Here is a 57,671-nt window from a genome sequence, read left to right as displayed (position 1 = left end):
TTTGAAGAAGACAAATAAATCCTTTGGCCAAATACCAATATGATTAATTTATTATTTAGAGTAAAGTTCAACGATTAATTGCTCGCTGATTTGTTCTGGTATTTGAATTCTAGCAGGTACAGAAACGTAAGTTCCTTCCATAGTACTTGTATTCCAAGTAATCCATTCAAAAACTTCACTAGAGTTAGCTAATGAATTTTGAATTGCTTCTAAAGATTTAGATTTTTCTCTAACACCTACAACATCACCAGCTTTCAATTGGTAAGAAGGAATGTTTACCTTTTCACCGTTTACTGTAATATGTCTGTGAGAAACTAATTGTCTAGCTCCACTTCTAGAAGGTGAGATTCCCATTCTGTAAACAACGTTATCTAAACGAGATTCACATAATTGAAGTAAAACTTCACCAGTAATTCCTTTAGCAGAAGTTGCTCTTTTGAACATGTTTCTGAATTGCTTTTCTAAAATACCGTAAGTATATTTAGCTTTTTGCTTTTCCATTAATTGGATAGCATATTCAGATTTTTTACCACGACGACGGTTGTTTCCGTGTTGCCCTGGAGGGTAATTTCTTTTTTCGAAGGCTTTGTCATCTCCGAAGATCGCTTGTCCGAATTTACGGGCGATTTTAGTTTTAGGACCAGTATATCTTGCCATTTTAAATTTGTTTTGAGAGTGGTTATAGAATTAAGGTCTTAATCTTATCCTTCTATTACCGTTAACCTCTCGGTTGATACTTGTTATAATTTTTTAGTTTGCAAATTTATACAAAATAAACTAATACCAAGCATAAATGCATGATATTAGTTTATTTAAAAATTTTGCTAAGTTTTTCTAAATTAATTTAGATTAAACTCTACGTCTTTTAGGAGGACGACATCCGTTATGTGGTAATGGAGTAACATCAATGATTTCTGATACTTCAATACCTGCATTATGAATTGATCTGATAGCAGATTCTCTACCATTACCAGGACCTTTTACATATGCTTTTACTTTCTTTAAACCAGCTTCTTTTGCTACAGCTGCAGCATCTTCTGCAGCTAATTGTGCAGCGTAAGGTGTGTTCTTTTTAGAACCTCTGAATCCCATTTTACCTGCTGATGACCAAGAAATAACGTCACCTTTTTTGTTTGTTAAAGAAACGATGATGTTGTTGAAAGATGCTGTAATATGAGCTTCTCCAATTGCATCAACGATAACTTTACGTTTTTTTGTACTTGCCTTTGCCATTTTATTTTAGCTTTTAGTTTTAGTTAATAGTCGCTAGAATCCTAAACCGTTAAATTTCAAACAGATTCTTTCCAACGTCTAAAGACTAAAGACATTTATTATTTAGTTACTTTTTTCTTATTAGCAACTGTTTTACGTCTACCTTTTCTGGTACGAGAGTTGTTTTTTGTACGTTGTCCTCTTAAAGGAAGACCTACTCTATGACGAATACCTCTGTAACATCCAATATCCATTAATCGCTTAATGTTCATTTGTGTTTCAGAACGTAATTCACCTTCGATTTTAAAAGTTCCAACCGCTTCACGGATGGCACCAATTTCGTCGTCAGTCCAATCTTGTACTTTTGTGTTTTCGTCAACTTTAGCTGCTGCTAAAATTTCTTGCGCTCTACTTCTACCTACTCCGTAGATATAAGTTAAAGAGATAACACCTCTTTTTTGTTTTGGTATGTCTACACCTGCAATTCTTGCCATAATTACCCTTGTCTTTGTTTGAATCTAGGATTCTTTTTGTTAATGACGTAAAGTCTACCTTTTCTGCGCACTAATTTACAGTCTGCGCTTCTTTTCTTTACTGATGCTCTAACTTTCATCGTATTAATATCTATAAGTTATGCGAGCCTTCGTTAAATCGTAAGGACTCATTTCTAATTTCACTTTATCACCTGGTAACAACTTAATGTAATGCATACGCATTTTTCCAGAGATATGTGCAGTCACTATATGACCATTTTCTAATTCAACACGAAACATCGCATTTGATAATGCTTCTATGATTGTTCCGTCTTGTTCTATTGCTGCTTGTTTTGCCATAATATATATTTAGTTTTCAGTCTGTAATTAGCAAATACCTTGCCTAAATTTTAAGACTGACTTCTAATGATTCATCTTATTGCGCCACTGCTTTTCTATTCTTACCTGTTTTCATCAGACCATCATAATGCTTATTTAATAAATAAGAATTAATCTGTTGCATTGTATCAATAGCTACACCAACCATAATTAATAGTGATGTACCACCGAAGAATAATGCCCAACCAGCTTGTACATTCATTAACTGAACAATAAATGCTGGGAATATAGCTACTAAAGCTAAGAAAATAGAACCAGGTAATGTAATCTGAGACATGATTTTGTCTAGATATTCTGATGTCTCTGACCCTGGACGTATGCCTGGAATAAATCCACCACTACGTTTTAAATCATCAGCCATTTTATTAGTAGGCACCGTAATTGCCGTATAAAAATACGTGAATATAATAATTAATAAAGCAAATACTAAATTGTACCAGAATCCAAACATGTTAGCGCCGAACTCAGCTTGCATCCACACACCAGCATCAGTATCTTTTAACCAAGATGATTCTCCAATTAATCCAGGAACAAACATAATAGCTTGAGCAAAGATAATTGGCATTACACCTGAAGCATTAAGCTTTAAAGGTAAAAATTGACGTGATCCAAATGCATTTTTTTCATAACCACCAGAAGCTGTTCTTCTTGCATACTGAACTGCTATCTTTCTAACAGCCATTACTAAGAATATTGAAGCTAAAATGATTACAAACCAAACTACCATTTCTATTAATATCATCATAAATCCACCATTACCATCTTCTAATCTAGAAGCTGCATTTTGAATAAATGATTGTGGTAATGTTGCAATAATACCCACCATAATTAATAATGAAATACCATTGCCAATACCTTTATCTGTAATTTTTTCTCCTAACCACATTGCGAAAACACAACCAGTTACTAAAATAATTACTGATGAGAAGTAGAAAATGTTTTCACTAAAACCAGGTACTAATAATGCACTCATTGAAGTAGCTCCAGATAGTTGTGGAATACTAGCTAAATAACCTGGTGCTTGTACCAAACAAATAGCAATAGTTAACCAACGTGTAATCTGCGTGATTTTTTTCTGACCACTAGCCCCTTCTTTCTGAAGCTTTTGTAAATAAGGAATCGCAATACCCATTAATTGTACAACAATGGAAGCTGAAATATATGGCATAATACCTAAAGCAAATACAGAAGCGTTAGCAAAAGCTCCACCTGTAAATGCGTTTAATAATCCTAATATGCCACCATCCATACCAGCTTGTAAACCACCCAGGGCATCAATATTAATACCAGGTAAAACTACCTGAGCACCAAAACGATAAACCAACAACAAACCTAAGGTTAGAAGAATTCTATCCTTAAGTTCTGTGATTTTCCAAACATTTTTTAATGTTTCTATTATTTTCATCCTAAATAAAGTGTTATAAAGTTACAGCTTCACCACCAGCTGCTTCAATAGCAGCTTTTGCCGTAGCAGTAAATTTATGAGCAGTTACTGTTAATTTTGTTTTTAATTCGCCTCTACCTAAGATTTTTACTAGCTCATTTTTGCCAGCTAATCCCATTGATACAAATGTTTCAAAATCAATAGTATCCTTTATTTTCTTTTCATCTACTAACTGTTGTAACGTATCTAAGTTAATACCTTGATAGTCTACTCTGTTAATATTTGTAAATCCAAATTTAGGAACACGTCTTTGTAATGGCATTTGACCACCTTCAAATCCTACTTTCTTAGAATAACCTGAACGTGACTTAGCTCCTTTGTGACCACGAGTTGCCGTACCACCTTTACCAGAACCTTGTCCGCGTCCAATACGCTTTCCTTGATTTTTTACTGAACCTTCTGCAGGTTTTAAATTACTTAAATCCATTGTTAAGTTATATTTTTAAGCTTCTTCTACAGAAACTAAATGTTCAACTTTCTTAACCATACCAAGAATACTTGATGTAGCTTCGTGCTCTTTTACTTGTCCAATCTTATTTAAACCTAAAGCTTCTAATGTTAGCTTTTGTCTTTTAGTACGATTGATTGCACTTTTTACTTTAGTTACTTTAATCTTTGCCATCTTGTCCTTGATTATCCGTTAAATACTTTTTCAAGTGAAATTCCACGCTCTTTAGCTACAGACTTAGCATCTCTTAATTGTAATAAAGCATCAAAAGTAGCTTTTACTACATTATGAGGGTTAGATGATCCTTGAGACTTAGATAATACATCGTGTACACCTACTGCTTCAAGAACAATTCTTACCGCACCACCTGCAATAACTCCTGTACCAGGTGCAGCTGGGATAATGTTAACTCTAGCGCCACCGTATTTACCTTTTTGCTCGTGAGGAATAGTTCCATTAAGTATAGGTATTCTTACTAAGTTTTTCTTAGCATCTTCTACAGCTTTAGCAATTGCAGTAGCAACATCTTTAGATTTACCTAATCCTTGCCCTACTACATTTGTTTCGTCACCTACAACAACTATTGCAGAAAAACCAAATGCTCTACCACCTTTTGTTACTTTAGTTACACGCTGAACGCCAACTAAGCGATCTTTTAATTCTAATCCGCCTGGTTTAACAAGCTCTGCGTTTTTATATTTTTGATACATAATGTCTTAAAATTTAAGTCCTGCTTCTCTAGCTCCTTCTGCTAATGATTTTACTCTTCCGTGGTATAAATAACCACCTCTATCAAAAGAAATAGTTTCAATACCAGCTTTCATTGCTTTCTCTGCAACAGACTTACCTACTAATGTAGCTGCTTCTGTTTTGTTTCCTTTAGACTTAGCAATATCTTTATCTCTAGAAGATGCAGCAGCAAGTGTTTTACCAGTTACATCATCTACGATTTGAGCATAAATTTCTTTATTACTTCTAAAAACAGCTAATCTTGGTCTTGCTTCTGTACCAGATACAACCTTACGGATTCTGTTTTTTATTCTTAATCTTCTTTCGTTCTTTGTCAATGCCATAACTTAATTATTAAGCTGATTTACCTGCTTTTCTTCTAATTTCTTCACCAACAAACTTAATTCCTTTTCCTTTGTAAGGTTCAGGTTTTCTAAAGCCACGGATCTTTGCAGCAACCTGGCCAACTAATTGTTTGTCAAAAGACGTTAATTTAACTATTGGATTTTTACCTTTTTCTGAAATCGTCTCAATTTTTATTTCTGGAGCGATGTCCATAACAATATTATGAGAAAACCCTACGGCTAAATCTAATTTTTGTCCTTGATTGGATGCTCTATAACCTACACCAACTAATTCTAGTTCTTTGGTCCAGCCTTTAGAAACACCTTCTATCATGTTAGCAATTAATGCTCTATAAAGACCATGTTTTGCTCTTAAATTTTTCTTATCAGAAGCACGCTCTAATGTAATTGTACCGTCTTCTAATTTAATTTCAATATCTGAATACTCTTGAGTTAATTCACCTAATTTACCTTTTGCAGTAATAGTGTTATCTTTAATCTCAAGTGTTACACCTTCAGGAACTGTTATTGGGTTTTTACCTATTCTTGACATAATTTCCTGTTTTTAGTATACGTAACATAATACTTCGCCACCAACATTTTCTCTCTGTGCTTGTTTTCCTGTCATCACACCATGTGAAGTAGAAACAATTGCAATACCTAAACCGTTAAGGATTCTTGGCATTTCGTTAGAAGAAGCATATTTACGTAAACCTGGTTTACTGATTCTTTGAATTTTTTTGATGACAGACTCTTTAGTCTCTTTACTGTACTTCAAAGCAATTTTGATAGTACCTTGTACTGAAGAATCGTCAAACTTATAACTTAAGATATATCCTTGATCGAATAATATCTTAGTTATTTCTTTTTTTAAGTTAGATGCAGGTATTTCAACCACTCTGTGATTTGCCTTAACTGCGTTTCTAACTCGCGTTAAATAATCCGCTATTGGATCTGTGTTCATATGTATTAATTTGCGGTAGCGGTTTTCGACACTATTGTCAAACCTGAAACCAATTTATAATTTTTACCAACTTGCTTTTTTAACACCAGGAATTAAGCCTTGGTTAGCCATTTCTCTAAACATTACACGAGAAATTCCAAATTGTCTCATATAACCTTTTGGTCTTCCTGTAAGTTTGCAACGGTTGTGCTGACGTATAGGTGATGCGTTTTTTGGTAATTTCTGTAATGCTTCGTAATCGCCAGCTTCTTTTAAAGCTTTGCGTTTCTCTGCATATTTAGCTACCGTTTTAGAACGCTTAACCTCACGGGCTTTCATTGATTCTTTAGCCATAATTAATTCTTTTTAAAAGGTAATCCTAGTTCTGTTAATAAAGACTTTGCTTCCTTATCTGTGTCAGCAGAAGTCACAAATGTAATATCCATTCCTGAAATTTTATTGACTTTATCAATATCTATTTCTGGGAAAATGATTTGTTCTACAATTCCTAAGTTATAATTTCCACGACCATCAAAACCTGTAGCTTTGATACCGTTAAAATCTCTAACTCTAGGTAAAGCTGAAGTTACTAAACGATCTAAGAATTCATACATTTGCTCTCCTCTTAAAGTTACTTTGGCACCAATTGGCATTCCTTTACGTAACTTGAAGGATGCAACATCTTTCTTAGACATTGTATGTATAGCTTTCTGTCCAGATATTTTAGTAAGTTCGTCTACTGCGTGATCGATTAATTTCTTATCCGCAACAGCAGCTCCAACACCTTTAGATATTACTATCTTAGTTAGTTTAGGAACTTGCATTACATTAGTATATCCAAATTCTTCCGTAAGAGTAGGAACTATTTTTTCCTTGTACTCTTGTTTTAATCTTGCAACGTAAGCCATAGTTAAATTACTTCATTAGATTTTTTTGAAAATCTTACTTTATTATCGCCATCCATTCTATAACCCACTCTCGTTGTTTCTCCTTTTGAAGTTAACAACGATAAGTTTGAAATGTTTATAGATGCTTCTTTCTCTACAATACCACCTTGAGGGTTTTGTGCACTTGGTTTCGTATGTTTCTTAACCATGTTCACACCTTCTACGATGGCTTTGTTCTTATCTATTAATACTTTAAGTACCTTACCTTCTGATCCTTTGTGATCTCCAGCAATTACTTGTACTGTATCTCCTGATTTTATTTTAAGCTTTGTCATCTTATTTATCAATTAAAGCACTTCTGGTGCTAATGATACAATTTTCATGAATTGTTTATCACGAAGTTCTCTTGCTACCGGTCCAAAAACACGTGTTCCTCTCATTTCACCCTGTGGGTTTAAAAGTACACATGCGTTGTCGTCAAATCTAATGTAAGAACCATCTGGGCGTCTTACTTCTTTAGCTGTACGAACAACAACTGCTGTAGATACAGCACCTTTTTTGATTTGTCCGTTTGGAGTGGCATCTTTAACAGATACAACTATTTTATCTCCAACAGAAGCGTATCTTCTTTTAGTTCCTCCTAGTACACGGATAGTTAAAACTTCCTTTGCACCAGTGTTGTCAGCAACTTTTAATCTTGATTCTTGTTGTAACATAATTACTTCGCTCTTTCAATTATTTCTACTAATCTCCAACATTTAGATTTACTTAAAGGTCGTGTTTCCATGATCTTTACAGTATCGCCTTCGTTGCAGTCATTTGTCTCATCGTGTGCGACATATTTCTTAGTCTTTAACACGAATTTTCCATACATAGGGTGTTTTACCTTCTTAACTTCAGCAACTACAATAGATTTCTCCATTTTGTTACTCGTTACGATCCCTATACGTTCTTTTCTTAAGTTTCTTTTTTCCATCTTTCAGCAGAATACAATTATTGTACGTCTCTTTTAGTTAATTCTGTTGCCACTCTAGCTACTGTGCGACGTGCAACTCGTAACTGAATTGGGTTATCTAACGGAGATATAGTGTGAGCCATTTTCAGGTCTGTATAACTCTTTTTAGATTCACTAAGTTTCTCTTGTAACTCAGCTGTTGAAAGCTGTTTAATTTCTGATTGCTTCATAATATCTTTCTATTAAGCTTCGTAATCTCTAGCTATGATAAACTTAGTTTTTACAGGAAGTTTCTGTGCTGCCAAACGAAGTGCTTCTTGAGCTGTTTCTAATGGCACACCACTGATTTCAAATAACATACGTCCTGGTTTTACAACTGCTGCCCAATATTCAACGGCACCTTTACCTTTACCCATACGTACTTCAAGAGGTTTCTTTGTGATAGGCTTGTCTGGAAAAATTTTAATCCATAACGATCCTTCTCTTTTCATGTAACGAGTAGCGGCAATACGCGCTGCTTCTATTTGACGTGCAGTAATAAAAGTTGACTCTAATGATTTAATACCGAAAGTACCATTTGATAACAAATGACCTCTTCCTGCATTTCCTTTCATACGTCCTTTTTGCTGCTTACGAAATTTTGTTCTTTTAGGCTGTAACATTTTGTCTTTTCTTTAAAAAATTACTTTCTACGACGAGATTGGTTCTTGTTTCCACCACGTCCACCTTTACCTTTTTGTTTAGATAAGCCAACTAATGGAGAAAGTTCTCTTTTACCATATACTTCGCCTTTCATTATCCAAACTTTGATGCCCAATCTACCATAAGTAGTATGTGCTTCTACAAGAGCATAATCAATATCAGCTCTAAAAGTAGATAAAGGAATACGTCCTTCTTTATAGTGTTCTGAACGTGCCATTTCAGCACCGTTTAAACGACCACTAATCTGAATTTTAATTCCTTCTGCATTCATACGCATTGCAGCAGCAATAGCCATTTTTATTGCACGTCTATATGAAATTCGGCTTTCAATTTGACGAGCAACACTAGCAGCTACTAAGTATGCATCTAGTTCAGGTCTTTTAATTTCAAAGATGTTCAATTGAACTTCTTTGCCAGTAATTTTCTTAAGCTCTTCTTTTAACTTATCTACTTCTTGGCCACCTTTCCCAATAATTATACCAGGTCTAGCAGTAGTTATAGTAACGGTTACAAGTTTAAGCGTACGCTCAATAATTACTCTACTTACACTAGCTTTAGATAGACGAGCATGAATATACTTTCTAATCTTATCGTCTTCGGCAAGTTTATCACCATAATCGTTTCCTCCGTACCAGTTAGATTCCCATCCTCTGATAATTCCTAAGCGATTTCCGATTGGATTTGTCTTTTGTCCCATACCTCTATCTTAGCTTTGTGTTTTATTTAATGAATCTACAACCACGGTAACGTGATTAGATCTTTTTCTTATTCTATGTGCTCTACCTTGAGGTGCTGGACGCAATCTCTTTAACATAGAACCACCATCTACTCTAATTTCTTTGATAAACAATTTAGCTTCTTCAACATCAGCATCTTCGTTTTTAGCTTGCCAGTTTGCTATTGCAGATACAACAAGTTTCTCTAAACGACGAGACGCTTCTTTTTGACTAAATCTAAGAATCTGAAGAGCTTTTTCAGCCTTTTCACCTCTTACTAAATCCGCTACTAAACGCATTTTTCTTGGTGATGTAGGACAGTTATTTAGCTTAGCAAAAGCAACTTGCTTCTTCTCCGCTTTAATAGCTTCCGCCATTTGTTTTTTACGACTTCCCATGATTCTTATTTTTTACCTTTATTCTTAGCACCTGCATGACCTCTAAAAGATCTTGTTGGTGAAAATTCTCCTAATTTATGACCTACCATGTTTTCAGTTACAAATACTGGAACAAACTGACGACCATTATGAACTGCAATAGTCTGACCAACGAAATCTGGAGAAATCATTGATGCTCTAGACCAAGTTTTAATAACTGTCTTTTTGTTTGAAGCTACATTTTCTGCAACTTTCTTATCTAACTTATAGTGGATATAAGGTCCTTTTTTTAATGAACGTGCCATACTATCTTAATTATTTCTTTCTACGTTCTACAATATACTTATTACTCGCTTTTGTCTTAGAACGCGTTCTGTAACCTTTAGCAGGTACACCGTTTCTATTTCTTGGATGACCTCCGGCAGATTTACCTTCACCACCACCCATTGGGTGATCGACTGGGTTCATTACTACTGGTCTTACTCTTGGACGTCTTCCTAACCATCTACTTCTACCTGCTTTACCAGAGACTAGTAATTGATGATCTGAATTAGATACTGCTCCAATTGTTGCCATACATGTAACAAGAATTAATCTTGTTTCACCTGAAGGCAATTTAACAGTAGCAAATTTATCTCCTCTTGCCATTAATTGAGCAAATGCACCAGCACTACGTGCCATTACAGCACCTTGACCAGGACGTAATTCTATACAAGAGATAACGGTTCCTAAAGGAATCTCACTTAAAGGCATTGCATTTCCTATTTCAGGAGCTACACCAGTTTCACCAGACACTAAATTTTGCCCTACTTTTAAACCATTTTGAGCGATAATATAACGTTTCTCGCCGTCTTGGTAATTTAATAAAGCAATAAATGCTGTTCTGTTTGGATCATACTCGATTGACTTAACTTCTGCAGGAATACCTGTTTTGTTACGTTTGAAATCGATAATACGATAACGTTTCTTATGACCTCCACCAACTTGGCGTATGGTCATTTTTCCTTGACTGTTTCTACCACCTGATCGTTTTTTCGGAGCAAGCAAGCTTTTCTCCGGCTTATCAGTAGTAATGGCGTCAAATCCATTTACTACTCTAAATCGCTGACCTGATGTGATCGGTTTTAATTTTCTTACTGACATTAATGTCTAAAATTACATGTTAGTGTATAAATCTATTGTTTCACCTTCCGCCAGTTGTACAATTGCTTTTTTAACAGCATTTGTTTTACCATGTTGAATCCCAGTCTTTGTATGACGTGTTCTTCTTTCTGGACGGACATTTATTGTACGAACTTTTTCAACAGAAACTCCATAAGCCGCTTCCACCGCTTTTTTGATTTCTACCTTGTTCGCCTTTGTGTTCACTTCAAATGCATAAGCATTTAACAACTCACTTTGCATGGTTGCTTTTTCTGTGATTATAGGTTTTATTAAGATACTCATCTGTTCTATTTACTTAAATTCGATTCAATTCCTTCTAAAGCACTTTCAATTAGAATAACTTTGTTAGCATTCATAATTTTATAAGTACTTAATTCCGAAGCAGTTACAACTTCAGAACCTTTAAAATTGCGTGAGGACAAATATACATTATTATTTGTATCACCCAACACAATTAGAGATTTTTTGTTTTCTATCTCTAAAGCCTTTAATACATTAACAAAGTTTTTAGTTTTTGGAGCATCAAAACTGAACTCTTCCATTACTAAAATTGACTTGTCATTTGCTTTAAGACTTAATGCTGATTTACGTGCTAATCGCTTAAGGTTTTTATTTAATTTAAAACCATAATTTCTTGGTCTAGGACCAAACATACGACCACCACCTTTAAATACACCAGACTTAATACTACCTGCTCTTGCAGTACCAGTACCTTTTTGTTTTTTAATCTTACGTGTACTACCAGCTATCTCTGCTCTTTCTTTTGCCTTATGCGTCCCTTGTCTTTGGTTTGCTAAGTATTGCTTAACATCTAAATAGACAGCATGATTATTAGGCTCTATAGCGAACACTTCTTTAGAAAGCTCAGCTTTCCTTCCAGTGTCTTTTCCGTTTATATCTAAAACTGCTATTTCCATTACTTCTCAATGATTACATAAGAATTTTTGTGACCAGGAACACATCCTTTTACCACAAGTAGGTTCTTTTCAGGAACTACTTTATAAACTCTTAAATTTTGAACTTTTACTGTTTCACCACCCATTCTTCCGGCCATCTTCATTCCTTTGAATACTCTCGCAGGATAAGAAGCTGCACCAATAGAACCTGGAGCTCTTAAACGGTTATGTTGACCATGCGTTGCTTGACCTACACCACCGAATCCGTGACGTTTTACTACCCCTTGAAATCCTTTACCTTTAGAAGTACCTGCAACATCTACAAATTCTCCTTCAATAAATTGCTCAACTGTGATAGCATCACCTAATTTGTACTCCGCATCAAAACCTTTAAATTCAACAACTTTGCGTTTTACAGAAGTACCCGCTTTTTTAGCATGACCTAAGTCTGCTTTAGTAGCGCTTTTTTCTGTCGCGTCATCGAAACCTAATTGAAGGGCTGAATAACCATCCACTTCTTCAGTTCTGACTTGGGTAACGATACATGGTCCAGCTTCGATTACTGTACATGGAATGTTCTTTCCATTTTCGTCGAAAATGCTGGTCATACCGATTTTTTTTCCAATTAACCCAGACATGTTTTTCTTTTTTAGTATGATCAAGTCGCGACTTGACCGATTGTTTGTTTTTGGTGGACAAGTCGCGACTTGTCCTTTGCTATAAATATTCAAGGCTGAAAATACATTTCAGCCTTGAATTGTATTTTTACCGTTTTTCCCGCGACCGCATCGGTGGGACATTTTATCAATGAGATTCTTCGCTTTTGCTCAGAACGACATTGTGTTCAAATTACACTTTAATCTCAACTTCAACGCCACTTGGTAATTCAAGTTTCATTAAAGCATCAATTGTTTTAGAAGATGAAGAGTAAATATCTAATAAACGCTTGTAAGAGCTTAATTGAAATTGTTCTCTAGATTTCTTGTTTACGTGTGGTGAACGTAATACAGTAAATATTTTTTTGTGTGTTGGTAATGGAATTGGTCCCGTTACTACTGCACCAGTACTTTTTACTGTTTTTACAATCTTATCAGCAGACTTGTCCACTAAATTGTGATCGTAAGACTTTAATTTTATTCTGATTTTTTGACTCATTTTCTTAAGATTTACGATTCAACGCCTTTAGCAGCCGCAATTACTTCTTGTGATATATTTGCTGGAGTTTCTGCATAGTGAGAAAATTCCATTGTAGATGTTGCTCTACCTGAAGATAATGTTCTTAACGTTGTAACATAACCAAACATTTCAGATAATGGCACAGTAGCTTTTACTGTTTTAGCACCAGCTCTATCACCCATACTACTCATCTGACCTCTTCTTCTGTTTAAGTCACCTACAATATCACCCATGTTTTCTTCTGGTGTAATCACCTCAAGTTTCATGATTGGCTCCATTATAACCGCTTTAGCAGCTTTAGCAGAATTCTTGAATCCTAATTTTGCAGCTAATTCGAAAGATAATTGATCTGAATCGACATCGTGATAAGAACCATCCTTTAAAGTTACTTTCATTGAATCAACTTCGTAACCTGCAAGTGGTCCATTTACCATTGCCATTTTAAATCCTTTTTCAATTGAAGGGATAAATTCTTTAGGAACGTTACCACCTTTAATTACAGATTCAAATTGTAATCCTACAACACCTTCATCTGCTGGTTCAATCGTAAATACGATATCAGCAAATTTACCACGACCACCAGATTGTTTCTTGTAAACCTCTCTATGATCAGCAGCTTGTGTAATAGCTTCTTTATATTCAACTTGTGGTTGACCTTGGTTAACCTCAACTTTAAATTCTCTTTTTAAACGATCTACAATAATATCTAAGTGAAGCTCACCCATACCAGAAATAATTGTCTGACCTGAAGACTCATCAGTTCTTGCTGTAAATGTTGGATCTTCTTCAGCTAATTTTGCTAAAGCCATACCCATTTTATCAACGTCTGCCTTAGTCTTAGGCTCAACCGCAATACCAATTACAGGATCCGGGAAGTCCATAGATTCTAAAACAATAGGATGTTTTTCATCAGACATAGTATCACCAGTCTTGATATCTTTAAATCCTACTGCTGCTCCAATATCACCTGCTTCGATAAAATCGATAGCATTTTGTTTATTAGAGTGCATTTGATAAATACGAGAAATACGTTCTTTTTTACCTGAACGGTTGTTCAAGATATAAGACCCTGCATCTAAACGACCAGAATACGCTCTAAAGAATGCTAAACGTCCTACAAAAGGATCTGTAGCAATTTTAAATGCTAAAGCAGAAAAAGGTTCGCTTACGCTAGGCTTTCTTCGCTCTTCTTTATCGGTATCAGGATTTGTTCCTACCACACTATCTCTATCTAAAGGAGAAGGTAAGTAACGACATACAGCATCTAATAAAAACTGAACCCCTTTATTTTTAAATGAAGAACCACATACCATTGGTATAATAGCCATATCCATTACAGCAGCTCTAAGTGCAGCGTGCACTTCATCTTCTGTAATTGAATCTTCATCTTCCATGAATTTCTCAAGTAGATTCTCGTCATAACCTGCAACTTCTTCAATCAATAAAGCACGGTACTTACGCACTTCATCTTTCATCTCTTCAGGAATATCAACGACATCAAAAGTAGACCCGTAGTTTTCATCATGCCATACAATAGCTCTGTTTTTAACTAAATCTACAATGCCTTTAAAGTTGTCTTCATCACCAATGTTTAAAACGATTGGCACTGCGTTAGACTTTAACATATCTTTTACTTGCTGACAAACTTCTAAGAAGTCAGAACCTTGACGGTCCATTTTGTTAACAAATCCGATACGAGGTACTTTATAATTATCTGCAAGTCTCCAGTTAGTTTCAGACTGTGGCTCAACACCATCTACTGCACTAAATAAGAAAACTAAACCATCTAATACACGTAAAGAACGGTTTACCTCAACTGTAAAATCTACGTGACCAGGTGTATCAATAATATTAAAATGGTAATCCTGAGCTTCTGCTGTTGGCTCACCATTTTCTTTTGGGAATGTCCAATCACAAGTTGTAGCCGCAGAAGTAATTGTAATACCTCTTTCTGCTTCTTGCTCCATCCAGTCCATTGTAGAAGCTCCATCATGAACCTCTCCAATTTTATGTGAAACTCCCGTATAAAAAAGAATACGCTCAGTTGTTGTTGTTTTACCAGCATCAATATGAGCCGCAATTCCTATGTTTCTTGTAAGTTTTAAATCTCTTGCCATCCTTTATTAAAATCTAAAGTGTGAAAATGCTTTATTTGCTTCAGCCATCTTATGCGTATCCATTCTCTTCTTCACCGCTGCTCCTTCTTCTTTAGCTGCTGCTAAAACTTCTGATGCTAAACGTTGAGCCATAGATTTTTCGTTTCTTTTACGTGAAAAGCTAATTAACCATTTCATCGCAGTTGAAACCTTACGGTCTGGACGAATCTGCATTGGAATCTGGAATGTAGCACCACCAACACGACGACTACGTACTTCTACGTGAGGCATTACGTTAGATAAAGCTTCTTTCCAAATCTCTAAAGCTGTTTTTTCGTCATCATTTTTTTTCTCTTCAACAATATCAATTGCATCGTAGAATACTTTAAAAGCCACAGACTTCTTACCATCCCACATCATCATGTTAACAAAACGTGTTACTAACTGATCATTAAATCTTGGATCCGGTAAAAGCGGTCTCTTTTTTGCTGCTCTTTTTCTCATGTCTTCTTCTTAAAGTTTTAAATTACTTTTTAGGGCGTTTTGCACCATACTTAGATCTACGTTGCGTTCTTCCAGATACACCTGCTGTATCTAAAGCACCACGAACGATGTGATATCTAACTCCTGGTAAATCTTTTACCCTTCCACCTCTAACCAATACTATCGAGTGCTCTTGTAAATTGTGACCTTCTCCGCCAATGTATGCATTTACCTCTTTACCGTTTGTTAAACGAACCCTTGCTACCTTACGCATTGCTGAGTTAGGTTTTTTAGGTGTCGTTGTATAAACACGAGTACATACACCACGTCTCTGAGGACACGAATCTAAAGCAGCCGATTTACTCTTCTTGGTTATTTTGGCTCTTCCTTTTCGTACTAATTGTGAAATTGTTGGCATATATTTCTATATAAAATTATTTTAACCCTCACTTTTGAGGGCTGCAAAGGTAGAAATATATATTTATAATTCAAATAGTTGTGAATTATTTTTTCAAAGAAATATAAAGTTTCTTCCATGTGCTATATTTTATGTTCTATTTTTACGTTATATAAGAGTTATACTATTTACTAAAAATGCTGTTTTACACTCGAATTATTTTTTTTGTTTTTCTTCTGTTTTTTTTCAATCAAAGCAGCGCTCAGTCAATTTCTCTTTCTGTAATTGGTGAAAATATAGAAACCAATAAAATTATCGATTCTACTGGCTATATAAATACACATACCAACTACAGGACCATAGAAAAGGAAATTAATTTTATAAAGCAGCAACTGACCAAACAAGGCTATATAGACACAACACTAAAAAACCTAAAGAAACAAAACGACACCTTATTTATAGCACAACTCACCGTTGGACAAAGAATTGATACCATTAGGATTTATTACGACCCCAATTTTAAAGTGGATTTATTACCATCAACCGATTCTAATCCGAATGAAACTTTCTTTGATTTAAAAACAACAGCACTTGAAAGTTATTTAGAAAACTTAAATTCTAAAATAGCTGAAGAAGGTGATCCTTTTTCAACTTTACAACTAGTGAATATCTCTAAAGTGAATTCTAATTTAATTTCAGCTGACTTAAAAGTTGTATCACAAAAAAAAAGACACATTGATAAAATTATTGTAAAAGGCTATGAGAAGTTTCCTAAATCTTACTTGAAACATTTTATGAAGTTGAGGACTGGAAAAGCCTTCAACCTAAATAAAATTAAAGAAAAAGTACAATTATTAAGCGATATTCGTTTTGCAAATAAAATTAAAGACCCCGAGGTTCTTTTTACCCAAGACTCAACAACACTATATTTATATATTGAAAAAGCTAAAACAAATAACTTTGATGGCTTCTTGGGTTTTGGAACCAACGAAGACACCAACAAAATTGAATTTGATGGTTACATGGATTTGAGACTTATTAATAATCTTAACTATGGAGAAACTTTAAATCTTTATTATAAAAGTGACGAAATAGATCAGCAAACCATAAACGTAGATGCCGATTTACCCTATATATTTAATTCTCCAATCGGACTTCAGATTGGTTTAAATCTATTCAGAAAAGATTCTACTTTTTTAACCGCCAAACAATATGCTAAAGTTAATTATCAAATCAATGCCCAGCATAAAATCGGAATTGGAATCACAACAACGAACTCCACTAACTTATTAGAAAATGACACAACCATTCTAAACGATTATACCACCAACTATTTTACGCTTCATTATAATTATATAAAATCTCAATTTGACGACCCTTTATTTCCAATTAATTTTTGGATTGATTTCTCTTCAGGTATAGGATCTAGAGCAACTAATACAATAACAGAAGACCAGAATGTTTTTAGCCTGGATAGCTATAAAATCTTTAACCTTAATAATAGGAATAGTTTTTACACCAGATTAAATGGTGCTATTTTAACATCTGAGAATTATTTGGATAATGAATTATTTCGTTTTGGAGGGATCAACTCCATTCGTGGTTTTGAAGAAAACAGTTTAGTGGCCAATCTGTATGGCGTAATCAGTACCGAATATCGTTATCGTGTAAGCAATACTATTTATGTGCATTCTGTTATAGATGCTGCCTATTTTGAAAACAAACTTACCGACAGCAAAGAAAAGCTCTTTGGTTTTGGCTTTGGTTTTGGCTTACTTACCAATGCAGGACTCTTTCGTTTAAACTACTCTAGCGGAAAAACAGAAAATCAACAGTTTAAACTCTCAGATTCTAAGGTTCATTTAAGTTTAACCGCTAATTTTTAACGGATAGGAAAATTCTAACAACCACATCTGTAATCTTAGATTTATCAGAACAAACTCTCAAAATCTATTTTTCTCAAAATTTATACAAAGACCAATATTATAATAAATAAACGGTTAAAAACTAAGGCAAATTACAACTACATATAGGTACAAATTATCATAATTTATGACGTTAATAATAAAGTTTCTTTTATTGACGTCACACTACACAATCTTCCAAAACCAAATATTATTTTATCTCAATTAATGCTAATTTCTGTTAGAAAAAAATATTAGCAAGAGACAGTAGCAATCTCATTTGCAATAACTAATAAAAAACCAGCAATCCTTTAACGGCCTATTCAACAAACTGTAAAATAATTTATATGCTTTTGGGGTTTTATCCACACTCTAAAAAGTAACTAACTAAAATTAAACTTCATAAATAGGAAAACTAAAAGGCAAAAAAATCAAGTTGTAAACTGCAAAAAAGCCACACTGAACTATACACGTTATTTCACGTGTTTTTATGACAATAATGCATTAATCTGACAAATTTTATGATTTATTTATTGTAATATTAACTTATTATTAGGACTTTTGAATAAGACTAACTCAAAATAATGTATATGAAAACAAATTTTAGTAAGACTCTAACACTACTATTAGTGTTAGCTGTGCAATTAACTTTTGCACAAGAAAAGACAATTTCAGGAAAAGTAACAGACCCCTCTGGCATACCACTTCCTGGAGCAAATATTGTTGTTAAAGGAACAAGCAATGGAACTCAAACCGATTTTGACGGGAATTATTCCCTAATGGTAAATACTGGTGACATCATCATCTTTAGTTACATTGGGTTAAAACCTCTAGAAAAAACAGTTGGCACATCAAATGTCATTAACGCAGCTCTAGCGGAAGACACAGCTGCTTTAGATGAAGTTGTAATTACAGCATTAGGAATCAAAAGAGACAAAAAGAGTTTAGGATACGCTACTCAAGAAGTAGATGGAGAAGCGGTATCTAAAGTTAAAAGCTCTAATTTTGTAAATTCTTTATCTGGTAAAGTTGCTGGTTTAGATATTAAATCCTCTGGAACACTTGGGGGATCAACCAATGTTGTAATTAGAGGAAGTAATTCTATTTCAGGCAACAATCAAGCACTTTTTGTAATAGACGGCGTACCTGTTAGTAACTCTAACACAAATACTAGCGCACAAACATTAGGACAAGGTGGATATGATTATGGTAATGCGGCATCAGATATCAACCCTGATGATATAGAATCTATGAACGTATTAAAAGGAGCTGCAGCAACAGCGCTTTACGGTTCAAGAGGGATGCATGGCGCAATTATTATTACAACAAAAAAAGGAACGACCAAAAAAGGTATTGGTATTACAATTAATTCGAGTTTTATGGCTGGAACTGCCGATGACGAAACATTACCAAATTATCAAACCAAATATGGTGCTGGTTATGGCCCTTATTACGGGACAACTGAAGATCAATATTTTAATGATTTTGAAGATATAACAGGCAATGGAATCGGAGATCTTACAGTACCTTTTACTGAAGACGCATCCTATGGAGCAGCCTTTAACCCCAATACATTAGTTCACCAGTGGACTTCAATTTTCCCTCAATTAGACAGCTACCAACAAGCTACACCATGGGTTGCAGGAGAAAATGATGCAAATTATGTATGGGGTACTTCTGGAACCTATGTTAATTCCGTAGGCTTAGATGGAGCAAATGAAACGAGCTCGTTTAGACTAGGCTACACCAATATGCTACAGGAAGGAAATCTACCAAACAGTGAGATTAAAAGAAATTCAATCACTTTTAATGGTTCTCATCAATTCACCGACAAATTAACTGCCTCAACAACTTTTACCTACACTAAAGCAAGTGGAAAAGGACGTTATGGTACGGGTTATGATGCTAATAATGTAATGCAGCAATTTAGACAATGGTTTCAAACTAACGTTGACCTTGCAGCACAAAAGGATGCTTATTTTGCTACACGAGAAAATATCACATGGAATACGAGTTCTGGCACAAATTTATCTCCAATATATTCTGACAACCCTTATTGGACCTTTTACGAAAACTACGAAACAGATTCTAGAAATAGATATTTTGGTAATGTAACATTAGATTACAAAATAAATGACTGGATAAGTGTTATGGGAAGGTTCTCTTACGACACCTATACAGAGTTGCAAGAGGAACGTACTAATGTAGGAAGTGCAAACGTATCTCAATACTCTAGGTTTAATAACCAAGTTGCAGAATACAACTACGATTTCTTTGTCAATTTCAATAAAGATTTAACCGACAAACTAAACTTAGACGGAAATATTGGTCTGAATTTAAGAAGACAAACTTGGGAATCTGTTAGAGCAGTAACCAATGGTGGTTTAGGTATCCCAGGATTATATGCGCTATCAAACTCCGTAAATCCTATAGAAGCCCCTACCGAATATGACGCTACCAAAATGGTAGATGGTGCTTTTATAAGAGCAAGCTTAGGTTATGATAACTTTGCATTTATAGAAGGAACTTACCGAAGAGACCGATCGTCAACACTACCAAAAGAAAATAATACCTACGGCTATTACTCCGTCTCTGGAAGTTTTGTCTTTTCTAATTTTGTAGAAGCAAACTGGTTAACTTTTGGAAAATTAAGAGCTAATTATGCAGAAGTTGGTGATGATACCGGACCTTACAGAGTGTATAATACTTATAATATTTCAGCACCTTTTAATGGATCTGGAGTTGCATCAAACCCTACAGCATTAAATAATTTAGAATTAAAACCCCAGCAACAAAACTCATACGAGTTTGGAGTAGAGATGTCCTTTTTAAACAGAAGAGCTGGTTTTGATTTTGCGTACTACAACACAACAACAGAAGACCAAATTGTTAATGTCCCTGTTTCTAGTTCTACTGGGTATGCTTCAAATTGGCTTAATGCTGGTACAATAGAAAATAAAGGTTTAGAGCTTCAATTATATGGAACACCTATTAAAACTGACAATTTCAAATGGGACATATCCGTAAATTGGTCTAAAAACGAAAATAAAGTTATTAAACTACAAGATGGCATTAATAACTTACAACTTGCAGATCTTCAAGGAGGAGTTTCAATAAATGCAACTCCAGGTGAAGCTTATGGAACGATAAGAGGAACAGACTATGTATATGAAAATGGAGAAAAAGTAGTTGGAACTGATGGTTACTACCTAACTTCCGACACTTCAAATGAAGTTATTGGTAATGTAAACCCTGACTGGAAAGGTGGTGTATTTAATACATTTTCTTACAAAAACTTAAGCTTAGGTTTTTTAATTGATATTCAAAAAGGAGGCGATATTTTTTCTCTAGATACTTGGTACGGTTACGCAACAGGTCTATATGACTTTACAGCAGGGACCAATGATTTAGGAAACCCTGTTAGAAACCCTGTAACTTCTGGAGCAGATAGTGGAGGTGTCATTTTACCTGGAGTACAAGCCGATGGAACACCAAATACCATCAGGGCTAGTGCTACAACATATGCTAACCCTTGGGGATATGTAAATACTCCAAACGCAGCACATGTTTATGATGCTTCATTTGTAAAGCTTAGAGAATTGAGTTTGACCTATAGCTTTAATCAGAAAACATTAGATGCTTTACCTTTCACCAATGCATCAATTTCTATAATTGGTAGAAATTTATGGATCATACATAAAGACCTTCCTTATTCTGATCCAGAATCTGGATTAGGGTCTGGAAATGTTCAAGGATATCAATCAGGAGCATACCCTTCGATAAGAGAAATAGGCGCTAGCTTAAAATTACAATTTTAAAAAAAATTATTATGAGAAAAATATTTATACCGATATTAAGCCTTTCGCTCATCTTTTCCTGTATGAGTGATGACCAATATGACGATTTAAACAAGGACCCTAAGAATCCAACTCAGGTTACCGAGGATGTGTTATTTACCTCTGCTACTAAAAGTTTGTTTGATCAAATGTCTAGCACAAATGTAAATAATAACGTATTTAAATTGTTTGCCCAATATTTTACGCAAACTACTTATATTGATGAATCTAACTACGATTTAAATGGTAGAACAATTACAGATTCTCACTGGACAGAAATGTATAGCAATGTCTTATTTGACCTTAATGACTCAAAAGAGAAAGTTATAGCTAATGCAGAGTTAACTTCAGAGGAAAAAGAGGGGCGTTTAGCACAAATAGAAGTACTTTCTATATATACTTGGCAGCAACTTGTAGACACCTTTGGAGACATCCCTTATACGGAAGCATTAAAAATAGAGGAATTTTCTCTACCTGCTTATGATGATGCTGAAACTGTAATCTACCCAGATTTAATTGATAGAATTGATGCTGTTATTGCAAATTTTGACTCTGGAGAAGGTTTCGGAAGTGTTGGAGACAGAATCTATGGTGGAGATATGACTGCTTGGAAAAAGTTTGCTAACTCCCTAAAACTAAGACTAGGAATTCGCCTTACAGATATAAACCCTACATTAGCAAGAAGCACTGTAGAGTCTGCTGTAGCCTCAGGAGTGTTTACATCTAACGCAGATAATGCTTTATTAAACTACCAAAGTGCAACTCCAAACACAAATCCATTATGGGTAGATTTAGTGGAGTCTGGTCGTCAAGATTTTGTTGCTGCAAACACTATTGTAGATATAATGAATGATTTAGATGACCCAAGAAGACCATTTTATTTTAGAGAAAATGTAGGGCCAGACACCTATGTAGGTGGTGACTATGGTGATTCTAATAGCTATACTACAAATTCACAATTAGGTGACTTGTTGCATGAAGCAACTTTTGCAGGAGTATTAATAGATTACTCAGAGGTATCATTCTATTTAGCTGAAGCTGCCGAACGCACCTATGCTGTTGGAGGAACGGCCACTGAGTTTTATAACAATGGTATTACCGCCTCAATCGAATATTGGGGAGGAGAAACGACTGATATCACTAACTATCTAGCAGATCCAGAGGTTGATTATGCTTCAGCATCTGGTACCTGGAGAGAGAAAATTGGAACACAATTTTGGTTAGCCATGTACAATAGAGGATTTGAAGGTTGGACTGTATGGAGAAAATATGATTATCCAGTAATGAATATTGCCGTTGAATCAGAAAACCCAGTACCACTTAGATACACTTATCCTGTAGATGAGCAAAATTTAAACGTAGACAATTGGGACGCTGCTTCTGCTGCTATAGGAGGAGATTCACAGACCACTAAATTATTCTGGGATATAATGTAATAATACATTTCAAATAATTAAAAGCCTCATATTATCTTATGAGGCTTTTTTTATACCTTTACCGCATGGAAAAAGAAACCACAGTATTTGGAATTAGAGCTATTATTGAAGCTATAAAATCTAATGAAACTATAGATAAAGTTTTTATGCAAAAAGGACTTCAAGGTGAACTATTCAAAGAATTAGAGCACTTAATACGTTCAGAAAGCATCAATTCTTCTTATGTGCCTGTTGAAAAATTAAACCGATTAACACGTGGTAATCACCAAGGTGCTGTGGCACAGATTTCACCTATTGCGTTTCATGACATTGACGATTTAGTAATGAGCGTTATTGAATCTGGAAAAACACCTTTATTCCTTTTATTAGACCAATTAAGTGATGTTAGAAATTTTGGTGCTATTGTTAGAACCGCAGAATGTACTGGTGTAAATGGTATTATTATTCAGAAAAAAGGTGGTGCTCCAATAAATGGCGATACCATAAAAACAAGTGCTGGTGCTATTTTTAAAATGCCAATCTGCAAGGTTGATCATATTAAAGATGCAGTGTTCCACATGCAATCTTCAGGAATAAGAGTTGTCGCTGCCACTGAAAAAGCAGAGCACTATTTATATGATGTTTCATTTAAAGAACCATGTGCTATAATTATGGGCTCTGAAGGCCGAGGAATTAATCCTTCAGTTTTAAAAGTCGTAGATGAACAAGCAAAACTTCCTATTTTAGGTGAGATAGAATCACTTAATGTTTCAGTGGCTTGTGGTGCTTTTTTATATGAAGCGGTTAGACAAAGACAATAGAAAAGACTTATTTATAAATTAATCTGAATTTACAGTACACACCTTTTAGTCATTTAATTGATTTAATTTTTATCATCTCCACATTTTTATACATGTATAAGTAAACTCCCTTATTACAAACAACACAACACTATCTTTTAAGCTTTTAAAATTCATCTTATTATAAAAGCTTAAAACACCTTATCAATTAAAGAACAAAAAAATAAGACAAACTCAGCAAGTATAAAAATAAACCAATAATCAATTAAAATTTAATTCTACTTAACCCTAGTTCTTAATAGTGACTTATTAGAAACCTTTAAATTATTCAAGAACTTAAGGCTGACCAAAACTAAGAGCTTACCCCTTAACAAACAACAACTTACTATCTATTATAGTTATTAAACTACTAACTTTAACTAACCAAAAAGAAATATAGTAGATTTGTACTCTTAGAAAAAGCAAAATATAATGTCCAAAAAGTTACTATTCATTTTATTAATTACCATAAATTTAAGTTACTCACAAAACACCATTGGAACTAAAAAAATTTTAGATGGCGTTTATGAGGGCTATACCCTCTTCACTTCGTATAATAAAACTTTCCTCATTAATAATTGTGGAGAAGTCATAAACCAATGGAACAGCACCTACCCCTCAGGTATTGCTGTATATTTATTAGAAAATGGCAATCTCTTGAGAGCTGGCAGAACATCTAGCTCAGATATTACTTTTGGTGGGCAAGGTGGCGTAGTAGAAATCTTTGATTGGGACGGTAATCTGACTTGGCAATATTTTTATGACACACCGATGATGCGACAACATCATGATATATTCCCAATGCCCAATGGAAATGTACTCATATTAGCTGTTACTCGAATGAGCAATGCTGAAGCTATACAGTCTGGTAGAAACCCTAATTTACTGACTGAATCTGATCTATACAACGAGCAAATTATTGAAGTTTCACCATCAGGTACAAACAATGCAACACCTGTTTGGGAATGGAATGTAAAAGATCACCTAATTCAAAATTTTGATAGTAGTAAAGATAATTTTGGAAACGTAAGCTCAAATCCAGGAAAGCTAAACATCAATTTTTTAAATGGCCAATCAGGAGGTTCTAATTGGCTCCACTTTAATTCCATACAGTACAATTTAGAATTAGATCAGATTGTGATAAGCTCTAGAAATTTAAGTGAAATCTACATCATAGACCACTCAACTACTACAGCTGAAGCAGCCACTAGCTCTGGAGGCATTTACAATAAAGGTGGCGACTTTTTATACCGTTGGGGAAATCCAAAATCTTATAATCAAGGTACAGAGGCTGATAGAAAACTTTATGGACAGCACTCTCCATATTTTATTGAGTCGGGTCTTACTGATGCTGGTAAGATTATGTTATTTAATAATGGTATTGATAGAACCCCTTTATTTTCTGAAGTTTTAATTGTTGACCCAGAAACAGACAGTCCTGGTGTATACAGTTACCAATCTAACACGGCCTACGGTCCTGAACATCCAGATTACACTTATACAAACCCAATAACTCCAACCGATTTTTTCTCTAGAATTTTAAGTAGTGCTCAACGTTTGCCTAATGGTAATACTTTAATATGTGAAGGTAGTAATGGACGTTTTTTCGAAATCACGCCAAATGAATCGGTAGTATGGGAATATATAACCCCTATAAACTCTAATAATGGAAATGAAGCTAGCCAAGGTGAAAATCCTTCTGATTTTTCTCACACATCGTTTAGAGCCATAAAATACGCAACTGACTTCCCTGCTTTTATAGGAAAAGATTTAACTCCCGGAAATCCTATTGAATTAAATCCAGATTTGAGCAATTGTTATAACTTTCTAGACGTAACCAAACCAAATCACTCAGAAACAAACGTTTCCCCAAACCCAACAACAGGATTCGTAAGTATTAATACAAGTTTAATTATTGACAAAATTGAAGCATATGATATGTTGGGAAATAAAGTTAGAGAAACCAGCACTGACTTTCTAGATTTATCTAATCAAGCAAATGGAATTTATTTTTTAAGAATTCATTCTGAATCAAACATTATTGTGAAAAAAGTGATGAAACGTTAAATGACATCACTTTAATATAACCTACATTATATTTCCACCAAGATATTTTTTCTTTTTGAAAAACATATTTTGTAATAATGGAAGCGAAACACAGAGTCATCCCCCATTATTATGCTTTTAAAAGTTATAGATCATTAAACAAAACTCTCTATTTTAGGTGAGATAGAATCACTTAATGTTTCAGTGGCTTGTAGTGCTTTTTTATATGAAGCGGTTAGACAACGCTCTTAAGCATACAGTCTCTGTCTTCAATTTTCAGTTTGTCGCTGATAAAAATTTAGTCTTCGTTTTTCTTAAATACGTAAGTGATTTTAATCGCTTTCTTTTTGGGGACATTAACTTCAGATTCGACTTCAGCTTCTGCTTGTGCTTCTTCGGGATCAAATTCAATAAAATTACCATCTTCATCAAAATGCCTCATAAATGGGTCATCATCTTCATCGTAATCTACTTCTTCCCATTGGTAGCGTTCCGGCTTTGCTACTTGCCTTCTAAATATCAATGCAAAAATGAACCCCGTAATTAAACCCGACAAATGTCCTTCCCAAGACATACCCGTTTTAATGGGAAACACATACCAAATCATACTGCCATAAAAGAAAATAACCACTAAGGATAAAGCAATAAGCCTATAATGTTTGGCAAAGATTCCTTTAAAAAATATAAAACTCACTAAAACATAAATAAGACCACTTGCACCAATATGATTCCCTTTACTTGCTATAAGCCAAGTTAAAAACCCTGAAAATAAGATTCCCAAACCAATCACCTTCCAAGCAATTTTATTATAAAAATAGAATAAAGCTATACTAAGCATTAAAAGCGGGATAGAATTATTATAAATATGATTGATGTCGCCGTGTAAAAATGGACTGGTTACAATACCTAAAAGGCCTTCAATTTTTTGCGGTCTTATACCAAGACCTTTAATACTACTATCTATTCTTACTTGATACCAAAACACCATCCAAATAGCAAATAGCATCAGCAAAGGGTAGACAATAATGCTATTAGAATATTTAAAATGTTGAGTTTTACTCATATTATATGTTCTGATTTTTGAGTAAGGTCTTTCAAATTTACAGCCAAACTAAGATTGCATGAAATATTGGCAGAGGTAAAAAAAATAATCTTAAGTTGTGTAATTTGAATTCCAAAGTTGTAAAAATGAAAATTCAATGAGAATAAAATGAATCTATTAAACAGAAAATATTTAATCAATCACAAATGCATTTTGTAATTTTGACATATGAACACGCCACTTGCCGAACGCTTACGACCAAAAACACTAAACGACTATCTGAGCCAGCAACATCTTGTTGGAAAAGAAGGTATGTTATATCAACAAATAAAAAGTGGTGTCATCCCCTCTCTTATTCTTTGGGGACCTCCTGGCATTGGAAAAACAACATTAGCAAACATTATTGCCAACGAATCTGACCGCCCATTTTATAAACTTAGTGCCATAAACTCTGGCGTAAAAGACATTAGAGAGGTCATTGATAAAGTCAAAAAAAGTGGCGGTTTATTTACAGCTAAAAACCCGATTCTATTTATTGATGAAATCCATAGGTTTAGTAAGTCGCAACAAGACTCACTTTTAGAAGCCGTTGAAAAAGGTTGGGTAACCTTAATTGGAGCTACTACAGAAAACCCAAGTTTTGAAGTGATTTCTGCATTGCTATCTAGATGTCAAGTTTACACCTTAAATGCTTTTAGTAAAGCTGATTTAGAAGCCTTATTACAACGTGCAATAACCGAAGACGTTACACTTTCAAAATTAAACATTGAATTAAAAGAAACTGACGCTCTATTGAGATTATCTGGTGGAGATGCTCGTAAATTGTTAAATATTTTTGAGTTGTTAGTCGCTTCGTTCGAAGGTAATCAGGTTATCATTACTAATGATTTAGTGATGAGGCAGGTTCAAAATAAAGCTGCGCGTTATGATAAAACAGGCGAACAACATTACGATATTATTTCAGCATTCATAAAATCGATAAGAGGTAGTGACCCCAATGCGGCCGTTTATTATTTAGCGCGAATGATTGAAGGTGGAGAAGATGTAAAATTCATTGCCAGACGCCTTTTAATTTTAGCGAGTGAAGACATTGGTAATGCCAATCCAACCGCTTTGGTCATAGCAAACAATACATTTCAGGCTGTTTCTATAATTGGTCATCCTGAATCTCGAATTATACTTAGTCAATGTACCACTTATTTAGCGAGTTCGGCAAAAAGTAATGCGGCTTATGAAGCCATAAATAGAGCACAGCAATTGGTTAAAGAAACCGGCGATTTATCAGTGCCTTTAGCCATTAGAAATGCACCTACTAAATTAATGAAAGAATTAGGTTACGGTGACAGCTATAAATATTCTCACAACTACGAAAACAATTTTGCTGCGCAAGAATTTCTACCTGAAGAAGTTGCCAACACCAAATTATATAATCCTGGAAATAATGCTCGTGAGCAAGCACAACGCAACTATTTAAAAATGCTTTGGAAAGATAAATATGGATATTAGTGGTGAGTGCTGAGTGGTGAGTGGTGAGTAAAAAAGTTTTGACGATCTACCTTTATACTTTTACTCCTAATTTTTTATACGCAACATTTTACCACCTTTAATCCCTTAGCTATTATCTAAAACTTAATATTCATAGATATTTGTTCGCCAAGTTCACCATCATTTTCAGAATAATACCAAAAGCCATCTTCTTTATACACTATGGCACTTTTACCTTTTACAATAAACACATTTTCTGCCGCTGTACTTAACAATACCATTACTATTCTTGGCTCAGCATTAACCAATTGATAGCCATTTTTAATTTCCTGAGCATAATATAAATCTGAAAGATTATTTGTCTTTCCTATAGCTTCGGTTTTAGCTTGAACAGCCTCAACTGTTTTAGGTGTTTCTTCAACCTTATTTTCAGCTTTAATAACTGCTAGAGTTTCCTTTTGTACACTTTCAACTTTAGGCTCTGAACGCTCAACTACTCCATCTTGATTATCAATATAATTATAATCTAAATTCTGAAAAGTTTCAAAGGCACCTCTTAGAGCTTCTGAATAAGCCTTATCATAAGCTTTTAATCGTGACTCACCAATTTTTGAAGTCATAACAATAGTACCAAAACAATTACTGAGTGTAATTTTTAGTTTGGTTTTAAAAACACCTCCCTTTTCTTTCAAAACGTTGGAAGTCATTGCTAAGCATCTATTTTCTTTTAAGTCTTCAGGAAGGTTTTCATCTCCAAAATAGGCCTCAAAACCATGTTTATTGAACAAAAACTTCAATAAAGAATTCAATTGGTATTGGTCTTCACCATTAGTAAATTCAAAAGATTTTGGTACAATGACATACTTATAGTTATTGATATCCTTCTGTGCCATTCCATATAGACTAACGAGTATAAATGAAATTGTTATGATTATTCTCTTGTACATAGCTGTTTTTTTAAAGATGTGTTGTTAATGTTCTTAAGTTAGTGATGCGCTTGTAACTGTGATTATTTTCTGAATTTTTATAATCAAAATGAATGGTTTGCATACCTATTTTAGCTGCACCTTCAATATCGGCTTCAATATTATCACCAATCATAATGCTTTCCTCAGCAGTAGCTTTTGCCAAATTTAATGCAAAATTAAATATTTTAGGATTAGGTTTCTTAACGCCTACCATTTCAGAATTAGTAACGGTTTTAAAATAATGTTTAATATTTGAAGCTGCTAATTTTCTTTCTTGCACCTCCTCAAAACCATTTGTGATAATATGTAATTCGTATTTATCTTTTAGATAATCTAAAATTTCAAAAGTGCCGTCAAATAAGTGGTTAAATGTAGAGAGGTTATCGATATAAGATTCTGATAAATTATGAATCACAGCATCATCAACTAAAACCCCTAGACCATCAAATGCATCTTTTAAGCGGCCGTATCGCAAAGCCGATTTGGTAACTTTATCCTCTCTGAAAAGTTTCCAATAGTTAAAATTTATGGGTTCATAAACAGGTAGAAAATCATTGATTTCAATTTCAATTTTATTTAAATCAAAAATCTTTTCAAAGGTTAACCCAGAGTTTTTATCAAAATCCCAAAGCGTATGATCCAAATCGAAAAAAACATGCTTTATTTTACTCTTCATTCTGTAGTATCTAATATTAAATTGAATAGTGACCTAAAGCCATTCCAACGGTCTAAATTACTAAATGAATAGTTATGAAATACAGGAACAAAAGTACCATTTACGGCTTTTACTTCGTTTATAATTTTTTGTAAATGTTCTCTTTTATCTAATTCTGAATGGTATTTTAATAGTCCATAATCTAAGCATTGATAAGGATTGATTTGTAAGGGTGTTTGCACCTCAAAATCCAAATCATAAAACTGATATGGTGTACATGTACCAGCTCTAAACCCCATAGTATCTATATAGCCCATGGAATAATCTTCGTGCATTTCTAACTCCACCAAATTGCGATAAGACGTGGGTAAATTTAGTTTAGAAAACGAATGCCGAACGGCTTTAATGGCGCGATGAGTAATCGTTTCCATTTTGAGCTTTTCTTTTTTTAGTATTCTTATATCGTCTAAGGACAAATAGGATGCCTTAATACCAACATCGCAATAATCTGCTACCGATTTAATAAGCGACACAAACTGTTTTTTGTTGATATTTATGTTTTTATCATAGGTTGAATAATCACCAATCAAAAACAAAACCACAAACTTAATATTGTGCTTTTTCTGTTTTCTAATAATCCATTTAAAGGTATCATAAGGGTCGCGTTTAAAACCCATAATAACTAAATACCGTAGATACAATTGCTTTAACTTGAAGCGCCTTAGATCATTTATAGTTCCTCCTATGGTTCTTAAAAAGCCTTTATGTTTAAAATAATAGGCCATTGGAACATCTATAACAGGCTGAACGGTATATTTACGTTCCGGAAATTTATACTCTGGGAAACGTTCTTCTAAAACGGCTTTTAATTTATAGGCCCAGATATCTACAATGGGTTGATTTAAAAATTTATGCTCATAAGCCAAACTTTCTGAAGCTAAAAAACGACCATAATCATCCTTAACATGTGGCAAATACTCTTCGTATCTACTTAGTAAATAAAACGAAGCGGCAAAAATATCGAAGGGTAGATTACTTCGCTCACCTGTAGCAAAAAACCCTTTGGTATTATCCCATGCTTGAACATTAACCGAAATATCTGAGAGCCCATTTTCAAACAACAAATCATTACTTCTTACAAATAACTCATGACTGAGCGGTTGTTTTGCATAAGACATTTTAAGACTATCATGCGCTATAAAATCTTCTACTTTAGAGGTAAAACGCACCTCTACTCCCAAAATACGTTTACAAATATGCTTGAACGTATAAGTAACGCGAGGTGTAATTTTATGTGTATAAACTAATAACATTTGTGTGCTTAAATTCCAAATAGTAATCCAGACAGTTATTGGGATTGCTTCTAAAAGCTAAAAATAACAAATTCCATCTTCAATAGTTCATACTAATCAGTTGTTTTATCTATATCTTTTAGGAAAGTTAGAATTTATAATCTAGCATTTTATAGGATGCTTTCATCTGCAAAACTAAAATACGTTTGTTCAGTGATAATAAGATGATCTAAAACCGAAATATCTAAACTCTGCGCAGCAACTTTTAACTTATTGGTTAAGTTTTTATCCGATTGACTTGGTTTTAGGGTACCAGACGGATGATTATGGCATAATATTAAAGCCACAGCACCTACTTCTAATGCTTTTTTTAAGACCAAACGTACATCCACCAAAGTGCCTGTAATACCACCTTTGCTTAGTTGATTTTTCTTAATGACTTTATTTGAATTATTGAGGTAAAGAATCCAAAATTCTTCATGAGGTAAATCGCCAATTATAGGATGCATAACTTCAAAAACAGAACGACTAGATGTAATTTTATCTAATTGCAATACCTCCTCTAAACGTCGACGTCTTCCTAATTCTAAAGCCGCAGTAATAGTTATCGCTTTAGCTTCACCAATCCCTTTAAATTCCATTAACTGCGAAATAGACAGCTTTCCTAAGGCATTTAAATTGTTATTTACACTCGCAAAAATACGTTTGCAAAGTGCAACTGCGCTTTCATCTCTATTCCCCGAGCCTATTAAAATAGCTATTAATTCAGCATCAGTTAGCGACGCTTTTCCTTTATCTCTAAGCTTCTCACGTGGTTGATCGTCTTGTGACCAATTTTTAATTGAAAATGAATTTGGTTTCCCTGACATGCACTAAAGATAAAAAATTGTAAATTTCGACTATCATTAAAATTCAAATATTATGAAATCTATTTTTGAAGAACTTGCATACAAAGAAATAAAAGAGCGTTTAGAAACGCTAAATTCTGACACCAAATCTCAATGGGGAAAAATGGATGTCGGACAAATGGTTTGGCACTGCCAAGGCCCTTTAAACATTATGCTTGAAAGTAAAGATTACAACATAAAACCAAGTTGGTTAGCAAAACTATTTTTCAAGAAGTCTCTGTATAATGATAAGCCATGGTCTAAAGGGCTACCAACAGCCAAAACCTTAAAAACGAAGGATTCTAAAGATTTTAATTCTGAAATTTTAAAATTAACCCCATTAATTGATGAGAGTTATGCAAAAAGAGATAAAAACGAGTGGCGATCTCACCCAGCTTTTGGATACTTTACAGCACAACAATGGGGACAAATGCAATACAAACATTTAGATCATCATCTTAAACAATTTGGCGCATAAAAACAGGTATTAATTTATAAAAAAAGAAACAGTTGTACCCACCAAAACACCATCAAAACAACGATAGGGCTTCTATTATTGAGGTGATTAAAAGCTATCCTTTAGCTACTGTAATTTCAGTGAAGGATAACGAACCATTCATTACACATCTACCCTTAATTTATGACAACGACAAACTCATTGGGCATATAGACAAAAACAATCCACAAACACAGCTTTTAAAAGATAATAATAACGTTACAATTATTTTTAATGGTCCTGGCTGCTATATTTCACCAAGTATTTTTGAATCTACACAGCTACCTACTTGGAACTATATCAAAATACATTTAAAAGGTAAAGTAATTACTAACCCTGATAAAAAAGCACTAAAACAATCCTTGATAAGCATGACCGGTTTCTTGGAAGAACCAGACCATAAATACATTTTAAAAGCAAATAATCCTCAAATAGACAAAAATCTTGATTATATTGTAATGTTTGAAATTAGCATTTTACATTGGGAAGGCAAATTTAAACTGTCTCAAGACAAAAAATCAGATGACATTATTAAGGCTCACGAAGAATTAATTAGAGCCAACCAAACAAGTATTAAACAATTTTTACATAAAATACTCTAAATCTAAAATTATGAAATATCTATTTACATTAATTATTATTCCAATTCTATTTTTTAACACTAAAACTCAACAACAAAACGTTGCTGGCAAATGGATCGGCGAAGACCAAAATGAAATTGGTTATATCTTTTTCAACACCGATGGATATGCTGCTTTTGAAATTGAAGGCAAAACTATGGGAGGCGAAGAATTTGTTATGAATGGACAAAAAGGTAAAATGACTTACACTATTAATTATAAAACCACACCTATTGAAGTAGATTTTACAATGACTAAACTAGACTCCGGAGAATCTAAAAACATCCTCGGTATTATTGAATTTCTAGATAAGGATACGATGAATTTTGATATGAGTTTTGATAGCAAAAGACCAACAGAATTCGGAGAACGTTCAATAATTTTAAGACGTGTTAAGTAATTTTATGATTAAGTGATACGCCTAAAAAATATAATTATTTTTAAAACTCAATAGCATGAAAGATTTAAAGAAAGAAGATATTAAACAAGAAGTTTTCGATTTATACGATGACTATGCACACAACAAACTTAACCGAAGACAATTTGTTGAAAAACTATCTTTATATGCTGTTGGTGGTGTCACCATATCTTCATTATTAAGTTTTATGTCTCCTGATTATGTAAACAGTTTATTAGTAAAACCAGATGACCCAACATTAAACTCTGGATTTATAACTTACGAATCTCCAAAAGGAGGCGGCACCATAAAAGGATTGCTATCACAGCCAAAAGATTCTACAACCAAAGTCCCTGGAGTTATTGTTGTTCACGAAAACAGAGGTTTAAATCCCTACATTGAAGATGTGGGAAGGCGAACAGCCAAAGAAGGTTTTATTTCTTTAGCTCCAGATGCCTTATCACCACTTGGCGGTTATCCTGGTAATGACGATGATGGCAGAACCATGCAAAAAGAACGTAACCAACAAGAGATGCTTGAGGATTTTATTGCTGCCTATCATTATTTAAAAAATCATGAAAATTGTGACGGTAACGTTGGTGTTGTTGGCTTTTGTTTTGGGGGTTGGATCTCTAATATGATGGCTGTTAGAATTCCTGAATTAGGCGCTGCTGTTCCTTATTACGGTAGACAACCGGAAGCCGAAGATGCTGTAAAAATAAAAGCACCCTTACTCCTTCAATATGCAGAATTAGATACAAGAGTTAATGCTGGTTGGCCTGCTTTTGAAGAAATTTTGAAAGCAGAAAACATAACCTATACAGCTTATATGTATCCTGAAGTCAACCATGGCTTTCACAACAATACTACACCACGATATGATAAAGCAGCAGCAACATTATCTTGGAAACGAACTATCGCATTTTTTAAAGAGCATTTAAAATAAGTATGACCTATAGAAGCATTCTGATTTTATCTTTTTTTTGCTTTTACTCACTAGTATCTGCACAACACAAAGACTATAAACCTGTAAAGTTCCCCGAAACATACAGTGCTAAGATTGATGTCATTTACAAAGAAGTTGACGGTTGGAAAGGCCGCATAGATTTATACACTAATACAACATCAAAACAACCAACACCAATTGTTCTAAACATACATGGTGGTGGTTGGAATCATGGTGAAAAAGAATCACAAACAGGGTTTAGTACTTTTTTTAAAAATGGATACGCTGTTGCCAATGTTGCCTACCGTTTGGTTGATACCGCACCTGCTCCTGCTGCTATTGAAGATATAAGATGCGCCTTAATTTACCTCTATAACAATGCGACAACATTAAACATAGATACCTCTAAAATTGTGATTATCGGCGGTTCTTCAGGAGGACATTTGGCCTTAATGGCTGGGTTTTTAGAGAACAATACTACCTTTGATTCAGATTGCCATTATGAAGGCGAACTTAAAGTCGCAGCAATTATTAACAAATATGGTATTACCGATTTATCACCGCTAACTAAATCTAAATCGGTGAAGCGCTGGTTAGCTAAAAAAACGAAGGATAATGATTTTATAGCCTCTGTTTCACCTATCAATTACGTAACTAAAAACAGTCCGCCAACATTCACCGTTCATGGCGATGCCGACCCAATTGTGCCTTACTCACAGTCAGTAAGACTACATCGCCGTTTAAAAAATCATGGCGTTATGTCTGAGTTTCTAACCATTCCTAATGGTAAACATGGTGGTTTTTCTATAGAAGAACGAAAACTATATAGTGATAAAATGTGGGTGTTTTTGAAAAAGATAATTTAAATAGCGTTCGTTACTTTTTATAAACGTTAAATCAATAAAAAAACCTTCAATTCATATCCCTTTTTAATGCTTTTTCACTTTAATTAGCAGCTTTAAAAATCCAATAAAAAAACCCATGTCAATTACGCTTTTATCATCTCCTTTACAAGGCTTCACAGACTTCCGATTTCGGAATGCGTTTAACTATTATTTTGGTGGAATTGACACTTTTTATGCACCTTACATTCGGTTTAACAACAAGTTAATTATTAAAAATTCTTACAAGCTCGATTTACAACCTGAAAACAATTCAGAACTTGAAGTGATTCCACAAATCATGACTAATAGTGCTGATGAATTTCTTTTTGTAGTCGATTATATTCAAGAACTAGGCTACAAAGAACTCAACTGGAATTTGGGTTGCCCTTACCCTATGGTTACCAAGCGTGGCATGGGCTCTGGACTCATTTGTGATCCAGAAAAAATTAACCATATTTTAGACCGCGTACATAAAGAAACTAATATTACAGTTTCTATGAAAATGAGAATGGGTTACGAAAACCCGGAAGAAATATTAGACACCTTTCCTATATTAGATAATTACCCACTTAAAAACATCGCTATTCACGCTCGTATTGGTAAACAGCTTTATAAAGGGGGTGTTAATTTGGATGCTTTTCAGAAATGTATAGAAAGCACTAAGCATAAGTTATATTATAATGGCGACATTACTACGCTAACAAAGCAGAAAGAAATGCAAGCTCGTTTCCCTAGTATCGATCATTTTATGATTGGTAGAGGACTCATTGCTGATCCGTTTTTACCGCGTATGATTAAAAACAATACTACAGTATATCCTGAAAACAGGTGGGAAATTTTTAGAGAATTTCACAATACGATTTACCAACAATACGATGCTGCACTCTCTGGACCAACGCCTATAAAAATGAAAATGCAAGGCTTTTGGGAATACTTTTCACAGTCCTTTTCAAATCCTCAGAAGACATTTAAAAAAATAAAAAAAGCCAATAACCCAAGAGCATATCAGCAAGCCGTTAATGAAATATTAAACAATGAGTAGTTCTAAGTGATTATTTGATTTAAAATCTTAATCTTTAAATTTATACGCTACAATTTGTGCTCTTAATAATTTTCTTAGAACTTTGTAAGCGCTTTTACTAGGGCTTTAAAACCAAACGAAGTGCTAATTGAAAAACCTAAACCTCATAATGAGAAAACATAAAGCCATTCGATTTTTAATGGTTGCTACATTTGTATTTGTGTTGGTTACGTTTTTAACTATGATTGTAAAAACGCATTACCAAACAAATACATTAATAATCATCGCTGGTTTTCTCATACTACTCACTTTGTTTTTGGGGTATCGCTATCTAGATTTACATCACGAAGATTATGCTTACGAAAGAATAATCGTTGTTATTTGGGTACCTATTGGCGCTGTACTATGCTACCTATTAAACATTAACGCAGGATTAGGAAGTGTTTTATCGATGGGTATTGTAGGAGCACTAGCTTCATTTACACCTCAATTGAATAAAAAATCAAACTACTTAAAACAAATTCCGGCTTGTATCTACTGTGGTGCTTTTGTAGGTATGTCTAGTATAGAAACATCACCATCTATTGGTTTTGTAATCGCTGCGGGCACTTTAGCTGGATTATTTTTTATGATTTCTAAAAATTTATTCCTTGGTGTTGGCGGAAAATTAGGGACTATGGCATTTGCTGGAGTCATTACAGCTTCATTTATATATTGGGTGATTGTATGAATAACGTTATTCTTATCATAACAGGCATTATAGGTGCGACACTCACTTTTTATATTAGTGATAGACTGAGGCAAGGTGCTGTTAAAGCTTCAGCTTTATTATCATTAATTGTAGGACTATTTTTCTATTGTTTTCCTGAATTGCTAAATCCTTACTTAACCAAGCACATGCAAGTGGTATTTATTGGCGCTTCATTTATTGGTATGGTGTCATCGAGCACCTTAAAAAGTTATAGCTTACTAGCCATAGCCGCATGCTTATTTACTATTATCTATATAAGCAAAAAAAATGTATTTGATGGTTATGGTGGTGCACTCGGCACGCTTGCTTTTGTAGCGCTATTGAGTACTATGGCATTTGCAACTGCTGTTTCTCAACAAACCCAAATTAAGCAGAAAATTTCTGAAATGATTAAGAAGATCTTTAATCGTGAAAAATAAGTCTAAAGACAAAAATTAAGATAGAAAGCTATCTAAAAAAATCGAGTAGAACAACTTCAAAAAAACACAGCCACACAAAGCAATCATAAACCACTATTGAAGTCTATGAACAGCTATGTGTGGCTGTTATATTATATACTTGGCTACGAGAAATCTCTCTAGATTTTAAATATCCAAAGAAACACTTACCTCTTTCTTGTAGTCAGTGAGTAATTTTTAATCTTAAGCCTCTTTATCTCCAAAGTAAGATACCTCTCCTCCACTTAAGAAGTCTTCTCTTACAGGACTAAATGTATCAATTAGCATCCCTTCTTCTAAACAAACGGCACTATGCATTAAATTTGGCTCAATATAAACGCCATCTCCAGCTTCTACAATTTGCTTTTCGCCATTAATTTCAAATTCAAATTTACCTGAAACACAATACGTAGCTTGCGTATGAAAATGTTGATGAGGAGAACCTAATGCGCCTTTATCAAATTTTACTTGTACCATCATAATTTGGTTATCATAACCTAAGAACTTTCTTGATACGCCTCCACCAAGGACTTCCCATTCCATGTCTTTTGTGATGATGTACTTTTCACTAAATCTTTTCATTTTTTTGATATTTTGTTTTATTTGTAAAATAATAATGATGTAAGCAAGATAATTAATTTCTAATTCTTAGAGAAGTTAGAACTAGAAAATTTAGGCTCTTAATGTCCATATTGCAGTATTCCTTTTTCTTAAGTTAAATCCTAACTGATTTATTAGTATGACTAGTCTAATTTCGAATTTTGACAACCAACTAAACCCGTCTATTCTATTCTACTTTTGTAATCTAATCGATATGAATAGTCACCTAAATAATCCTCTTACAAATCGTATAAAAAAATCATAACTAAATCATTTTACAAAACATGCTGTAAGACTTTAAAGAAATTACCAACTAACGTATCTTTGACTTCAATAAAAATGCAAATTATGCAAGACAATAACATACGTAATTATATAAAACATGTTCTAACACAAATGCCTGCTGATTGGTTAAATCTAACAACCCATCGGTTAGACATCTACAATGAAAAATTAGCTAAAACAGAGTTTTTAGACCAGTTTGAAACGCTTTACAAAAAACAAAATGCTGATATTTCTACACTTACAGCATTACCAACAGCGTATGATTATATTCGTTTAGGTCATCCGCTTTCTAGTATTTTAGAATGGGGAATTGCACACTTAAATGGTCTTAACTCAGAAAATGTAATTAGTTTTTCATCTCAAACAGTTCCTATTCTGTCTATTTTAAGACATAATTTACTGCATCAGAAACGCACGCAAATTATATATAAAGATGAATTACCAGATACGTTTGATGCAGAACTTATAAAACGTGTCTACGGTTATGACTTCAAATTAACAAAAACAGATGATGTTTCTGCTATATTAAAATTTGAAGGTAGTACTGTTTTCATATCCCAACAAGACTATATTTCTAATATTGAACAGAATATTAATATTGACTTTCAAATCAATCTTTATCAAGATCTTGGAAGTGTTTTAGTGGTTAAAACCAAAGACAACGAACACTACGTTTCAGACATTCAGCATGTACGACGACGAGAAACTGTTGCTATGACGCCTTCAAATTCATTAATTGCTTTAAATGCTTTAGTCAGTCAAACTTCAATAGAAGCCACTAGTGGTAGTACAGATGCTAATAAACTAAGTGTCCTTAATTCTCTTAAAACCATTACAGGAACTACCGCAAAACCCTTAGTCGCTTCTAGTGGTTTATCTATGCAATATGCTATTATGATGGGATTAATTGATGATGCACAAGAAAATCATAGCGGAAAAGCCATTAAATTTATTGTACCTCCCAACTGTTATGGTGGCACTAATGATCAGGCTAGACGTGTGGCTGCTTGTTTAGACCATGTGGAGGTTGTAGATTTACCTGTAGATGGCGATAACGATATGGTACAAAGTATTCATTCCGTATTAACCCAAGTAGCGCTTGAAGATGCCGTGCCTTATATTATTGCCGAAATCCCAACTAATCCTAGAGTTGAAGTTCCAGATTTAGGCGCCTTAAAAGCCGCTTTAAGTGAGGAACGTAAAACAGCTGATGGCAACATTGCTATAGATCCTGTTTTTATTTTAGACCAAACCTTCTGCCCTAATGTTCATTTTTTAGGTGAAGGCGAAATTTTATCAACCGTAAGAACCATCTCTTATGCTAGTGGCTCTAAATTCCCAAGTGGCGGAAAATGTACTGCTGGCTATTGTGTTGCTAATAATAAAGCAGAAGCACTAATTGAAAACATAGAACGTCATTTAGCATTGTGCGACAATGAAGCAACCGACCATCAATACGAGATTTTAGCGACACAATTACCATCAATGAATCAAAGAATTGCGGATGCTTATAAAAACACTCGCGACTTTGTGAATTTTATACATGAAACACTTCCTGAAGCAAAAATCAATTTTGTTTCCGAAGCATTAGCCGAACAAGGATTTACGCCTTCAGTATTTTCATTAGACCTTCCTACAAAAGGGAATACAACAGAAGAGAAGGAAACCTACAAACGTGCTCTGAATCATAAATTGATTCAAATGATGATTACAGAAATTCCAGATGAAAGCAAATATTGTGTTAGCTACGGACAGTTAAAAGGCTGTTATTGGACGATTCCTGCAACCTCAACACAAGGCACCACAAAAGAAGGTGATAAAGACTACATTGCAAGAGTTTCTTTATCACCTGATATGGATTTGGAAATGCACAAAAAAGTGTTTTTAAAATTTGTAGCTAGTATTTAGAAAAATTACAAGCTTGAACTAAAATATTAATTTTAGCTAACATAGTCTCGACCTACAAGGTTTTGAATGTCTTGTAGGTCTATCAAGTTGGCAAACCATATCTACAAGGGAAAAAAACCTTGCAGGATATACAATATTACACCCAAGTATTGATTCACATTTATTTTTAATCATCACAATAATATAACACAAATGGAAATTTTAGACTGGATACAGAATTGGTTCAAAGATAATGCTGATGGCGAATGGGAAAAAGGGGATGCTATTCAGATTACCACTTTAGACAGTCCATTAGGTTGGGATGTTGAAATAGACATTTCAAATACCTCTATTGCTAACCTTGAAATCAAATGGATTCTTAACGAAAACGGAAAACAAGATTGGTACGGTGTAAAAATTCAAAATCAACGTTTCAGAGCAGCGGGTGATGCCAGTAAATTGACTTATCTATTGAATTTATTTAGAGAAATGATTGAGAAGATTGAGAATGAATAATGTTTCATTTGTTTAATATATTTTATAACACAGAAACTCAAACTATCACACTCCTACTTCTGTAGGAGTACTTTTACGTCATCAAAATCTAAACCTCCATAGTTACCCGAACTCATTAACAACAACGACTTATTATCAAAGTTCTGTGAAAACAAAAAGTCTTTAAATTCTTTTGGGTTGGTGTAAATTATTAAATCATCGCGTTCAAAAGCATTCGCGATTTGCTCTTTGGTTACTTCTTCTAGTTTTTTAATTTCAACGGCATGTGGCGAGTAAAATACTACGGCAACATCTGCAGCATCTAAAGCACCTTTATATTCTTTTAGGAATTCGGCATTTAAGCTACTGTAAGTATGTAATTCTAAACAAGCCACTAAAGTTCGGTCGCTAAATTGTTCTTTTACAGCTTTGGTTGTGGCCTCTACTTTACTTGGTGAGTGTGCAAAATCTTTATAAGCTACGCTTGTCTTCGATTCTGCAATTTTCTCTAAACGTTTGCTAGCGCCTTTAAACGTTGAAATGGCTTCGTAGAAATCGTCCTCATCTATGCCCATATGTTGGCAAATCCATTTGGCTCCAGCTAAGTTATTTAAATTATGTGCCCCAAAGATTTCAATTGGCATTGGCCCTTCAGGTGTATCTAATAAGGTTTCACCATTTTCAACGGTATATTCTGGCGTTTTATAAGCAATCTTTCTGATTTGGTTTTCTGAGGCTTCCACAACCCGTTTTACTTCAGCATCTTCTTCGTTGTAATTAATACTTCCCCCCGTAACAATAGAATCTACAAAAATGCTAAACTGCTTTACATAGTTTTCATAGGTCGGAAATACATTAATATGATCCCAAGCAATACCACTTAACAAAGCAATATTAGGTTTGTATAAATGAAATTTTGGTCGTAAATCTATTGGTGAACTTAAATATTCATCACCTTCTAACACCATAAAATCATTGTCTTCGGTAAGTTTTACCATCACATCAAAACCGTCGAGTTGTGCACCTACCATATAATCCACATCACGATCGTGATAATGCATTACATGTAAAATCATAGACGTTATCGTGGTTTTACCATGACTTCCTCCTATAACTACGCGTGTTTTATTTTTGGCTTGTTCGTATAAAAACTCAGGATAGCTGTAAATTTTTAAGCCGAGTTCTTGGGCTTTTAGCAATTCTGGGTTATCAGCTTTAGCGTGCATCCCTAAAACAATAGCATCTAAATCTGAAGTAATTTTTTCAGGATACCAACCATAAGATTCTGGAAGCAAACCCTTAGCTTCTAATCGCGATTTTGAAGGTTCAAAAATAGTATCATCACTTCCAGTGACTTTATATCCTTTATTGTGAAGTGCTAAGGCTAAATTGTGCATTGCTGCACCACCAATTGCTATAAAATGTACGTTCATTGTATCCTTAAAATATATAGTGTAAAAATACTATAAGTTTTTTGAAAAGAGAAGAACTTACAGGCATACCTTAAGATCATAAAAGGCTCTAGTGATTTGAATAACAATCTATAATTAAGAGTAATTCTTCTTACTATTATGAGCTAAAAGTCACTTAAAGTAACGTATATAATCTATAACACTTACGAGGTCTCAACTGCGTTTAACCATACCGACTATCAACCAGCAACTAAAGCTCCGGATTTACAGCCAAACTATTAAAAAGCTTAGCTTTAGTACTGAAGAATTTATTCTGAATCGCTATAGCTTTTAATTGCCCATCAATAAGTTTAGACTCTCTAGAATTCACTAAAAACAATGAACTTTCTCCTAGTTGAAATTTACGCTCTTCAGCTTGCAACATTTTTTGATAATCTGAAACCATTTCTAAGGTAATTTTATTTTGAATGCTGTAGGATTCTAACTCTTGTTTTAAAGCTGTAATTTTATTTTGAAGACTTACACGCGTGGCATCAATTTCAAACGCTACATCTTGTTGTTTTATTTTTGCTAATTTTAAATCTCCACGTTCTTTTCTTAAAAACAATGGAAAACTAATTGATAATCCTCCTTTATAATCTGCCGTATTAAATGTTTGTGTTACAGCTGGTTTTTCGGTTAAAAAATTATACTCGGCATTAATTTTAGGCAATAGTTTATTAGCTTGTAATTGCCGTTCTACATCCAAACTCTCTAATTTATAATTCAGAGATAACATTTTTGGATGTTCCTCTAAAATTGAACTTTGCGCTCTTAACTGATTAATATCAAAAGTAGAATCTACAATAGACTCTGAATTAACATCTGGAATTATATCGGGTTGTAATTCCACTGGTACATTATTCTCTAACCATAAAAAATTAGATAATTCTAAAGCAGCTTTCATTAGTTTCACTTTAGATTGCTCTAAGCTTAATTTTCTATTATTAACTGCTATTCGAGCTTCAGTAGCTTCTATTTCTGCATTTTCGCCAACTTCAACTCCTTTTTGTATTCCTGTGTAACGCAGCTCTGCATTCCCTAAAATATTTTCAAATAATTTAAGTTCGTTATAGGCTTCTAACCATTTAAAATAAACCAAAGCTGCATCGTACAATATAGTATTCACAGAAATATCTCTGTCTAACTTGGCTTGTTCTCTATACAACTTGGCTTGTTTTAACGCTGCCATTCTATTATTTATCCATAAACCTTGACCTAAAGGAACGGAAACACCAGCACTGTACAACCCATTATCTGGCACAGTAGATTCTGGATTTAAATAATAACCTGAATTATCATCAAAAGCAGCTTTAACCTCAACTCCAAACCACGTTGGAATTTTAAATGTACCATTGAGTTTATCGTAATATCCTGTATTATTGAACTCCTTCTGACTGTAATCAACGTCTAACTTTGGATCGAAAGCGCCTCTAGATTTCATTAATTTCGCCTGACTTTCATCAATGAGTAATTCGGCTTGTTTTACAATAGGATGAAATTTTTTAACAAACCCTAAATATTCATCAAAACGAAGGATTTTAGACTCCTCAATAGACTGTGAGAATCCAAAATACGTATAGCCAATAAAAAGTAGTGTTAATACATATTTCATTTTACTTAATTTTAGTATTAGCAGCCGTTTCTGGCTTATAATAATTTGGAGGAAAACCGTTAAGTTGTCTCCATAATTCATACCAAATAGGCACATCTTCTAATAACGCCATAGTATATGCTCCTGAACCTGCTCTAATCGCCGATGGCCACGCTTGAGTGTCTTCATCTGGCGCTAATAAAACTCTAAATTTTCCGTTTGGACTTATAAAATTTTCTACGGCAACTACTTTTGCGCCATAAGTTCCGTAAGATATATCTGGCCATCCGCTAAAAATCATTGCTGGCCAACCATCGAATTGCACACGTACTTTTTCTCCAATATTAATTAACGGCAAATCGATAGGAGACACGTATGTTTCCACAGCTAAATCTACAGTGGCAGGCATTATACCCACCAGAGCCTCACCTTCTTTAAAGGTTTGTCCAACACCTCCTCTTATGGCTTTATTGATATAACCATCATAAGGTGCTCTTACAAAACGTAAATCGTTACGCATTTGATAATTAGAATACGCATTATCTAATTTAGAGACTTGAGCTTCAGTATCAAACTGGCTAGATTGCGCAGTGTACTTATCACTTTGTGCTTTTGATATTTTATCGGCATACATAGCTCTAACGCGTGAAATTTCGACTTGTGCATTAATAATTTCATTTCGACTTGCTAACAACTTATTTTCTTGAGAAATTAATTTCGCCTCGGTTTCCTGAAGTTTCAATTTAGCATCCTCAACATCTTTTGTTGCTTTAAACCCTTCCTCCTTTAAAGTTGCTGTTCTTTTGTATTTAGACTGCGCAATTGCAATATTAGTTTTTGCAGCTTCAAAATCTATACTGTCACTTTTCACTTTTAATTTAGACTGCAACAATTTATTTTTAGCTTGCTCTAACTTTAGAGTGCGCTCATTAGACAAAGCTGCAATTTGCCGATCTAAAGCTTTTACTTTTTCTTCGTAAGAGCCAACGGATTGAACTTTTGAATTTCGTTGTTCTGCAGTTCTTTTTACTAATTCGGGATCAAAGTATTCGCTTTTAATTTCTGAAATCTGCATGATGGTATCGCCTTTTGCTACAAAATTGCCTTCTGAAACATACCACTTTTCTATTCTACCTGGAATGGGAGACTGAATGGTTTGTGGTCTTTGGTCTAAACTTAAAGTGGTAACATTACCCTTACCAGAGATATTTTGAGTCCATGGTAAAAACAAAATAAAACCACCTACAATCGCAGAACCTAATAGAAACCAGTTAAAATACTTATAGTATCTGCCATTAAAAATACGCTGACCTGACTTAAATTTTTTTAAATCTACAGACTTGTTTAACTGGTTATGACTTATGTTTAACATTGTAAATTTATTTAAATGATTTCTCCTTTTTTAAGGGTAATGACCTGTGTACAATTCTTCATCCAATCGTTAGTTTTACTTGCCACGACCAGCGCCCAAGGGTTGGAGTCATCCATTAAGAAATTAACAATGCGTTCCGCTTCCTTTGGTTCAAAATATTCTAAAGGATCTTCTAAAATTAAGAGCCTTGGTTTGTTCACAATAGCTCTAGCTAAAGCGATTTTTTTAGTAATTGTAAATGATGTTTGTTTTCCTTCTGGATTTAAAATAGTATTTAATCCTTTTGGGCTTTCCTTTACAAATTGACCTAACTCCACTTTATTAATTGCCCACCATAATTGTTCTTCTGAGATATTAGTATTTCCAAAAGTGATATTTTCTCTTATAGTCGCTTCAAAAGGTGTTTCATCAGAAAGTGACAAACCCACATGAGACCTGTAATTATTGATGTTTATATTTTTTAAATCGTGATTATTAACAAAAACACGTCCTTTGGTTGGTTCTACAACGCCACCTATTAAACGTAATAAACTAGATTTACCCGAACCGCTTTCTCCTGTCACCAATAATTTACAATCTTTACTTATTTTTAAAGATATTTTTCTTAAAATATGTAATTCCCTATTAGGTACTCCATATGAAACATTCTCTAATTCTACATTAAAATCACCATTAAAATGAGGCTTATCTCCTTCTTGATTTTCGATTTCTTTATCAACCACTTGTCCCATTTTTTCTAATGATGTTAAAACATCATAAAACGATTCTAGCCTAAGAATTAATTTCTCTACAGAAGCAATGACCAATAAAATAATAATTTCTGCGGCAACAAATTGCCCAATATTCATTTCCTGATTTAACACCAACAATCCACCTATTAATAATAAACCTGCAGTAACTAAAACTTTAAAGCCTATCATTTGTATAAATTGAATAACTAATATTCTAAAATGTTTTTCTCTAGACTCTAAATAATCATGAACTAAATCATCATTTTTATTAATGGCTAATGATGTTTGACCAGATAACTTAAAACTAACAACAGCTCTAGCAACTTCCTGAATCCAATGTGCAACCTTATACTTATATTTAGACTCAACTAAACTTGTATCCATACCAGATTGAGCTGTGAATTTAAATACGATATAAATTAGAATCAATAATAGAATTCCAAAAGCAATAAAAAACGGATGGTAAAAAGACAATAAAATCAATGCAAACACAATCTGTAAAATAGCTTCTGGTATATCTACCAATATTTTAGCTAATCCTTTTTGAATGTTCAAAATATCGAAAAACCTATTTGCCAATTCTGGTGGATAATGATTCCTTAATTCACTCATTTTAATTTTAGGAAAACGATATGTAAACTCAAATGAAGCTCGCATAAAAATGCGCTGTTGTATAGTTTCAATAATTCGTAATTGCATTAATTGTAATACACCAACAAAGGCAACACCTAGAGTCACTAAAATCACTAAAACAATCCAAGATGTACTCACCTGAGCCCCTTGTAACAAGTTAATTATAGCTTGAATTCCTAAGGGTAAAGACAAACTTAATAATCCTGAAAATATAGCATAATAGATAACTTGCAAAATATCTCTTTTTTCAAGTTTTATTAGCCCTACAAATCGCTCCCAAGGCGACATAACTTCTTTCTTTTTCATCTATGGTTACTTGGTTATAGTTATAGCATTCACAGCTAATTCCTTAAAAAAATCTGAAGGTGAGATATTAGCATCACAATCTGTAATAGAAGTAAAATGCGCTTTTAAAAAATGCTGATGCAACGCACCATCCACAATAGTACTTGCTAAACTAGATGCAAATTTATAGTCTGCATTTATTTCTAATATCATATCTCTTAAACGCTTAACCAAACGTTTATAAACTATAAAATAACCTTGCTTATTTTCAATATCGACCTCTTTAGTTAAGTAGGATTTAGAAGACTCATTAATAATGATTTTATTTAGCAGAATTTCATTAATATGTGAAAAGGTATCGTCTTTTTCAATTGTTTTTGTAACCACTTCTATGGCCTTTAACAGCTTCTTTGTAGGATTATGCACATTATATGTTGTAAACACCATTTGGTATTCAATCCATGCCCAATACCAAGATGTTAAATACAGTAAGAGTTTGTGTTTACTTTCAAAATAGCGATAAATAGAACTCTCATTAGATCCAATTTCTACGCCTAGTTTTTTAAAAGTAAAACAATCAAAACCTATCTTATCTATAAGAAGTATACTATGTTCAATTATTCGTTTGCCTAATTTAGACGACTCAGGGTCCTTAAGATAAATCTTATCAGGTACTGAAATTTTCAAATTTGAAAGTAAACTTTTCATATTAACATTATTTAATTGCAAATATGATAGTAATACTATTACTTTTGAAAAAATTAACAAAAAATTATCTCTTTTGGTTCTAGAGACCTATGGTATAAAAACTAAATATTTAGGATTTACAACTTAGAAATAGTTGTTCTTTCTTCTTGAAACACATCAATATCTGGTAAGCCAGAAATAGCTTTATTGATCCAAAGTAGGGCTTCTGTTTTATCATTTTTGTGCTTATATATTTGCGCTAAACGGTAATAAGCCCATTCTTTTGGCACACCATCTTTGGCCGAATGATTCGCGAGGTAAACCTTTAGCATTTGCTCACCTTTTTCTAATTGAATATTATAATCGGCACAGACTTTACCAATCTGATAATGCATGGCATTGCGTTGGTGTTTATCCTTGGCTTCCTCTAGGTTATCAATGGCTTTTTCGGGTTGCTTTTGGCCTTCATAGAAATCGGTTAACTTTTCATAACAAGTTACAGAACCACCTACTTTTATAGCGCGTCTGTAATATTTTTCAGCAAGTTCAGGTTCATCATCATACTCATAAACATAGCCTTTGGCCAAGTAACCATCTACTTTAGATAGTTGCTCTAATTCTTCAGCATAACGCAGCGCTTTAGAAAAACTTCCACCAACAATACCAGGTAATGACACATACAACTCTACCAAGGCCCAACGTGCCTCAATATGGTTTGGGTCTAGCTGTGCTGCTTTATGGAACGATTCCTTAACATCACCAATAATTCCAAGCGCTTTAATCTTATTGATACTTAAGGCTTTCATCCCTAAAGCACCACCATATTTATAGTGATAATTGGCATTATTAGGTCGTTTTTGTTTTAAAATTTGATATTGAACGATGGCTTCATCCCATTTTTCTTGATAGCCATACGCATCACCTAAGAGTTCTATAGCTTTTAGATTATTAGGATTAGACTCCAAGAACGTCGTTATTTCGTTTTGTGCTTTTACAAATTCTTTTTTCGCGATAAACGCCTCAGCGTTCTCAACAGATGTTTGAGAAAAACCAGAAATCGTAAGTAATAAAACAAACAAAAATTTATACATAAAACAAAAGGTTACTTTATGCGAAAATACAATATAATATCGCTTACAATCCTTGACGAATTGTTAACTTCACTCATCTAAATGAGACAATAACTCATTAGCACTATTTTTGGAATACAATTTGAATGTATTTTGTTGAAAAATAATTTTATGAAAAACTATATCGCTATACTTATGCTCATCTGCTTTGCTTCTTTCTCTAATGCCCAAAATGATTTTGAAAATCAATGGAAAGAGGTCACTAAACTCGAAAACGAAGGACTTACCAAAAGTGCCTCTGAACTCGTAGAAACCATTTACCAAAAAGCAGATAAAGAGGGTAATAAACAGCAACAGATTAAAGCATTATTGCATATTAGCAAGTACATGCTAATTCTTGAAGAAGATGCGCAACTCAATATTGTAAATCGATTTAAAATCGAAATCGAATCCACGGAAGACATAGTTACCAAGCAGCTACTAGAAAACATGCTAGCCACTATGTATTGGCAGTATTTTCAGCAGAATCGTTATCAATTTTACAACAGAACCAAAACCTCTGAAAAAGTAAGCGATGATTTTAGAACTTGGGATTTACAGACTTTATTTAATGAGGTCCACACCCATTTTCAATGCTCGCTTCAGAACGCACCTTTGTTACAGCAAGAATTATTAAGCGATTATACCTTACTCTTAAATGAACAAGAAAACTCTAAAGATTATCGCCCAACCTTATATGATTTATTAAGTCATAATGCCTTAACATTTTATAAAACAGACGAAAATAGCATCACGCAACCCGCTTACAAGTTTACTATTAACAACAATCATTTTATTGCCGATAGCGAAATTTTTATTAATGCTGATTTAGCATCAAAAGACACCTTATCACTTCAACGAAATGCCCTAAAAATTTATCAAAACCTATTAAAGTTTCATCGTAAAAATCAAGTTTCAAAAGCTTTTGTAACTGTGGACATTGAGCGCTTAAATTTTGTTGCTCAACATGCTACATTTTCAGAAGTAGATAACAAACTTCTAAATACATTAAAGTCAAAATCAGACCAATTAAGTTCTTCAGATTTATCTGCTTTATATGATTATGAAATTGCTGCCATCTATAAAAAGCAAGGCGATTTTTATGACACAAATCTTGAAGACAACAACCTCAACACTGAAAACCGTTGGAAATTAAAAAAGGCCATCGCACTTTGTAATTCGGCAATTTTAAAATTCCCTAAAAGCATAGGCGCTCAAAAATGTACGGTTTTAATTGAGCAAATTCAACAGCCCAATTTACGTTTACAAACTGAAGAATTTATTGGCATTAATTCGCCTTCTAAATTATTAGTCAACTATAAAAATTTAGAACACTTAAATTTCAATATATATAAGGTTTCTCAAAAGGATTTAGAACGCTTTAATCATATTTACAGAGAAGACGAAAAGGAAACATTTTTTAAAAACTTGAATCCTGTTAAAACATTTTCAAGCGCATTAAAATCAGAAGGTGATTACCAGAATCACAGCTCAGAAATTGTAATTCCTAATTTGGTAAATGGATTGTATATTGTTAAAGCAGATACTGATGCTGATTATGCTGTTTTTGCAACGGCACATATTCAAGTTACTAATTTAGCCTTGGTAGAAAGTACCGAAGGTGACACGCAATTTTATCAAGTTATCAATAGACATCATGGAAAACCATTAAGTCATACCAAAGTAGAATTATCATATAAAAATTATAAGAATAAACAATTTACCAAATCACTTACAACAGACCGCTTTGGAAAATTTGAATTTAAAAAAGATAAAAATTATTATAGAAACGTTCAGATAAAAGTCAGTTCTAAAGACGACATCGGATATTTTGGCAACTATTATATTAACCGTTCTTACGTTCAAAACAAAAACAAAGACACCCAATATCGGAACTTTTTATTTACCGACCGAAGCATTTACAGACCTGGACAAACGGTTTACTTTAAAGGCATCGCCACTAAATCTAAAAATGGAAAAACGGAAGTTTCAGCAGATGAAGCGGCTAAAATAAGATTGAAAAATGTTAACGGCGAAGTAGTAAGTGAACTCTCATTACAAACCAATGCATTTGGTTCTATACATGGCGAATTCATATTACCAAATAATGGTTTAACTGGTAATTACACTATTGAACTATTTTCTAACAATACGACCTACACCTCTATTTCTGTTGAAGAATATAAACGCCCAAAATTCAAACCCGAATTTCAACCGATTACCGAAACCTTTAAAATAAATGACAGCATTACTGTAAAAGGAACTGCCATTGCTTTTGCTGGTAGTAATATCACGGATGCTAAAGTGGTTTATCGCGTCAAACGAAATGTACGTTTACCTCGTTGGTATTATTGGAGAAGACCATATTCTGATACAAATGCACAAGAAATCAGCTTTGGAGAGACTAAGACGAATGCTAAAGGTGAATTTAAAATTACCTTTAAAGCCCTGCCAGTTGAAGGTGTTTCTAAAGATAACCTTCCTGTTTTTAATTATGAAATCACAGCAGATATTACTGATTTAAATGGTGAAACACGCTCTACATCTACCATTGTTAATGTTGGTTATCATGCCATGACACTCAGCATCGGTGCTCCTCAGCAAATTGACAAAGAAAAAAAAGAAATAGAAGTCACCTTAACAACTCAAAATCTTAATGGTGAATTCGTTCCAGCAAAAGGCGAAATAAAAATCTACAAGCTAAAGGCTCCTGATCGTGTTTTAAGAAGCAGACCTTGGCAAGCACCAGATTACCAAAACCTTTCTAAAGAAGAATTTAAACAGCTATTCCCTCATGAACCTTACAATAACGAAGACCAATTGACCCATTGGGAAAAAGGCGAGACAATATTTAGCACAAAATTTGATACCGAAAAAGAAAAAACCATTTCCTTAAAAAAACTTCACAAATGGGAATCTGGACAATATATTATGGTTGCAGCAACCGAAGATAAATTTGGGCAAACCGTAAAAGACCAAGTCTTTACTTTACTGTTTAGTGATAAAGACATAACAGTTGCAGATAACCAATTATACAAAGCGCAATTAGACCAAACAAGTTATGATACCAATTCTATGGCAAAACTGACTTTGGGTTCTGCTGCAGAAAACATAACCGTCACCGTTGAAATTGAAAAGGACAATACCATTATAATGACACAATTGGTTGTACTGAACAATTCTAAACAGACAATTAGCATTCCTGTTCTAGAAAGCGATAAGGGAGGTTTTACAATTCACACCTCATTTGCTGCTTTCAATACATTTAAATCGCAAAGTCTTAACGTGAATGTTCCTTATCCTAAAACCGATTTAGAAATTGAAACCACAACATTTAGAGATAAAATGCAACCAGGACAAGATGAAATGTGGCGTTTTAAAATTAAAGGTCCTAAAGGCGATAAAGTAGCTGCAGAATTATTAGCTAGTATGTACGATGCCTCTTTAGACGAATTTAAATCTCACAATTGGAATTTTAACCCCATTAATAATCCTGTGTATTATGGACAAATCCATAAAAATTCGAGACAAAGTTTTGGGACCACTAATTTTAGAGTGTTCCATAATTTTAACATATCTAGCTATTACCCGAGCCAAAGACGTGATGAATTAAATTGGTTTGGATTTTATATTGGGAATAATCATTACCAATATGCTAAAAGAAAAAGACTTGCATCATCAACAGATACTTTAGAAACAAGAGAAGAAATCGCTACAACAACAGTAGACGAAGTCCTATCCGGACAAGCAGCTGGCGTAAATATAGCTCATGGACCAGGAGAACCTGGCCAAGATGCTACGATACTAATTAGAGGTCGAAACTCAACAGGTAATCATACAAGTCCTTTATATATTGTAGATGGCGTACCTGTTGATGAAAATACATTTCGAAGCCTGAATGAAAGTGATATTATAAACATGAATGTTTTAAAAGGAGCGGCAGCAACTTCACTTTACGGAAATAGAGGTGCTGGTGGAGTCGTTGTCATTAAAACAAATAACGCTTCTCTCAATAGTGAAACTATAAAAATTAGAGAAAACCTCAACGAAACCGCTTTCTTTTTTCCTCAATTACAAACTGACGAAGACGGTAATGTCAGCTTCAACTTTAAAGCACCAGAAGCCTTAACGAAATGGAAATTACAATTATTAGCACATACTAAAACTTTAGAAAGTACCGTAATGCAATTAGAAGCGGTGACTCAAAAAGAACTGATGGTGATACCTAACACCCCACGTTTTTTAAGAGAAGGTGATAAAATTAGCATCAGTGCCAAAATTGCGAATCTTACAGAGCAGGAATTATCGGGTATTGCACAATTAATTTTGACCGATGCTATGACAGGTAAACCGATTGATACAAAACTTTCAAATTCGAATAACACATCCAATTTTATTGTTGATGAGAATGGTAATACACAAGTCTCTTGGAGTTTGAATATTCCAAAAAACATTCAAACTGTACAATATAAAGTGATTGCTAAAGCAGGAGACTTTAGCGACGGCGAACAAAATGCCCTACCTGTTTTATCTAACAGAATGATGGTTACCGAAACGCTTCCAATGTGGGTGCCTTCTAACGAAACTAAAACATTCACATTAGACAAGTTGAAAAATCAAACTTCAACAACGCTTACCAATCATAAGTTAACTTTAGAGATGACATCTAATCCGGCCTGGTATGCCGTACAAGCATTGCCTTACTTAATGGAATATCCTTATGAATGTAATGAGCAAACGTTTTCACGCTACTATGCGAATGCTTTAGCACAACATATTGTAACCTCGAATCCGAGAATTGAAGCTGTTTTTAACCAATGGAAATCGACAGATGCATTACTTTCTAATTTAGAAAAGAACCAAGAATTGAAATCCTTACTGATTCAAGAAACCCCTTGGCTACGTGATGCACAGTCGGAAACCGAACAAAAAAAACGCATTGCCTTATTATTCGATTTGAATAAGATGACTAACGAATTACAATCGGCTTTAAGAAAACTTAAGACCAATCAGCACAGTTCTGGAGCTTGGCCTTGGTTTAATGGCGGACGTGATAATCGTTTTATCACGCAACATATTATTGCAGGTTTCGGGCATCTCAAGCAACTAAATGTCACTTCGAGCGCAGTCGAGAAGTCTCTAATTAAAAACGCCCTAAACTATTTAGACACCCAATTTGTTCAAGAATACAAAGACATTAGAAAATATGATAAAGATGCCGACTTAAGCAAAGACCATTTATCGCATACGCAATTGCATTATTTATACACCCGAAGCTTTTTCCCTGAAATGTCGCCTTCAAAAGAAGTGCAAGACATCATGGAGTATTACCAAACTCAAATTCAAAAGTATTGGTTAAAACGTTCATTATATTCAAAAGGTTTAATGGCTTTAACGATGAATCGAATAAACGATACCAAAACTGCTGGTAAAATTGTTAAGTCTTTGAAAGAAAACAGTATTACGTCTGATGAATTGGGTATGTACTGGAAAGACAACAGCAACTCATGGCATTGGTACCAAGCACCCATTGAAACCCAAGCCTTAATGGTGGAAGTATTTTCGGAAGTTGGCACGGTTATTCAGAGTGAAGCAAAGAATCTAGAAACAGTAGACAACCTAAAAATCTGGTTACTAAAAAATAAACAAACCAACCGTTGGAAAACCACTAAAGCGACTACCGAAGCCGTTTATGCTTTATTATTGCAAGGAAGTGATTGGCTAAGCGTCACAGAGCAAGTGGACGTTAAAGTAGGAAATGAAACGATTTCACCTTCAACATTAGAAGACGTAAAAATAGAAGCTGGAACGGGTTATTATAAAACGTCATGGTGTGGTTCTGAAATTAAACCAGAACAAGCCAATGTAACGATTACTAAAAAAGGTGAAGGCATTGCTTGGGGCGCTTTATACTGGCAATATTTTGAAGATTTAGACAAAATCACTTCAGCAGAAACCCCTTTAAAGTTAAGTAAGAAATTATTCTTAAAATCGAATACTGGTAAAGGTGAAGAAATCACGGAAATTACTTCAACTAGTAAATTAAAAGTTGGTGATTTAGTTAGAGTTCGGATTGAATTAAGAACCGATAGAACTATGGAATTTGTACATCTTAAAGATATGCGTGCCGCTGGTTTAGAGCCTATAAATGTACTATCGCAATACAAATGGCAAGATGGATTGGGTTATTACGAAAGCACAAAAGATGCCGCTACTAACTTCTTTATGGATTATTTACCAAAAGGGGTTTATGTATTTGAATACGATTTACGCGTAAATAATGCTGGCGATATGAGTAATGGCATTAGCACTATTCAAAGTATGTACGCACCAGAATTTAGTAGCCATAGTGAAGGGGTCAGAATTCAAGTTAAGCAATAAAAATCAATTATTTAATATCTTATATTTAAGAAAACAAGCAATAACTAATTAAGTTTTCTATATTGTTCTCAAAACCAAATATACACATGAAAAAAATTACTTTTATTGCTTTATTATTTGTCAGCTTTATAAGTTATACCCAAGAGGTATCCATGATAAAAAGTGACATCTTTAAGGATTCAAAGAAACACAGTTCTTTAGTTTTTTCGTTAGAGGATGATGCTGGCGGACTTATTACTATTAGGTCTTATTTAGGTGGATTAATCCCAAAATTAAAAGGGTATTACATTCAGCATTTTGATTCTAATTTAAAGCTTTTAAAAGAAGTAGAATTTGATGTGGATAACAACCATATTAAAAATGCTTTTATTAAAGACAATCAGTTACACCTCATTGAATACGATCATGATAAAAAAGCCGATAAAATTGTATTTAATGCTTTATCAGCTAACCTTAAAGATTTAAAATTTAACAAAAAAGAGATTATAGCTTTCTCTGAAGACAACATTAAAAAATATTTCGGTGTTGTAGTATTTCCTTTCTTTATAAATAATTTTTCTCAGTTAGACGGAAATCACATGGGAGAAGTGGTATTATCTAGTACAAATAAATATTTTGTTATAAATTTTGACATCAAAAATAAGGACATGGAAACTCATAAAGTTTTTGTGTTTAATACTGATTTCGAAAAAATATATGAGCAATTAATACAAAAAGATATCAAAGACAAGTACTTTGATTACAATAGTATTGATGTTGATGATACTGACGGTACCGTTTATTTTTTAGGTAAGTCTTTTGAAAATGAATCTAGAAAATCTAAGAAAAAAGGAAAAGCTAATTACCATTTTGAACTTTATAAAGTTGATGCTGATGGACAAAGCATGACAAGCTTTAAACATGAAGACAAATTTATATCTTCTCTAGAACTTGTAAAAACCGAAGGTCGTTTAGCTTGTGTTGGCTTTTATGGCAAAAAAGATGAAGGTCGCTTTAACGGTGTGTGTTTATTTAATCTCAATCCAGAATCCCTTGAGATGAATAAAGAAAAATTCACCCCTTTTTCAGAAGAATTCATGACCGATAAGTATGGAAACAGAGAAGGTAAAAAAGAAAGAAAATCGAAAAAAGGAGTCAATAATATCGATTTTAAAAGTGTACATATGATGGCTGATGGTGATGTTATTATCAATGCCGAAGAATTTTATATTACTACACACACATCGATGGATGCTAATGGTGGTATGAGAACTTATAACATCTATCATTTTGATGATATTATAAGTCTAAGATTAGATCAAGAAGGAAATTTAAAGTGGGCCAGAAACATCAACAAAGCACAAACCGGTTTTAGTAATAGCTCTTACACCTCTCTACCTGTTGGAGACACATCGTACTTTTTTATTAATTGCTCTGATAGAATAAAGAAATTAAGTGAAAACAGAATTGCATTTAGACAAACTAAGGCTAAAAAATCTAACCTTTATGTCATAACAATTAATCAGGAAGGAAATATTGACTTTAAAAAATTAATTGATGATAAAGAATCTAAAGTATATTATAAAGTAAATAATGGTAATGCTAACCTCGATAATCAAACGGTTATTTTAACAGGTAAAAGAAAAAAGAAAACGAGAATATTAAAACTTAAGGTTTAATTCTTAACGGATAATTCTTAATTACAAAAAGGCTTCCAGAATTCTGGAAGCCTTTTTTATTTAGGGAAATCTAACTTTTATTTACTTGGCGGTGTTGTTGGACGCACCTCAATTTTACTTGGTAAAGTTCTTGGATTCATCTGCAACAAATCGATAACTAATTCTCCAATATCTTCAATCTGAATTTTCCACGCTTGTTCATCACTTGGTGTATTGCCATTAAAGTGTGTAGACACCGAACCCGGCATTATGGTACTTACCTTTACACCATATTGTCTTAAATCTAACATCACGGCTTGTGTAAATCCGGTTACGCCAAATTTACTCGCATTATAAGCAGAACCGCCAGCAAAGAAATTCGCACCAGCCAAACTTGAAATTGTAATATAGTACCCTTTAGATTCCTTAAGCGCAGCAACACTTGCTTTTATAGAGTTGAAAGCTCCTGTAAGATTGGTGTCTATCATCGCATTCCATTGCTCTACAGTCAAATCTTCAATACTTCCAAAATGTCCAAGTCCAGCATTAGCAATAACAATGTCTAATTGCCCAAAAGTACTCAGCGTCTGCTTCACCGCTTCTTCTTGACTCTCCAATTGTCTAACATCTGCTTTTACGCCAATAATTGAACCTGAAGCATTAGTTTTAGATGCTAGGGTTTCTGCAGCTTCATTAGCGGCATCTTTATCACGACTTGTAATCACTACTTTTAAACCTTGGTTAAGCAAAGCTTCTGCTACA

At 33.9% G+C, this 57,671-nt stretch carries 61 protein-coding genes and 1 pseudogene (1 of these 62 only partly in view); 19 read left to right on the top strand and 43 right to left on the bottom strand.

All coding sequences use genetic code 11. From position 1 onward, the window contains the following. Window positions 1-51 precede the first annotated feature (51 nt). The 30 genes from rpsD to rpsL form a co-directional block, all read right to left on the bottom strand. Window positions 52-657 carry a 30S ribosomal protein S4 gene (gene rpsD, locus HM982_RS17240; protein ID WP_179354572.1) on the bottom strand — a complete coding sequence of 202 codons (606 nt, stop codon included), beginning with the start codon at window positions 655-657 and terminating at the stop codon, window positions 52-54. 192 nt (window positions 658-849) lie between these two features. Then, window positions 850-1,233 carry a 30S ribosomal protein S11 gene (gene rpsK, locus HM982_RS17235; RefSeq protein WP_179354571.1) on the bottom strand — a complete coding sequence of 128 codons (384 nt, stop codon included), beginning with the start codon at window positions 1,231-1,233 and terminating at the stop codon, window positions 850-852. Between the two features lie 98 nt (window positions 1,234-1,331). Next, on the bottom strand, window positions 1,332-1,706 hold the full coding sequence (gene rpsM, locus HM982_RS17230; protein WP_179354570.1) for a 30S ribosomal protein S13: 375 nt from the start codon (window positions 1,704-1,706) through the stop codon (window positions 1,332-1,334). Between the two features lie 2 nt (window positions 1,707-1,708). Next, window positions 1,709-1,825, bottom strand: a complete 117-nt coding sequence (gene ykgO, locus HM982_RS17225; protein WP_008269159.1) for a type B 50S ribosomal protein L36 — start codon at window positions 1,823-1,825, stop codon at window positions 1,709-1,711. Window positions 1,826-1,829: 4 nt separating this feature from the next. Beyond that, window positions 1,830-2,045 (bottom strand): translation initiation factor IF-1, encoded by a 216-nt coding sequence (gene infA, locus HM982_RS17220; protein WP_007094967.1) that lies wholly within the window; start codon window positions 2,043-2,045, stop codon window positions 1,830-1,832. A 76-nt stretch (window positions 2,046-2,121) separates the two neighbouring features. Beyond that, a complete protein-coding gene (secY, locus tag HM982_RS17215) occupies window positions 2,122-3,489 on the bottom strand; it encodes a preprotein translocase subunit SecY (RefSeq protein ID WP_179354569.1) in 1,368 nt (455 codons plus the stop codon). A gap of 13 nt (window positions 3,490-3,502) precedes the next feature. Continuing rightward, the gene (gene rplO / locus HM982_RS17210; protein ID WP_179354568.1) at window positions 3,503-3,955 is read right to left on the bottom strand and encodes a 50S ribosomal protein L15; all 453 of its coding nucleotides are present in this window, start codon (window positions 3,953-3,955) and stop codon (window positions 3,503-3,505) included. A 15-nt stretch (window positions 3,956-3,970) separates the two neighbouring features. Further along, window positions 3,971-4,150, bottom strand: coding sequence for a 50S ribosomal protein L30 (rpmD, locus tag HM982_RS17205; protein ID WP_179354567.1), 180 nt, complete (start codon window positions 4,148-4,150; stop codon window positions 3,971-3,973). 11 nt (window positions 4,151-4,161) lie between these two features. Beyond that, the gene (rpsE, locus tag HM982_RS17200) at window positions 4,162-4,686 is read right to left on the bottom strand and encodes a 30S ribosomal protein S5 (protein ID WP_179354566.1); all 525 of its coding nucleotides are present in this window, start codon (window positions 4,684-4,686) and stop codon (window positions 4,162-4,164) included. Between the two features lie 6 nt (window positions 4,687-4,692). Continuing rightward, window positions 4,693-5,049: a 50S ribosomal protein L18 gene (rplR, locus tag HM982_RS17195; RefSeq protein ID WP_179354565.1), complete on the bottom strand. Its 357-nt coding sequence runs from the start codon at window positions 5,047-5,049 to the stop codon at window positions 4,693-4,695. A 10-nt stretch (window positions 5,050-5,059) separates the two neighbouring features. Beyond that, complete coding sequence (gene rplF, locus HM982_RS17190) at window positions 5,060-5,602, bottom strand: 50S ribosomal protein L6 (RefSeq protein ID WP_179354564.1); 543 nt, start codon at window positions 5,600-5,602, stop codon at window positions 5,060-5,062. Window positions 5,603-5,614: 12 nt separating this feature from the next. Beyond that, window positions 5,615-6,013, bottom strand: a complete 399-nt coding sequence (gene rpsH / locus HM982_RS17185; protein ID WP_179354563.1) for a 30S ribosomal protein S8 — start codon at window positions 6,011-6,013, stop codon at window positions 5,615-5,617. Between the two features lie 63 nt (window positions 6,014-6,076). Next, window positions 6,077-6,346 (bottom strand): 30S ribosomal protein S14, encoded by a 270-nt coding sequence (gene rpsN, locus HM982_RS17180; RefSeq protein WP_115818545.1) that lies wholly within the window; start codon window positions 6,344-6,346, stop codon window positions 6,077-6,079. Window positions 6,347-6,348: 2 nt separating this feature from the next. Continuing rightward, window positions 6,349-6,900 carry a 50S ribosomal protein L5 gene (gene rplE, locus HM982_RS17175; protein ID WP_179354562.1) on the bottom strand — a complete coding sequence of 184 codons (552 nt, stop codon included), beginning with the start codon at window positions 6,898-6,900 and terminating at the stop codon, window positions 6,349-6,351. A gap of 2 nt (window positions 6,901-6,902) precedes the next feature. Then, on the bottom strand, window positions 6,903-7,214 hold the full coding sequence (gene rplX / locus HM982_RS17170; protein WP_179354561.1) for a 50S ribosomal protein L24: 312 nt from the start codon (window positions 7,212-7,214) through the stop codon (window positions 6,903-6,905). A gap of 12 nt (window positions 7,215-7,226) precedes the next feature. After that, window positions 7,227-7,595 (bottom strand): 50S ribosomal protein L14, encoded by a 369-nt coding sequence (rplN, locus tag HM982_RS17165; protein WP_092446808.1) that lies wholly within the window; start codon window positions 7,593-7,595, stop codon window positions 7,227-7,229. Between the two features lie 2 nt (window positions 7,596-7,597). Then, a complete protein-coding gene (rpsQ, locus tag HM982_RS17160) occupies window positions 7,598-7,855 on the bottom strand; it encodes a 30S ribosomal protein S17 (RefSeq protein ID WP_092469501.1) in 258 nt (85 codons plus the stop codon). 17 nt (window positions 7,856-7,872) lie between these two features. Beyond that, the gene (gene rpmC, locus HM982_RS17155; RefSeq protein WP_115818549.1) at window positions 7,873-8,064 is read right to left on the bottom strand and encodes a 50S ribosomal protein L29; all 192 of its coding nucleotides are present in this window, start codon (window positions 8,062-8,064) and stop codon (window positions 7,873-7,875) included. 12 nt (window positions 8,065-8,076) lie between these two features. Then, window positions 8,077-8,496, bottom strand: coding sequence for a 50S ribosomal protein L16 (gene rplP / locus HM982_RS17150; protein ID WP_179354560.1), 420 nt, complete (start codon window positions 8,494-8,496; stop codon window positions 8,077-8,079). Window positions 8,497-8,516: 20 nt separating this feature from the next. Continuing rightward, entirely contained in the window at window positions 8,517-9,233 is a 717-nt protein-coding gene (rpsC, locus tag HM982_RS17145; RefSeq protein WP_179354559.1) for a 30S ribosomal protein S3, read from the bottom strand. 9 nt (window positions 9,234-9,242) lie between these two features. Then, window positions 9,243-9,650, bottom strand: a complete 408-nt coding sequence (gene rplV / locus HM982_RS17140) for a 50S ribosomal protein L22 (protein WP_179354558.1) — start codon at window positions 9,648-9,650, stop codon at window positions 9,243-9,245. Window positions 9,651-9,655: 5 nt separating this feature from the next. Further along, window positions 9,656-9,934: a 30S ribosomal protein S19 gene (rpsS, locus tag HM982_RS17135; RefSeq protein ID WP_020897652.1), complete on the bottom strand. Its 279-nt coding sequence runs from the start codon at window positions 9,932-9,934 to the stop codon at window positions 9,656-9,658. A gap of 10 nt (window positions 9,935-9,944) precedes the next feature. Beyond that, window positions 9,945-10,772 carry a 50S ribosomal protein L2 gene (gene rplB / locus HM982_RS17130; protein ID WP_179354557.1) on the bottom strand — a complete coding sequence of 276 codons (828 nt, stop codon included), beginning with the start codon at window positions 10,770-10,772 and terminating at the stop codon, window positions 9,945-9,947. A 12-nt stretch (window positions 10,773-10,784) separates the two neighbouring features. Next, window positions 10,785-11,075 (bottom strand): 50S ribosomal protein L23, encoded by a 291-nt coding sequence (gene rplW / locus HM982_RS17125; protein WP_179354556.1) that lies wholly within the window; start codon window positions 11,073-11,075, stop codon window positions 10,785-10,787. Window positions 11,076-11,080: 5 nt separating this feature from the next. Beyond that, window positions 11,081-11,710, bottom strand: a complete 630-nt coding sequence (gene rplD / locus HM982_RS17120; RefSeq protein WP_179354555.1) for a 50S ribosomal protein L4 — start codon at window positions 11,708-11,710, stop codon at window positions 11,081-11,083. Further along, complete coding sequence (gene rplC, locus HM982_RS17115; protein WP_179354554.1) at window positions 11,710-12,327, bottom strand: 50S ribosomal protein L3; 618 nt, start codon at window positions 12,325-12,327, stop codon at window positions 11,710-11,712. The genes rplD and rplC overlap by 1 nt, the downstream gene beginning before the upstream one ends. A gap of 211 nt (window positions 12,328-12,538) precedes the next feature. Next, a complete protein-coding gene (rpsJ, locus tag HM982_RS17110) occupies window positions 12,539-12,844 on the bottom strand; it encodes a 30S ribosomal protein S10 (protein WP_007650482.1) in 306 nt (101 codons plus the stop codon). 11 nt (window positions 12,845-12,855) lie between these two features. Then, the gene (gene fusA / locus HM982_RS17105; RefSeq protein ID WP_179354553.1) at window positions 12,856-14,982 is read right to left on the bottom strand and encodes an elongation factor G; all 2,127 of its coding nucleotides are present in this window, start codon (window positions 14,980-14,982) and stop codon (window positions 12,856-12,858) included. Window positions 14,983-14,988: 6 nt separating this feature from the next. After that, on the bottom strand, window positions 14,989-15,465 hold the full coding sequence (gene rpsG, locus HM982_RS17100) for a 30S ribosomal protein S7 (protein WP_179354552.1): 477 nt from the start codon (window positions 15,463-15,465) through the stop codon (window positions 14,989-14,991). Between the two features lie 22 nt (window positions 15,466-15,487). After that, window positions 15,488-15,862 carry a 30S ribosomal protein S12 gene (rpsL, locus tag HM982_RS17095; RefSeq protein ID WP_179354551.1) on the bottom strand — a complete coding sequence of 125 codons (375 nt, stop codon included), beginning with the start codon at window positions 15,860-15,862 and terminating at the stop codon, window positions 15,488-15,490. 176 nt (window positions 15,863-16,038) lie between these two features. On the opposite strand from rpsL, the gene HM982_RS17090 reads away from it, so the two are divergent. The 6 genes and pseudogenes from HM982_RS17090 to HM982_RS18595 all read left to right on the top strand — a co-directional run. Continuing rightward, window positions 16,039-17,727 carry a POTRA domain-containing protein gene (locus HM982_RS17090; RefSeq protein ID WP_179354550.1) on the top strand — a complete coding sequence of 563 codons (1,689 nt, stop codon included), beginning with the start codon at window positions 16,039-16,041 and terminating at the stop codon, window positions 17,725-17,727. A gap of 608 nt (window positions 17,728-18,335) precedes the next feature. Beyond that, a complete protein-coding gene (locus tag HM982_RS17085) occupies window positions 18,336-21,563 on the top strand; it encodes a SusC/RagA family TonB-linked outer membrane protein (RefSeq protein ID WP_179354549.1) in 3,228 nt (1,075 codons plus the stop codon). 11 nt (window positions 21,564-21,574) lie between these two features. Next, the gene (locus HM982_RS17080; protein WP_179354548.1) at window positions 21,575-23,017 is read left to right on the top strand and encodes a SusD/RagB family nutrient-binding outer membrane lipoprotein; all 1,443 of its coding nucleotides are present in this window, start codon (window positions 21,575-21,577) and stop codon (window positions 23,015-23,017) included. A 65-nt stretch (window positions 23,018-23,082) separates the two neighbouring features. After that, window positions 23,083-23,817: a 23S rRNA (guanosine(2251)-2'-O)-methyltransferase RlmB gene (rlmB, locus tag HM982_RS17075; protein WP_179354547.1), complete on the top strand. Its 735-nt coding sequence runs from the start codon at window positions 23,083-23,085 to the stop codon at window positions 23,815-23,817. 450 nt (window positions 23,818-24,267) lie between these two features. Then, entirely contained in the window at window positions 24,268-25,902 is a 1,635-nt protein-coding gene (locus HM982_RS17070; protein ID WP_179354546.1) for an aryl-sulfate sulfotransferase, read from the top strand. 141 nt (window positions 25,903-26,043) lie between these two features. Beyond that, window positions 26,044-26,133 (top strand): annotated as a pseudogene (locus HM982_RS18595) (23S rRNA (guanosine(2251)-2'-O)-methyltransferase RlmB); the annotation flags it as partial. A gap of 46 nt (window positions 26,134-26,179) precedes the next feature. On the opposite strand, the gene HM982_RS17065 reads toward HM982_RS18595, so the two are convergent. Next, window positions 26,180-26,944, bottom strand: coding sequence for a rhomboid family intramembrane serine protease (locus tag HM982_RS17065; protein ID WP_179354545.1), 765 nt, complete (start codon window positions 26,942-26,944; stop codon window positions 26,180-26,182). 207 nt (window positions 26,945-27,151) lie between these two features. Here HM982_RS17065 and HM982_RS17060 point away from each other — a divergent pair, with 207 nt between their 5' ends. Further along, on the top strand, window positions 27,152-28,429 hold the full coding sequence (locus HM982_RS17060; RefSeq protein ID WP_179354544.1) for a replication-associated recombination protein A: 1,278 nt from the start codon (window positions 27,152-27,154) through the stop codon (window positions 28,427-28,429). 116 nt (window positions 28,430-28,545) lie between these two features. Here the strand turns inward: HM982_RS17060 and HM982_RS17055 are convergent, their stop codons facing one another. From HM982_RS17055 to radC, 4 genes are all read right to left on the bottom strand, one after another. Then, window positions 28,546-29,355, bottom strand: coding sequence for a hypothetical protein (locus tag HM982_RS17055; protein ID WP_179354543.1), 810 nt, complete (start codon window positions 29,353-29,355; stop codon window positions 28,546-28,548). Between the two features lie 10 nt (window positions 29,356-29,365). Continuing rightward, window positions 29,366-30,052, bottom strand: coding sequence for a YjjG family noncanonical pyrimidine nucleotidase (locus HM982_RS17050; RefSeq protein ID WP_179354542.1), 687 nt, complete (start codon window positions 30,050-30,052; stop codon window positions 29,366-29,368). Beyond that, window positions 30,049-31,344 (bottom strand): polysaccharide deacetylase family protein, encoded by a 1,296-nt coding sequence (locus HM982_RS17045; protein WP_179354541.1) that lies wholly within the window; start codon window positions 31,342-31,344, stop codon window positions 30,049-30,051. The genes HM982_RS17050 and HM982_RS17045 overlap by 4 nt, the downstream gene beginning before the upstream one ends. A gap of 149 nt (window positions 31,345-31,493) precedes the next feature. Beyond that, window positions 31,494-32,192, bottom strand: a complete 699-nt coding sequence (gene radC, locus HM982_RS17040; protein WP_179354540.1) for a RadC family protein — start codon at window positions 32,190-32,192, stop codon at window positions 31,494-31,496. Window positions 32,193-32,244: 52 nt separating this feature from the next. Here radC and HM982_RS17035 point away from each other — a divergent pair, with 52 nt between their 5' ends. The 8 genes from HM982_RS17035 (at window position 32,245) to HM982_RS17000 (ending at window position 37,744) form a co-directional block, all read left to right on the top strand. After that, the gene (locus HM982_RS17035; RefSeq protein WP_179354539.1) at window positions 32,245-32,688 is read left to right on the top strand and encodes a DUF1569 domain-containing protein; all 444 of its coding nucleotides are present in this window, start codon (window positions 32,245-32,247) and stop codon (window positions 32,686-32,688) included. A 32-nt stretch (window positions 32,689-32,720) separates the two neighbouring features. Next, window positions 32,721-33,308 carry an FMN-binding negative transcriptional regulator gene (locus HM982_RS17030; RefSeq protein ID WP_179354538.1) on the top strand — a complete coding sequence of 196 codons (588 nt, stop codon included), beginning with the start codon at window positions 32,721-32,723 and terminating at the stop codon, window positions 33,306-33,308. 10 nt (window positions 33,309-33,318) lie between these two features. Beyond that, window positions 33,319-33,726, top strand: a complete 408-nt coding sequence (locus HM982_RS17025) for a hypothetical protein (RefSeq protein ID WP_179354537.1) — start codon at window positions 33,319-33,321, stop codon at window positions 33,724-33,726. A 55-nt stretch (window positions 33,727-33,781) separates the two neighbouring features. Then, the gene (locus HM982_RS17020) at window positions 33,782-34,669 is read left to right on the top strand and encodes a dienelactone hydrolase family protein (protein ID WP_179354536.1); all 888 of its coding nucleotides are present in this window, start codon (window positions 33,782-33,784) and stop codon (window positions 34,667-34,669) included. 2 nt (window positions 34,670-34,671) lie between these two features. Beyond that, window positions 34,672-35,535, top strand: coding sequence for an alpha/beta hydrolase (locus tag HM982_RS17015; protein ID WP_179354535.1), 864 nt, complete (start codon window positions 34,672-34,674; stop codon window positions 35,533-35,535). A 115-nt stretch (window positions 35,536-35,650) separates the two neighbouring features. After that, window positions 35,651-36,595 (top strand): tRNA dihydrouridine synthase, encoded by a 945-nt coding sequence (locus tag HM982_RS17010; RefSeq protein ID WP_179354534.1) that lies wholly within the window; start codon window positions 35,651-35,653, stop codon window positions 36,593-36,595. A 148-nt stretch (window positions 36,596-36,743) separates the two neighbouring features. Beyond that, window positions 36,744-37,304, top strand: coding sequence for a hypothetical protein (locus tag HM982_RS17005; protein ID WP_179354533.1), 561 nt, complete (start codon window positions 36,744-36,746; stop codon window positions 37,302-37,304). Further along, window positions 37,301-37,744, top strand: a complete 444-nt coding sequence (locus tag HM982_RS17000; protein WP_218849887.1) for a hypothetical protein — start codon at window positions 37,301-37,303, stop codon at window positions 37,742-37,744. The genes HM982_RS17005 and HM982_RS17000 overlap by 4 nt, the downstream gene beginning before the upstream one ends. A 222-nt stretch (window positions 37,745-37,966) precedes the next feature. Here the strand turns inward: HM982_RS17000 and HM982_RS16995 are convergent, their stop codons facing one another. After that, window positions 37,967-38,344, bottom strand: a complete 378-nt coding sequence (locus HM982_RS16995) for a cupin domain-containing protein (RefSeq protein ID WP_179354531.1) — start codon at window positions 38,342-38,344, stop codon at window positions 37,967-37,969. 366 nt (window positions 38,345-38,710) lie between these two features. On the opposite strand from HM982_RS16995, the gene HM982_RS16990 reads away from it, so the two are divergent. After that, the gene (locus tag HM982_RS16990) at window positions 38,711-40,555 is read left to right on the top strand and encodes a PLP-dependent aminotransferase family protein (RefSeq protein WP_179354530.1); all 1,845 of its coding nucleotides are present in this window, start codon (window positions 38,711-38,713) and stop codon (window positions 40,553-40,555) included. A 192-nt stretch (window positions 40,556-40,747) separates the two neighbouring features. Further along, window positions 40,748-41,050, top strand: coding sequence for an immunity 53 family protein (locus HM982_RS16985; protein ID WP_179354529.1), 303 nt, complete (start codon window positions 40,748-40,750; stop codon window positions 41,048-41,050). Between the two features lie 53 nt (window positions 41,051-41,103). On the opposite strand, the gene HM982_RS16980 is transcribed toward HM982_RS16985, so the two are convergent. The 6 genes from HM982_RS16980 to HM982_RS16955 all read right to left on the bottom strand — a co-directional run bounded on the left by HM982_RS16980 (window position 41,104) and on the right by HM982_RS16955 (window position 48,873). Continuing rightward, a complete protein-coding gene (locus HM982_RS16980) occupies window positions 41,104-42,462 on the bottom strand; it encodes a UDP-N-acetylmuramate--L-alanine ligase (RefSeq protein ID WP_179354528.1) in 1,359 nt (452 codons plus the stop codon). A gap of 229 nt (window positions 42,463-42,691) precedes the next feature. Then, on the bottom strand, window positions 42,692-44,095 hold the full coding sequence (locus HM982_RS16975) for a TolC family protein (RefSeq protein ID WP_179354527.1): 1,404 nt from the start codon (window positions 44,093-44,095) through the stop codon (window positions 42,692-42,694). Window position 44,096: 1 nt separating this feature from the next. Next, a complete protein-coding gene (locus tag HM982_RS16970; RefSeq protein WP_179354526.1) occupies window positions 44,097-45,446 on the bottom strand; it encodes an HlyD family secretion protein in 1,350 nt (449 codons plus the stop codon). A gap of 11 nt (window positions 45,447-45,457) precedes the next feature. Then, window positions 45,458-47,116 (bottom strand): peptidase domain-containing ABC transporter, encoded by a 1,659-nt coding sequence (locus tag HM982_RS16965; protein ID WP_179354525.1) that lies wholly within the window; start codon window positions 47,114-47,116, stop codon window positions 45,458-45,460. Between the two features lie 6 nt (window positions 47,117-47,122). Next, window positions 47,123-47,803 (bottom strand): TetR/AcrR family transcriptional regulator, encoded by a 681-nt coding sequence (locus HM982_RS16960; protein ID WP_179354524.1) that lies wholly within the window; start codon window positions 47,801-47,803, stop codon window positions 47,123-47,125. A gap of 116 nt (window positions 47,804-47,919) precedes the next feature. Next, a complete protein-coding gene (locus HM982_RS16955) occupies window positions 47,920-48,873 on the bottom strand; it encodes a tetratricopeptide repeat protein (RefSeq protein WP_179354523.1) in 954 nt (317 codons plus the stop codon). Window positions 48,874-49,023: 150 nt separating this feature from the next. Here HM982_RS16955 and HM982_RS16950 point away from each other — a divergent pair, with 150 nt between their 5' ends. Then, window positions 49,024-55,272, top strand: a complete 6,249-nt coding sequence (locus tag HM982_RS16950; RefSeq protein ID WP_179354522.1) for an alpha-2-macroglobulin family protein — start codon at window positions 49,024-49,026, stop codon at window positions 55,270-55,272. Between the two features lie 86 nt (window positions 55,273-55,358). Continuing rightward, window positions 55,359-56,930, top strand: a complete 1,572-nt coding sequence (locus HM982_RS16945; RefSeq protein WP_179354521.1) for a hypothetical protein — start codon at window positions 55,359-55,361, stop codon at window positions 56,928-56,930. Window positions 56,931-57,007: 77 nt separating this feature from the next. On the opposite strand, the gene HM982_RS16940 is transcribed toward HM982_RS16945, so the two are convergent. Further along, window positions 57,008-57,671: the 3' portion of an SDR family oxidoreductase gene (locus HM982_RS16940; protein ID WP_179354520.1), read on the bottom strand. The gene runs 62 nt beyond the window's last position; only the last 664 of its 726 coding nucleotides appear in the window; its start codon lies beyond the right edge, outside the window — the gene reads right to left on this strand; it ends in the stop codon at window positions 57,008-57,010.

This window comes from Winogradskyella vidalii, assembly GCF_013403955.1.
In the GTDB taxonomy this organism is placed as follows: domain Bacteria; phylum Bacteroidota; class Bacteroidia; order Flavobacteriales; family Flavobacteriaceae; genus Winogradskyella; species Winogradskyella vidalii.
Note: the sequence above shows the minus strand (reverse complement) of the source record. Positions and strands in the feature narration are given on the sequence as shown.

Excerpts from the sequence above, each read along its gene's own strand:
- rpsD (WP_179354572.1), bottom strand. The coding sequence starts at position 657 with ATGGCAAGATATACTGGTCCTAAAACTAAAATCGCCCGTAAATTCGGA.
- rpsK (WP_179354571.1), bottom strand. The coding sequence starts at position 1,233 with ATGGCAAAGGCAAGTACAAAAAAACGTAAAGTTATCGTTGATGCAATT.
- rpsM (WP_179354570.1), bottom strand. The coding sequence starts at position 1,706 with ATGGCAAGAATTGCAGGTGTAGACATACCAAAACAAAAAAGAGGTGTT.
- ykgO (WP_008269159.1), bottom strand. The coding sequence starts at position 1,825 with ATGAAAGTTAGAGCATCAGTAAAGAAAAGAAGCGCAGACTGTAAATTA.
- infA (WP_007094967.1), bottom strand. The coding sequence starts at position 2,045 with ATGGCAAAACAAGCAGCAATAGAACAAGACGGAACAATCATAGAAGCA.
- secY (WP_179354569.1), bottom strand. The coding sequence starts at position 3,489 with ATGAAAATAATAGAAACATTAAAAAATGTTTGGAAAATCACAGAACTT.
- rplO (WP_179354568.1), bottom strand. The coding sequence starts at position 3,955 with ATGGATTTAAGTAATTTAAAACCTGCAGAAGGTTCAGTAAAAAATCAA.
- rpmD (WP_179354567.1), bottom strand. The coding sequence starts at position 4,150 with ATGGCAAAGATTAAAGTAACTAAAGTAAAAAGTGCAATCAATCGTACT.
- rpsE (WP_179354566.1), bottom strand. The coding sequence starts at position 4,686 with ATGTATCAAAAATATAAAAACGCAGAGCTTGTTAAACCAGGCGGATTA.
- rplR (WP_179354565.1), bottom strand. The coding sequence starts at position 5,049 with ATGGCATTGACAAAGAACGAAAGAAGATTAAGAATAAAAAACAGAATC.
- rplF (WP_179354564.1), bottom strand. The coding sequence starts at position 5,602 with ATGTCAAGAATAGGTAAAAACCCAATAACAGTTCCTGAAGGTGTAACA.
- rpsH (WP_179354563.1), bottom strand. The coding sequence starts at position 6,013 with ATGAACACAGATCCAATAGCGGATTATTTAACGCGAGTTAGAAACGCA.
- rpsN (WP_115818545.1), bottom strand. The coding sequence starts at position 6,346 with ATGGCTAAAGAATCAATGAAAGCCCGTGAGGTTAAGCGTTCTAAAACG.
- rplE (WP_179354562.1), bottom strand. The coding sequence starts at position 6,900 with ATGGCTTACGTTGCAAGATTAAAACAAGAGTACAAGGAAAAAATAGTT.
- rplX (WP_179354561.1), bottom strand. The coding sequence starts at position 7,214 with ATGACAAAGCTTAAAATAAAATCAGGAGATACAGTACAAGTAATTGCT.
- rplN (WP_092446808.1), bottom strand. The coding sequence starts at position 7,595 with ATGTTACAACAAGAATCAAGATTAAAAGTTGCTGACAACACTGGTGCA.
- rpsQ (WP_092469501.1), bottom strand. The coding sequence starts at position 7,855 with ATGGAAAAAAGAAACTTAAGAAAAGAACGTATAGGGATCGTAACGAGT.
- rpmC (WP_115818549.1), bottom strand. The coding sequence starts at position 8,064 with ATGAAGCAATCAGAAATTAAACAGCTTTCAACAGCTGAGTTACAAGAG.
- rplP (WP_179354560.1), bottom strand. The coding sequence starts at position 8,496 with ATGTTACAGCCTAAAAGAACAAAATTTCGTAAGCAGCAAAAAGGACGT.
- rpsC (WP_179354559.1), bottom strand. The coding sequence starts at position 9,233 with ATGGGACAAAAGACAAATCCAATCGGAAATCGCTTAGGAATTATCAGA.
- rplV (WP_179354558.1), bottom strand. The coding sequence starts at position 9,650 with ATGGGAAGTCGTAAAAAACAAATGGCGGAAGCTATTAAAGCGGAGAAG.
- rpsS (WP_020897652.1), bottom strand. The coding sequence starts at position 9,934 with ATGGCACGTTCATTAAAAAAAGGACCTTATATCCACTATAAGTTAGAT.
- rplB (WP_179354557.1), bottom strand. The coding sequence starts at position 10,772 with ATGTCAGTAAGAAAATTAAAACCGATCACATCAGGTCAGCGATTTAGA.
- rplW (WP_179354556.1), bottom strand. The coding sequence starts at position 11,075 with ATGAGTATCTTAATAAAACCTATAATCACAGAAAAAGCAACCATGCAA.
- rplD (WP_179354555.1), bottom strand. The coding sequence starts at position 11,710 with ATGGAAATAGCAGTTTTAGATATAAACGGAAAAGACACTGGAAGGAAA.
- rplC (WP_179354554.1), bottom strand. The coding sequence starts at position 12,327 with ATGTCTGGGTTAATTGGAAAAAAAATCGGTATGACCAGCATTTTCGAC.
- rpsJ (WP_007650482.1), bottom strand. The coding sequence starts at position 12,844 with ATGAGTCAAAAAATCAGAATAAAATTAAAGTCTTACGATCACAATTTA.
- fusA (WP_179354553.1), bottom strand. The coding sequence starts at position 14,982 with ATGGCAAGAGATTTAAAACTTACAAGAAACATAGGAATTGCGGCTCAT.
- rpsG (WP_179354552.1), bottom strand. The coding sequence starts at position 15,465 with ATGAGAAAAAGAGCAGCAAAAAAGAGACCGCTTTTACCGGATCCAAGA.
- rpsL (WP_179354551.1), bottom strand. The coding sequence starts at position 15,862 with ATGCCAACAATTTCACAATTAGTACGAAAAGGAAGAGCCAAAATAACC.
- HM982_RS17090 (WP_179354550.1), top strand. The coding sequence starts at position 16,039 with ATGCTGTTTTACACTCGAATTATTTTTTTTGTTTTTCTTCTGTTTTTT.
- HM982_RS17085 (WP_179354549.1), top strand. The coding sequence starts at position 18,336 with ATGAAAACAAATTTTAGTAAGACTCTAACACTACTATTAGTGTTAGCT.
- HM982_RS17080 (WP_179354548.1), top strand. The coding sequence starts at position 21,575 with ATGAGAAAAATATTTATACCGATATTAAGCCTTTCGCTCATCTTTTCC.
- rlmB (WP_179354547.1), top strand. The coding sequence starts at position 23,083 with ATGGAAAAAGAAACCACAGTATTTGGAATTAGAGCTATTATTGAAGCT.
- HM982_RS17070 (WP_179354546.1), top strand. The coding sequence starts at position 24,268 with ATGTCCAAAAAGTTACTATTCATTTTATTAATTACCATAAATTTAAGT.
- HM982_RS17065 (WP_179354545.1), bottom strand. The coding sequence starts at position 26,944 with ATGAGTAAAACTCAACATTTTAAATATTCTAATAGCATTATTGTCTAC.
- HM982_RS17060 (WP_179354544.1), top strand. The coding sequence starts at position 27,152 with ATGAACACGCCACTTGCCGAACGCTTACGACCAAAAACACTAAACGAC.
- HM982_RS17055 (WP_179354543.1), bottom strand. The coding sequence starts at position 29,355 with ATGTACAAGAGAATAATCATAACAATTTCATTTATACTCGTTAGTCTA.
- HM982_RS17050 (WP_179354542.1), bottom strand. The coding sequence starts at position 30,052 with ATGAAGAGTAAAATAAAGCATGTTTTTTTCGATTTGGATCATACGCTT.
- HM982_RS17045 (WP_179354541.1), bottom strand. The coding sequence starts at position 31,344 with ATGTTATTAGTTTATACACATAAAATTACACCTCGCGTTACTTATACG.
- radC (WP_179354540.1), bottom strand. The coding sequence starts at position 32,192 with ATGTCAGGGAAACCAAATTCATTTTCAATTAAAAATTGGTCACAAGAC.
- HM982_RS17035 (WP_179354539.1), top strand. The coding sequence starts at position 32,245 with ATGAAATCTATTTTTGAAGAACTTGCATACAAAGAAATAAAAGAGCGT.
- HM982_RS17025 (WP_179354537.1), top strand. The coding sequence starts at position 33,319 with ATGAAATATCTATTTACATTAATTATTATTCCAATTCTATTTTTTAAC.
- HM982_RS17020 (WP_179354536.1), top strand. The coding sequence starts at position 33,782 with ATGAAAGATTTAAAGAAAGAAGATATTAAACAAGAAGTTTTCGATTTA.
- HM982_RS17015 (WP_179354535.1), top strand. The coding sequence starts at position 34,672 with ATGACCTATAGAAGCATTCTGATTTTATCTTTTTTTTGCTTTTACTCA.
- HM982_RS17010 (WP_179354534.1), top strand. The coding sequence starts at position 35,651 with ATGTCAATTACGCTTTTATCATCTCCTTTACAAGGCTTCACAGACTTC.
- HM982_RS17005 (WP_179354533.1), top strand. The coding sequence starts at position 36,744 with ATGAGAAAACATAAAGCCATTCGATTTTTAATGGTTGCTACATTTGTA.
- HM982_RS17000 (WP_218849887.1), top strand. The coding sequence starts at position 37,301 with ATGAATAACGTTATTCTTATCATAACAGGCATTATAGGTGCGACACTC.
- HM982_RS16995 (WP_179354531.1), bottom strand. The coding sequence starts at position 38,344 with ATGAAAAGATTTAGTGAAAAGTACATCATCACAAAAGACATGGAATGG.
- HM982_RS16990 (WP_179354530.1), top strand. The coding sequence starts at position 38,711 with ATGCAAGACAATAACATACGTAATTATATAAAACATGTTCTAACACAA.
- HM982_RS16985 (WP_179354529.1), top strand. The coding sequence starts at position 40,748 with ATGGAAATTTTAGACTGGATACAGAATTGGTTCAAAGATAATGCTGAT.
- HM982_RS16980 (WP_179354528.1), bottom strand. The coding sequence starts at position 42,462 with ATGAACGTACATTTTATAGCAATTGGTGGTGCAGCAATGCACAATTTA.
- HM982_RS16975 (WP_179354527.1), bottom strand. The coding sequence starts at position 44,095 with ATGAAATATGTATTAACACTACTTTTTATTGGCTATACGTATTTTGGA.
- HM982_RS16970 (WP_179354526.1), bottom strand. The coding sequence starts at position 45,446 with ATGTTAAACATAAGTCATAACCAGTTAAACAAGTCTGTAGATTTAAAA.
- HM982_RS16965 (WP_179354525.1), bottom strand. The coding sequence starts at position 47,116 with ATGAAAAAGAAAGAAGTTATGTCGCCTTGGGAGCGATTTGTAGGGCTA.
- HM982_RS16960 (WP_179354524.1), bottom strand. The coding sequence starts at position 47,803 with ATGAAAAGTTTACTTTCAAATTTGAAAATTTCAGTACCTGATAAGATT.
- HM982_RS16955 (WP_179354523.1), bottom strand. The coding sequence starts at position 48,873 with ATGTATAAATTTTTGTTTGTTTTATTACTTACGATTTCTGGTTTTTCT.
- HM982_RS16950 (WP_179354522.1), top strand. The coding sequence starts at position 49,024 with ATGAAAAACTATATCGCTATACTTATGCTCATCTGCTTTGCTTCTTTC.
- HM982_RS16945 (WP_179354521.1), top strand. The coding sequence starts at position 55,359 with ATGAAAAAAATTACTTTTATTGCTTTATTATTTGTCAGCTTTATAAGT.